Source organism: Lactobacillus melliventris, assembly GCF_013346935.1.
In the GTDB taxonomy this organism is placed as follows: domain Bacteria; phylum Bacillota; class Bacilli; order Lactobacillales; family Lactobacillaceae; genus Lactobacillus.
Genome location: NZ_JAAEEB010000003.1, coordinates 173,015 through 230,685 on the forward strand (window position 1 = coordinate 173,015; position 57,671 = coordinate 230,685).

The 57,671-nt window shown below is 36.1% G+C and carries 62 protein-coding genes and 1 riboswitch (2 of these 63 running past the window's edge); of the genes, 53 read left to right on the forward strand and 9 right to left on the reverse strand.

Annotated elements, in window-relative coordinates:
• The 9 genes from GYV61_RS03800 to GYV61_RS03840 all read left to right on the forward strand — a co-directional run.
• Window positions 1-12, forward strand: the final stretch of a protein-coding gene (locus tag GYV61_RS03800) for a TetR/AcrR family transcriptional regulator (protein WP_238786744.1). Its footprint begins 522 nt before the window's first position; 12 of the gene's 534 nt are visible here — the last part of the coding sequence; its start codon lies beyond the left edge, outside the window; the stop codon is at window positions 10-12.
• The gene (locus GYV61_RS03805; RefSeq protein ID WP_174794854.1) at window positions 12-1,073 is read left to right on the forward strand and encodes an ABC transporter permease; all 1,062 of its coding nucleotides are present in this window, start codon (window positions 12-14) and stop codon (window positions 1,071-1,073) included. Before GYV61_RS03800 ends, GYV61_RS03805 begins: the two co-directional genes overlap by 1 nt.
• A 1-nt stretch (window position 1,074) precedes the next feature.
• Window positions 1,075-1,749, forward strand: a complete 675-nt coding sequence (locus tag GYV61_RS03810) for an ABC transporter ATP-binding protein (protein WP_174794855.1) — start codon at window positions 1,075-1,077, stop codon at window positions 1,747-1,749.
• 453 nt (window positions 1,750-2,202) lie between these two features.
• Window positions 2,203-2,424: a hypothetical protein gene (locus GYV61_RS03815; protein ID WP_046324227.1), complete on the forward strand. Its 222-nt coding sequence runs from the start codon at window positions 2,203-2,205 to the stop codon at window positions 2,422-2,424.
• Window positions 2,425-2,529: 105 nt separating this feature from the next.
• On the forward strand, window positions 2,530-3,135 hold the full coding sequence (locus tag GYV61_RS03820) for a TetR/AcrR family transcriptional regulator (RefSeq protein ID WP_174794856.1): 606 nt from the start codon (window positions 2,530-2,532) through the stop codon (window positions 3,133-3,135).
• 155 nt (window positions 3,136-3,290) lie between these two features.
• A complete protein-coding gene (locus GYV61_RS03825; RefSeq protein ID WP_110445539.1) occupies window positions 3,291-3,830 on the forward strand; it encodes an NADPH-dependent FMN reductase in 540 nt (179 codons plus the stop codon).
• An 11-nt stretch (window positions 3,831-3,841) separates the two neighbouring features.
• Window positions 3,842-4,390, forward strand: a complete 549-nt coding sequence (locus GYV61_RS03830; protein ID WP_046324230.1) for an NADPH-dependent FMN reductase — start codon at window positions 3,842-3,844, stop codon at window positions 4,388-4,390.
• 83 nt (window positions 4,391-4,473) lie between these two features.
• A complete protein-coding gene (locus tag GYV61_RS03835) occupies window positions 4,474-5,265 on the forward strand; it encodes a tyrosine-protein phosphatase (RefSeq protein ID WP_110445540.1) in 792 nt (263 codons plus the stop codon).
• A 10-nt stretch (window positions 5,266-5,275) separates the two neighbouring features.
• The gene (locus GYV61_RS03840; RefSeq protein ID WP_174794857.1) at window positions 5,276-6,205 is read left to right on the forward strand and encodes an FAD:protein FMN transferase; all 930 of its coding nucleotides are present in this window, start codon (window positions 5,276-5,278) and stop codon (window positions 6,203-6,205) included.
• Window positions 6,206-6,264: 59 nt separating this feature from the next.
• On the opposite strand, the gene GYV61_RS09845 is transcribed toward GYV61_RS03840, so the two are convergent.
• Both GYV61_RS09845 and GYV61_RS03850 read right to left on the reverse strand, forming a co-directional pair.
• Window positions 6,265-7,335 carry a C39 family peptidase gene (locus GYV61_RS09845; RefSeq protein WP_174794858.1) on the reverse strand — a complete coding sequence of 357 codons (1,071 nt, stop codon included), beginning with the start codon at window positions 7,333-7,335 and terminating at the stop codon, window positions 6,265-6,267.
• A gap of 223 nt (window positions 7,336-7,558) precedes the next feature.
• Window positions 7,559-8,095, reverse strand: a complete 537-nt coding sequence (locus GYV61_RS03850; RefSeq protein ID WP_046324233.1) for a CvpA family protein — start codon at window positions 8,093-8,095, stop codon at window positions 7,559-7,561.
• Window positions 8,096-8,252: 157 nt separating this feature from the next.
• Between GYV61_RS03850 and rsmG the strand changes: the two genes are divergently transcribed.
• From rsmG to GYV61_RS03955, 21 genes are all read left to right on the forward strand, one after another.
• Complete coding sequence (gene rsmG, locus GYV61_RS03855; protein ID WP_110445544.1) at window positions 8,253-8,975, forward strand: 16S rRNA (guanine(527)-N(7))-methyltransferase RsmG; 723 nt, start codon at window positions 8,253-8,255, stop codon at window positions 8,973-8,975.
• Window positions 8,976-8,990: 15 nt separating this feature from the next.
• Window positions 8,991-9,839 (forward strand): nucleoid occlusion protein, encoded by an 849-nt coding sequence (gene noc / locus GYV61_RS03860; RefSeq protein WP_174794859.1) that lies wholly within the window; start codon window positions 8,991-8,993, stop codon window positions 9,837-9,839.
• 15 nt (window positions 9,840-9,854) lie between these two features.
• A complete protein-coding gene (locus GYV61_RS03865) occupies window positions 9,855-10,634 on the forward strand; it encodes a ParA family protein (protein WP_110445546.1) in 780 nt (259 codons plus the stop codon).
• Entirely contained in the window at window positions 10,612-11,499 is an 888-nt protein-coding gene (locus GYV61_RS03870) for a ParB/RepB/Spo0J family partition protein (protein ID WP_122037229.1), read from the forward strand. Before GYV61_RS03865 ends, GYV61_RS03870 begins: the two co-directional genes overlap by 23 nt.
• Window positions 11,492-11,767 (forward strand): DUF951 domain-containing protein, encoded by a 276-nt coding sequence (locus GYV61_RS03875; protein ID WP_174794860.1) that lies wholly within the window; start codon window positions 11,492-11,494, stop codon window positions 11,765-11,767. The genes GYV61_RS03870 and GYV61_RS03875 overlap by 8 nt, the downstream gene beginning before the upstream one ends.
• 24 nt (window positions 11,768-11,791) lie before the next feature.
• A complete protein-coding gene (gene ychF / locus GYV61_RS03880) occupies window positions 11,792-12,892 on the forward strand; it encodes a redox-regulated ATPase YchF (protein WP_174794861.1) in 1,101 nt (366 codons plus the stop codon).
• A gap of 9 nt (window positions 12,893-12,901) precedes the next feature.
• On the forward strand, window positions 12,902-13,684 hold the full coding sequence (locus tag GYV61_RS03885; protein WP_110445548.1) for a DUF1129 family protein: 783 nt from the start codon (window positions 12,902-12,904) through the stop codon (window positions 13,682-13,684).
• A gap of 141 nt (window positions 13,685-13,825) precedes the next feature.
• Complete coding sequence (locus GYV61_RS03890) at window positions 13,826-15,550, forward strand: ABC transporter ATP-binding protein (protein ID WP_174794862.1); 1,725 nt, start codon at window positions 13,826-13,828, stop codon at window positions 15,548-15,550.
• Between the two features lie 9 nt (window positions 15,551-15,559).
• The gene (locus GYV61_RS03895) at window positions 15,560-17,422 is read left to right on the forward strand and encodes an ABC transporter ATP-binding protein (RefSeq protein ID WP_174794863.1); all 1,863 of its coding nucleotides are present in this window, start codon (window positions 15,560-15,562) and stop codon (window positions 17,420-17,422) included.
• 187 nt (window positions 17,423-17,609) lie between these two features.
• Window positions 17,610-19,136: an ABC transporter permease/substrate-binding protein gene (locus GYV61_RS03900; protein WP_174794864.1), complete on the forward strand. Its 1,527-nt coding sequence runs from the start codon at window positions 17,610-17,612 to the stop codon at window positions 19,134-19,136.
• A gap of 1 nt (window position 19,137) precedes the next feature.
• Window positions 19,138-20,106: an ABC transporter ATP-binding protein gene (locus GYV61_RS03905; protein ID WP_174794865.1), complete on the forward strand. Its 969-nt coding sequence runs from the start codon at window positions 19,138-19,140 to the stop codon at window positions 20,104-20,106.
• Window positions 20,107-20,283: 177 nt separating this feature from the next.
• Window positions 20,284-20,970, forward strand: coding sequence for a response regulator transcription factor CroR (gene croR, locus GYV61_RS03910; protein WP_046324244.1), 687 nt, complete (start codon window positions 20,284-20,286; stop codon window positions 20,968-20,970).
• A gap of 4 nt (window positions 20,971-20,974) precedes the next feature.
• Entirely contained in the window at window positions 20,975-22,129 is a 1,155-nt protein-coding gene (locus GYV61_RS03915) for a sensor histidine kinase (RefSeq protein WP_046324245.1), read from the forward strand.
• A gap of 44 nt (window positions 22,130-22,173) precedes the next feature.
• Complete coding sequence (locus GYV61_RS03920; protein WP_174794866.1) at window positions 22,174-23,745, forward strand: UDP-N-acetylmuramoyl-L-alanyl-D-glutamate--2,6-diaminopimelate ligase; 1,572 nt, start codon at window positions 22,174-22,176, stop codon at window positions 23,743-23,745.
• A 14-nt stretch (window positions 23,746-23,759) separates the two neighbouring features.
• Entirely contained in the window at window positions 23,760-24,506 is a 747-nt protein-coding gene (locus tag GYV61_RS03925) for an amino acid racemase (protein ID WP_174794867.1), read from the forward strand.
• A gap of 146 nt (window positions 24,507-24,652) precedes the next feature.
• A complete protein-coding gene (locus GYV61_RS03930; protein WP_110445553.1) occupies window positions 24,653-24,847 on the forward strand; it encodes a hypothetical protein in 195 nt (64 codons plus the stop codon).
• 107 nt (window positions 24,848-24,954) lie between these two features.
• Window positions 24,955-25,088: riboswitch (FMN riboswitch) on the forward strand.
• Window positions 25,089-25,208: 120 nt separating this feature from the next.
• A complete protein-coding gene (gene ribD / locus GYV61_RS03935) occupies window positions 25,209-26,270 on the forward strand; it encodes a bifunctional diaminohydroxyphosphoribosylaminopyrimidine deaminase/5-amino-6-(5-phosphoribosylamino)uracil reductase RibD (protein ID WP_202984480.1) in 1,062 nt (353 codons plus the stop codon).
• Window positions 26,255-26,860, forward strand: coding sequence for a riboflavin synthase (ribE, locus tag GYV61_RS03940; protein WP_174794868.1), 606 nt, complete (start codon window positions 26,255-26,257; stop codon window positions 26,858-26,860). The genes ribD and ribE overlap by 16 nt, the downstream gene beginning before the upstream one ends.
• A gap of 11 nt (window positions 26,861-26,871) precedes the next feature.
• Window positions 26,872-28,098: a GTP cyclohydrolase II gene (gene ribA / locus GYV61_RS03945; protein ID WP_274600318.1), complete on the forward strand. Its 1,227-nt coding sequence runs from the start codon at window positions 26,872-26,874 to the stop codon at window positions 28,096-28,098.
• A 1-nt stretch (window position 28,099) separates the two neighbouring features.
• Entirely contained in the window at window positions 28,100-28,573 is a 474-nt protein-coding gene (gene ribH / locus GYV61_RS03950) for a 6,7-dimethyl-8-ribityllumazine synthase (protein WP_174794869.1), read from the forward strand.
• Window positions 28,574-28,922: 349 nt separating this feature from the next.
• On the forward strand, window positions 28,923-31,598 hold the full coding sequence (locus tag GYV61_RS03955) for a BspA family leucine-rich repeat surface protein (protein ID WP_174794870.1): 2,676 nt from the start codon (window positions 28,923-28,925) through the stop codon (window positions 31,596-31,598).
• Window positions 31,599-31,697: 99 nt separating this feature from the next.
• Here the strand turns inward: GYV61_RS03955 and GYV61_RS03960 are convergent, their stop codons facing one another.
• Window positions 31,698-32,900 (reverse strand): hypothetical protein, encoded by a 1,203-nt coding sequence (locus tag GYV61_RS03960; RefSeq protein ID WP_174794871.1) that lies wholly within the window; start codon window positions 32,898-32,900, stop codon window positions 31,698-31,700.
• 233 nt (window positions 32,901-33,133) lie between these two features.
• Between GYV61_RS03960 and GYV61_RS03965 the strand changes: the two genes are divergently transcribed.
• The 9 genes from GYV61_RS03965 to GYV61_RS04005 all read left to right on the forward strand — a co-directional run bounded on the left by GYV61_RS03965 (window position 33,134) and on the right by GYV61_RS04005 (window position 41,341).
• On the forward strand, window positions 33,134-33,778 hold the full coding sequence (locus tag GYV61_RS03965; RefSeq protein WP_174794945.1) for a coenzyme F420-0:L-glutamate ligase: 645 nt from the start codon (window positions 33,134-33,136) through the stop codon (window positions 33,776-33,778).
• A 72-nt stretch (window positions 33,779-33,850) separates the two neighbouring features.
• Window positions 33,851-34,840 carry a D-2-hydroxyacid dehydrogenase gene (locus GYV61_RS03970; protein WP_174794872.1) on the forward strand — a complete coding sequence of 330 codons (990 nt, stop codon included), beginning with the start codon at window positions 33,851-33,853 and terminating at the stop codon, window positions 34,838-34,840.
• 153 nt (window positions 34,841-34,993) lie between these two features.
• Window positions 34,994-37,243, forward strand: coding sequence for a sigma 54-interacting transcriptional regulator (locus GYV61_RS03975; RefSeq protein ID WP_174794873.1), 2,250 nt, complete (start codon window positions 34,994-34,996; stop codon window positions 37,241-37,243).
• A 3-nt stretch (window positions 37,244-37,246) separates the two neighbouring features.
• Complete coding sequence (locus tag GYV61_RS03980; RefSeq protein WP_174794874.1) at window positions 37,247-37,678, forward strand: PRD domain-containing protein; 432 nt, start codon at window positions 37,247-37,249, stop codon at window positions 37,676-37,678.
• 81 nt (window positions 37,679-37,759) lie between these two features.
• On the forward strand, window positions 37,760-38,179 hold the full coding sequence (locus GYV61_RS03985) for a PTS sugar transporter subunit IIA domain-containing protein (protein WP_174794875.1): 420 nt from the start codon (window positions 37,760-37,762) through the stop codon (window positions 38,177-38,179).
• Window positions 38,172-38,654 carry a PTS sugar transporter subunit IIB gene (locus GYV61_RS03990; RefSeq protein WP_174794876.1) on the forward strand — a complete coding sequence of 161 codons (483 nt, stop codon included), beginning with the start codon at window positions 38,172-38,174 and terminating at the stop codon, window positions 38,652-38,654. Before GYV61_RS03985 ends, GYV61_RS03990 begins: the two co-directional genes overlap by 8 nt.
• 7 nt (window positions 38,655-38,661) lie before the next feature.
• The gene (locus GYV61_RS03995) at window positions 38,662-39,471 is read left to right on the forward strand and encodes a PTS mannose/fructose/sorbose/N-acetylgalactosamine transporter subunit IIC (protein ID WP_174794877.1); all 810 of its coding nucleotides are present in this window, start codon (window positions 38,662-38,664) and stop codon (window positions 39,469-39,471) included.
• Complete coding sequence (locus tag GYV61_RS04000; protein ID WP_174794878.1) at window positions 39,464-40,273, forward strand: PTS system mannose/fructose/sorbose family transporter subunit IID; 810 nt, start codon at window positions 39,464-39,466, stop codon at window positions 40,271-40,273. The genes GYV61_RS03995 and GYV61_RS04000 overlap by 8 nt, the downstream gene beginning before the upstream one ends.
• A gap of 9 nt (window positions 40,274-40,282) precedes the next feature.
• Window positions 40,283-41,341, forward strand: coding sequence for an SIS domain-containing protein (locus tag GYV61_RS04005; protein WP_174794879.1), 1,059 nt, complete (start codon window positions 40,283-40,285; stop codon window positions 41,339-41,341).
• Window positions 41,342-41,406: 65 nt separating this feature from the next.
• Here the strand turns inward: GYV61_RS04005 and GYV61_RS04010 are convergent, their stop codons facing one another.
• A complete protein-coding gene (locus GYV61_RS04010) occupies window positions 41,407-42,147 on the reverse strand; it encodes a GntR family transcriptional regulator (RefSeq protein WP_122025625.1) in 741 nt (246 codons plus the stop codon).
• Window positions 42,148-42,323: 176 nt separating this feature from the next.
• Here GYV61_RS04010 and agaB point away from each other — a divergent pair, with 176 nt between their 5' ends.
• The 13 genes from agaB (at window position 42,324) to GYV61_RS04075 (ending at window position 53,731) form a co-directional block, all read left to right on the forward strand.
• Window positions 42,324-42,800 carry a PTS galactosamine transporter subunit IIB gene (gene agaB / locus GYV61_RS04015; protein WP_122025626.1) on the forward strand — a complete coding sequence of 159 codons (477 nt, stop codon included), beginning with the start codon at window positions 42,324-42,326 and terminating at the stop codon, window positions 42,798-42,800.
• 23 nt (window positions 42,801-42,823) lie between these two features.
• The gene (gene agaC / locus GYV61_RS04020) at window positions 42,824-43,621 is read left to right on the forward strand and encodes a PTS galactosamine transporter subunit IIC (protein WP_174794880.1); all 798 of its coding nucleotides are present in this window, start codon (window positions 42,824-42,826) and stop codon (window positions 43,619-43,621) included.
• Window positions 43,611-44,408 (forward strand): PTS galactosamine transporter subunit IID, encoded by a 798-nt coding sequence (gene agaD, locus GYV61_RS04025; RefSeq protein ID WP_122025628.1) that lies wholly within the window; start codon window positions 43,611-43,613, stop codon window positions 44,406-44,408. The genes agaC and agaD overlap by 11 nt, the downstream gene beginning before the upstream one ends.
• Before the next feature lie 7 nt (window positions 44,409-44,415).
• Entirely contained in the window at window positions 44,416-44,850 is a 435-nt protein-coding gene (locus GYV61_RS04030; RefSeq protein ID WP_174794881.1) for a PTS sugar transporter subunit IIA, read from the forward strand.
• 18 nt (window positions 44,851-44,868) lie between these two features.
• Window positions 44,869-45,945 (forward strand): SIS domain-containing protein, encoded by a 1,077-nt coding sequence (locus GYV61_RS04035; protein ID WP_174794882.1) that lies wholly within the window; start codon window positions 44,869-44,871, stop codon window positions 45,943-45,945.
• A 191-nt stretch (window positions 45,946-46,136) separates the two neighbouring features.
• Window positions 46,137-48,179 (forward strand): PTS sugar transporter subunit IIA, encoded by a 2,043-nt coding sequence (locus tag GYV61_RS04040; protein WP_174794883.1) that lies wholly within the window; start codon window positions 46,137-46,139, stop codon window positions 48,177-48,179.
• 2 nt (window positions 48,180-48,181) lie between these two features.
• Window positions 48,182-48,799, forward strand: a complete 618-nt coding sequence (locus tag GYV61_RS04045; RefSeq protein ID WP_174794884.1) for a bifunctional 4-hydroxy-2-oxoglutarate aldolase/2-dehydro-3-deoxy-phosphogluconate aldolase — start codon at window positions 48,182-48,184, stop codon at window positions 48,797-48,799.
• A 14-nt stretch (window positions 48,800-48,813) separates the two neighbouring features.
• Window positions 48,814-49,287 carry a PTS sugar transporter subunit IIA gene (locus GYV61_RS04050; protein ID WP_174794885.1) on the forward strand — a complete coding sequence of 158 codons (474 nt, stop codon included), beginning with the start codon at window positions 48,814-48,816 and terminating at the stop codon, window positions 49,285-49,287.
• A complete protein-coding gene (locus GYV61_RS04055) occupies window positions 49,280-49,573 on the forward strand; it encodes a PTS sugar transporter subunit IIB (RefSeq protein ID WP_174794886.1) in 294 nt (97 codons plus the stop codon). The genes GYV61_RS04050 and GYV61_RS04055 overlap by 8 nt, the downstream gene beginning before the upstream one ends.
• 10 nt (window positions 49,574-49,583) lie before the next feature.
• A complete protein-coding gene (locus GYV61_RS04060; RefSeq protein WP_174794887.1) occupies window positions 49,584-50,981 on the forward strand; it encodes a PTS galactitol transporter subunit IIC in 1,398 nt (465 codons plus the stop codon).
• Window positions 50,982-51,005: 24 nt separating this feature from the next.
• Window positions 51,006-52,151: a galactonate dehydratase gene (gene dgoD / locus GYV61_RS04065; protein ID WP_046324279.1), complete on the forward strand. Its 1,146-nt coding sequence runs from the start codon at window positions 51,006-51,008 to the stop codon at window positions 52,149-52,151.
• Window positions 52,152-52,156: 5 nt separating this feature from the next.
• Window positions 52,157-52,615: a hypothetical protein gene (locus GYV61_RS04070; RefSeq protein WP_174794888.1), complete on the forward strand. Its 459-nt coding sequence runs from the start codon at window positions 52,157-52,159 to the stop codon at window positions 52,613-52,615.
• Between the two features lie 96 nt (window positions 52,616-52,711).
• Entirely contained in the window at window positions 52,712-53,731 is a 1,020-nt protein-coding gene (locus GYV61_RS04075) for an alpha/beta hydrolase (protein WP_238786745.1), read from the forward strand.
• An 89-nt stretch (window positions 53,732-53,820) separates the two neighbouring features.
• Here GYV61_RS04075 and GYV61_RS04080 read toward each other — a convergent pair whose 3' ends face one another.
• Genes GYV61_RS04080 through GYV61_RS04100 form a run of 5 tightly spaced genes read right to left on the reverse strand, consistent with a single transcriptional unit; the run spans window position 53,821 to window position 57,281 of the window.
• A complete protein-coding gene (locus GYV61_RS04080; RefSeq protein WP_174794889.1) occupies window positions 53,821-54,660 on the reverse strand; it encodes a PTS system mannose/fructose/sorbose family transporter subunit IID in 840 nt (279 codons plus the stop codon).
• Window positions 54,657-55,475 (reverse strand): PTS mannose/fructose/sorbose/N-acetylgalactosamine transporter subunit IIC, encoded by an 819-nt coding sequence (locus GYV61_RS04085; RefSeq protein WP_174794890.1) that lies wholly within the window; start codon window positions 55,473-55,475, stop codon window positions 54,657-54,659. Before GYV61_RS04085 ends, GYV61_RS04080 begins: the two co-directional genes overlap by 4 nt.
• Window positions 55,476-55,479: 4 nt before the next feature.
• Complete coding sequence (locus tag GYV61_RS04090) at window positions 55,480-55,977, reverse strand: PTS sugar transporter subunit IIB (protein ID WP_174794891.1); 498 nt, start codon at window positions 55,975-55,977, stop codon at window positions 55,480-55,482.
• Between the two features lie 17 nt (window positions 55,978-55,994).
• Window positions 55,995-56,414, reverse strand: a complete 420-nt coding sequence (locus tag GYV61_RS04095) for a PTS sugar transporter subunit IIA (protein WP_174794892.1) — start codon at window positions 56,412-56,414, stop codon at window positions 55,995-55,997.
• 3 nt (window positions 56,415-56,417) lie between these two features.
• Window positions 56,418-57,281, reverse strand: a complete 864-nt coding sequence (locus tag GYV61_RS04100; RefSeq protein WP_174794893.1) for a class II fructose-bisphosphate aldolase — start codon at window positions 57,279-57,281, stop codon at window positions 56,418-56,420.
• A 156-nt stretch (window positions 57,282-57,437) separates the two neighbouring features.
• Between GYV61_RS04100 and GYV61_RS04105 the strand changes: the two genes are divergently transcribed.
• Window positions 57,438-57,671: the 5' portion of a DeoR/GlpR family DNA-binding transcription regulator gene (locus GYV61_RS04105; protein ID WP_174794894.1), read on the forward strand. Its footprint extends 513 nt past the window's final position; the window shows 234 of its 747 coding nt (coding positions 1-234); its start codon is at window positions 57,438-57,440; its stop codon lies off the right edge, out of view.

Consider the following 57,671-nt stretch of genomic DNA (forward strand, 5'->3'; position numbering starts at 1 on the left):
GGGAAAAATTAATGTTTTTAGCAATTAAAGAAATAAAAAGAGAAAAACTTCGTTACGGCTTAATTATTTTAATGATCTTTTTGATTAGCTATCTAATATTTATTTTGTCAGCACTGGCAACAGGTTTGGCCAGTGAAAATACCCAGGCACTAGAATCTTGGAATGCACAGAAAGTAGTTTTAAACAAAAATGCTAATGTCAGTATGAGTCAATCGATTTTAACAAAAAGTGACTTAAAAAAGGACGCATTAACTAAAGATGAAGCCCTAGTTGGACAAATTCCGGTAGTAGTCAAAAACTCAAAGCGACCACAAATTTCAGCGCAGTTCATCGGAATTAAAAAGGAACAGTTTATTTATCATGATCAGGAACTGATTGCAGGTAGAAAAGCAAAAAAGAATTATGAAGTAACTGTCGATCAGGCTTTTAAAGCTAAGGGTTACCAGTTAGGCGATAAATTAGCGCTAAACGGATCTACTAAAAAGTACCGCATTGTTGGTTTTGTTAAAAATGCCAAAATCAATATTGCCCCAATTATTTATGGCACGCTGCAGTCTTGGAAAAAATTACGCCAAGGAATGCCAACTTTGCGGGCTGCGGCAATAGTTTCTCGTAATCCAGATTATAACTATAATTATCAAAATTGTAAGACCTACCCCATTAACCAGTTTATTAAAAAACTCCCGGGGTACACTGCCCAAAATATGACTTTTGAATTAATGATTGGTTTTTTATATGTTATTTCATTAATTATAATTGCAGTTTTTCTCTATATTTTAACAATGCAGAAACTGCATAACTATGCGGTTATGCGTGCACAGGGGATTCCCAGCAGTACGTTGGTTAAAGCGACTATTAGTCAGGCACTGATATTAGTGCTTGCAGGTTTAATTATCGGATTAATAGCCACGATGATAACAATTAAGGTTTTACCGCCTGCTGTTCCGATTAGTTTTACACCCCAAATTATTTTGACTGGAACAATCGGCTTATTGGTAACTGCAATTATCGGCAGTTTAATTCCAGTCAGATCAATATTAAAAGTAGATCCGGCACAGGCGATAGGTGAATAACATGGCAATTATTGAATTAAAAAATGTTCAAAAAATTTATGGTACAGGGGCGGCACAAGTCGTCGCACTAAAAAATATTAATTTTAAGGCAAACCTAGGTGAAGTTGTATTAATTATGGGCCCGTCAGGGGCTGGTAAAAGCACCTTTTTAACAATTGCCGGCTCTTTGCAAAAACCGACTGCGGGCAAAGTTATTGTTGGCGGTCAGGACATTGCGCATATTTCTACTAGAGAAAGTGACCGTTTACGACTAACACAGCTTGGCTTTGTATTGCAGGCTTATAATTTAGTACCGTTTCTAAAAATTAAAGAGCAATTTGAATTAGTTAATAAAATAAAAAAAGAGGGCAATATCAGTGCTGCCGAATTGCAAGAATTACTCAAGCAGCTGGGAATTAATTCTTTAATTAATAAGTATCCTAATGAACTTTCAGGTGGGCAACAGCAACGCGCAGCTATTGCCCGTGCTCTTTATGCTAACCCGCAAATTTTGCTGGCCGATGAGCCTACCGCTTCTCTTGACAGTGAGAATGTGGCTGAAGTAGGTCAATTGTTTAAAAAATTAGCTAAAGATTATCACAAAGCCGTCTTGCTGGTCACACATGATCCGCGACTAGAACAATACGCAGATCACATTTATGAAATGATGGATGGAAAAATCAGGCAAAAGAGTTAATTGTTAATTTTTAAGAATAAAATAACTATTAGCAATGTTTTTTAAAAAAATGTCAAAGTAACTAAATTGTTTTATCAATAGTAATTTTTTGTTTGTAATTTTTTTAACTAGTTCTAATTATTGTTATTAATTGAAACCGCTTATTAAAAGTTAGAAAAATCCTTTATTCTTTTGTGTTAGGAAAAAGTACTTTGTCCTTGACAAAGTACTTTTAAATTTACTATTCTTAATAATAGTAAAAAAGATGTTATTTTTAAGCAAAATAACAGAAGTAATTAAAAATAAAATTATTAATTTTTAAGCTGTTTGAAGAATTGATTGAGAGATGGATTCTACGTTAAACTGACTAAAATATTTTATTTCATGTTTTTATTTGGCAGGATTTTTGTCTATAGCTTAATAGTGTAATACTAAATTTTTGCTAAATAAAGCTTTTTATCTAGAGGTACAATGATGAACGATATTCCCGAAGACAAATCTATTGAATTAACAACTGACTACCAGAACCATAGCATTAATATGGCTTTTTCGGATAATCTAACAGATGATTCTGAACGTGGCTATATACTATCAGCTGCTTTCTTTTCATTTTGTGCAGCTCAAGGCTTAAGTAAAGAAGAATTAAGTGATATGGTTTCAACTTACTATGATGAGTTTTTGAATAATGAGGATTAACTGCTCATTACATTTGTGTGCTTAAATATATTTCACCTGTGGCAATACCAGTTCTAGAAGCTGGTCTAAAAAATACGTTTAAAGTTAATCAAGGAAAAAATCAAAATGGCTAGAAAAAAAGAAATAGGAAAAAGTAAGATCTTAAATATTGCTTATAAAATGGTTGTTAAGGATGGAGTTGAAAGCTTAACGGCCCGCAGCATTGCTAAGGCTGGCCATTTTTCTACTCAGCCTTTGTATCTTGAATTTGATAGTATGGACGATTTACGCCAAGAGGTTTTGCGTAAAATTGCAGACAACTTAAAGAATAAAATTTTACAGAAAAGCTATATTGCTGAACCATTGATTGACATGGATTTATCGTATATTGATTTTGCCCAAGAACAAGAGAACCTCTTTAAAGCAATGTTTGTTGAAGGTAAGTGTGGCAATGAAATAATCGCTGATACTTTAATAGATTTTGGAACTGAGAAATTTAAAGAGCAATATCCGGATAGTAAGTATTCTGCAGAAAAAATCAGAAGTATTATTATTGCTAACTGGATAACTACTTGTGGAATTGCTTCATTAATAGTTAATAAAATTGCGACTTTTTCCCAAACACAAATTATCAACGTTTTAAAGGCACAAATTAATGATGCAATTTTAAACGATTGGCTTAGCAAGAAAAGTAATGTTTCTCTGTTTAAGACAGAAGAAAAATACAGTTAAAGCCCCGAAATAGTTTTTACTACTTACATAGTGTAAGCAAGATAAGCTATACGAAAGTATTAAATTATTAAAGCTATCTGAAATCAGGAACATGTTAAAAAGATACGGATATGCTATAATTAACAGTGAAATTAGTTTCCTGAAAGGTGGTTTTTATGAAAATCCTTGCATTATCTGGCTCAAATGCCAAAAATTCATTTAATGAGGCATTGCTTAAATTTATTTCTAAGCGTTTTGCCGACAGGTATGATTTTAAGCTGACAACAGTTAAAGGGTTGCCAATGTTTAAAGAAGGTGAAGATGCCCCAGAAGCAGTCCAAGCCTTGAGTAAAGAAATTGAAGATGCCGACTTGGTATTAATTGGTTCTCCTGAACAACAACACTCTGTTACCAGTGCTTTAAGTAGCGCGCTTGAGTGGTTATCTTGTGTAACTCACCCATTTAAGGGTAAGCCAGTTGCTATTGTTTCAACTTCACCAATGCCACAAGGTGCTTCTCGTTCACAAAGTCGTTTGAAGAGTCTGTTTTTAGCACCTGGTTTTGGCGCTAAGGTCTTCAATGGTGATGAATTCATGATGGGTGTTGCACCAACTCAATTTGATGATAATGGTGACTTGAAAAATGAAGAAACCGTTAAATTCTTAGATCACTTTTTCGATGAAGTTGATAGTTGGTACGCACAAGTAACTAAATAGGAGGGCTGAGAATGAAAATATTAGCAATTGTTGGTACAAATGCACCTTTTTCATATAATCGCTTTTTAGCACAATTTATTGCCAAGCATTATAGTGATAAAGCAGATATTGAAGTTAAAGAAGTCGACAAATTGACACCTTTCTGCAGAACAGAAATGGCTGATGATACTATCAAGGCTTGGATCGAAGACGTTAAGAGTGCTGATGGTATTGTAATTACTACTCCAGAATATGATCATACAATTCCTGCTGCTTTAAAGAGCAGTCTTGAATGGTTAGGCTCACACGCTGGCCCTAACGTTATGAAAATGAAGCCCGTTGCTATTGCTGGTGCATCATATGGTTCACAAGGTACTGGCCGTGCCCAAGAAGATATGCGTGAAATTTTGCTTTCACCTGATATGAGTGCAAATGTTTTACCAGGCAATGAAGTTTTAATTGGTCAAGCTCCAGATAAATTCAACAAAGAAACTGGTGAATTGACTGATGAGGCAACCATCAAGCAATTAGATGGCATGATGGACAACTTCTTTAAGTTTGTTGAGCAAGCACATAAATAAACTTTTGCTAGATTAACTGGCAGAGAGTAAAATAACCGGATAGGGGGTATCCTATCCGGTTATTTTTTTGAAAGGAAGTTGGCATGACTGAACCTGTCATTTTACCTGTAAAATCTGTTCGTAATCCGCGTGATTTGGGTGGCTATATTGGCTTAAACGGACATCAGATTAAGTTTCATCGCTTACTACGCACTGGTAACATAAGTAAAATAACGCCAGAAGATGAACAGTTTTTACTTAATTATGGTCTGACTAAAATTATTGATTTACGCTCTCCGGCAGAATGCAAAGCTAATTCTGATAAAAGTATTCAGGGCGTTGCTCATTATGAATTCCCCTTATCGGCTGATGATAATACCGGTGGTAAGGGTTTGGATATGAGCAGGGAATTTGAGCAATACCGCAAGGATCAATATGCCGGCTTTTATATGATGTGTCAAAGATATCATGATCATATCAGTAATCAATTTTCTCAGAATAATATTCATCAAATTGTTAGTTTAATTGCTGCTACAACTGATGGCGCAGTTTTATATCATTGTTCAGAAGGTAAGGATAGAACGGGATTAGTCACAGTAATACTGCTTTACATTTTAGGCGTGGATTTAGAAACAATTCGCCAGGATTACCTTTATTCCAATATAATGCTCAACGATTACCGTAAAGTTCGCGATGCCCGATTTAAAAAAGCCGGTGAAAATGATAAGTTTCGGGCTAACATGCGTATTTTGGGTTCAGTTGCCAATGCATATTTTGATACCAGCCTGATTACCATCAATGAGGATTTTGGTGGAATTGATTCCTATATTGCTAACCAGTTAGGAATTGACCAGCAAATGCAAGAGAAGATAAGAAAGAATTATTTGGAAAATTAGGGATAAAATAATGATTAAAAATTTGGCTATAGAACAAGAAGTAGGACAGCATCATGCCTTGGGTACAGCAATCACTTTACAGGTTTTTGGTGCTCGTGATAAAAGCGTGATTAATGATTCCTTTACTTTGATTGACCATTATGAAGACTTATTGACAGTTAATCGTGATGAATCGGAAGTAATGGATGTTAATCATGCTGCAGGTAAGCACCCCGTTCAAGTTTCAAGCGGTACCTATGATTTAGTTAAATTGGCGGTAGAAAAAAGTCGGGAAAATTTTGGCTTCAATGCTTTGATAGGCCCGGTTGTTAAGTTATGGGCAATTGGTTTTAAAAACGCTCACGTTCCTACTGCTGAGCAAATTAAGGAAAGAATGGCACTGATTGATCCGTTTAAAGTTGACCTAAACGATGCTGATCAAACCATTTTTTTGCAAAAAGAGGGCATGGAATTAGACTTAGGCGGTATTGCTAAAGGCTGGATTGCCGATCGTATCAAAGATTACTGGCGAGCTTACGGAGTTCACGCCGGAATTATTAATCTTGGTGGTAACATTTTACTTGTTGGCGACTCACCTAAAAGGACTAGTGGTCAGTGGTCAGTAGGAGTACAGGATCCCAAAGAGCCTCGTGGCAATAATATTGCTTCGGTGATGGTACCGGAATGTTCTGCAGTTACCAGCGGAACTTACGAACGTTATCTAGAAGTTGACGGTCATAAGTATCACCATTTAATTGATCCGCGAACTGGTTATCCGGTTGAAACTGATTTGGCTGGCGTGACTACTTTTACCAAGTATTCAGTTGAAGCTGAAATCGAATGTAAGAGATTGTTTTTTGCAGGTAAGCCGGTTGCTGGTTGGCATGATGATCCTGACCGCATTGGAGCAGTTTTTGTTTATAACGATGAACACGTTGAGTATGATAACTTTCAAAAGTAATAAAAAAGTGCCTCTAAGGCACTTTTTTAATTACAATTTAAATTTGTAAGGTAAGTATATTATTTTAACGAGAGAGCTTTATGGCAAAATTCTGCTTGAATAGCACTCTTTGGTACCCAGGCAATTGCACCATGATCATAATTCATGTTCTTGCCACCAGTACCCGCTTTATCAAACTTGGAGTAATAAAGGGGATCATAAACCAAGAACTTGTCTTTCTTGTAGCCGGTGATAACTTTGCAGTGATTGCGCTTGTAATCGCCAGCTTTTTGATATGAAGAAAACCCATAGTATAACACTGGCTTGCCAGCCTGAATATACATTTTAAGATCATCAACAGTTAGTTTTTTACTGGAAATATTAATAATCTTTTTGCCCTTTTTAAAAGTCCGGGCATATTTAGCTAGAGCACCGGGGCTAATTACGTAGCCAAAGCCGACGCCAGTGTAAACATTCCCTTTTTGTCCGCCTTTAACTGGTTGCATTGGTAAATTATTTTGAATTTTTGTAAGCAAGCTAGTGGTAATTTTCTGTCCCTGAGAACCTAACAACATTGCCATTGATGCTCCTGCACAGCCCCACGGGGTTTTAACAGGAACATATTGACTGACATATGGCGTCTTCTCAATTGTTTTAGCCTGATTAGGAGTAGCTACGGCTTTTTTATTAATGTAGCCAATTGATTTTTTACCCTTTTTGTTAAGCCAATAGTATGTTTTGCCATTGTGGGTAAATTTTTTATTGACATTAAATGTTTGGTGAAAATAATTCTTGGCTGCCTTCTTCTTGGTAAAATTATCAAGATAAATACCATAATTCTTTTTAACAATTGCTACTTTGAAAGTTTTGACTTTTTTGGCAGTGGCATTAGCAGGCTTTTTATTCTGGGTCGCGGCAGCCGGGACATTGGTTTCGGTCTTACCTGTTTCTTTGTCTGTCTTTTGGTTTTCTTGCGGCTTTTGTGTCTCAGACTCTTTATTTACTTGATTATGGTCCTGCTTTAATTGCTTATTTTGAGATTCCGTTTCTGCGCTAACTGTTTTGGTCAGATTGTTACTGAAAACAGGTGCTGCAAGAATAACAGCTGCAGAAATAGTTGCAATTTTCTTTAAAGTTAATTTACTTTTCAATTTATCCTCCTAATTTTTCTTATTCAAAATACCTTCATAACAAGTTTACTACAACAAATGGCAAATATATGCCAAAAAATTATGTGGATTTCTATTATTAGTAGAAGTGTATATAACATAATTACTCAAATTATTTTAGTTAAAGATCGAAGTAAACTTTTGCTAATTGATAAACAAAAACAGCGTCTAAACTAACAAGTTTAAACGCTGATGACTATTTTATTTAGGCAGCAGTTCTACTGATACTAAAGATACTGTTGAACAACCCGTTGGATAAGCCAGGTGTGTTATAAATGATGAAACGAATAAATGATGAGTCTAAAGTTTGCTGGATAAACCACGGATTTTGCAAAGCATTAAGCATTGACAAGATAATGTAAACGAAGAAATAACTGGCAAAAAAAGATACGACAGCACCTAAAACACTATCTAGTAAATTGCCAAAGTTAGTTGCATGGGGATTTTTATTAGGTACCCAGCCTTTAAAAATCTTAACAACCATTTTGCCCAAAAAGACAATGATAAAGAATGCCAAAAAACGAAAGAGCATTAAGTTAGTTCCGGGAGTTAAAGTGGTTTGAATATTTTGCCCGGTGATCTGACTGTAAAGCCAATTGCCAACAGGATTTTGAAACAGAATAGCTGTAATGAAGACAATGGCAGCAAATATCAGATTAATAATTAATCTGGTGAAGCCCGTTTGAAATCCTTTGTAGGTTTTTAGTGTCAAATAAGCCAGTACAATTAAAGTAACAATCATATTTATCTCCTTTGACGATATTATAGCTTAATTTATGCGTTTAGACTTTGACGACAGTCGAAAAATATTTCATAATTAAAGGGATGCATTGACTTTACATTAAGCCAATTTTAGCGTTAAATTTAAAGGGTGTGAAACAAGGTTTCACGGGTGAAAAATGAATCCTGAACAGTTCGTCCAAGAATTATCAAAACGTAATTTTAAATTAAATGAAAAACAAATCAACCAATTTAACCAATACTTTACCAGTCTGATTGAGACTAATAAAAAAGTTAATCTTACGCGGATAACAGAAAAAGATGAGGTCTATCTAAAGCATTTTTGGGATAGTATCACACCTCTTTTCACATTTGGTTCAGTATTAAAAGGGGCTGATACTTTATGTGATGTTGGTGCCGGTGCCGGTTTTCCTTCTATTCCTTTAAAGATTATGCTGCCTGAATTAAAGGTTACAATCGTCGATTCTTTGGGCAAACGGTTGAATTTTTTACAGGGCTTAATCACCCAGTTAAATTTAGAAAATGTTACCTTGGTTCATGGCCGTGCCGAAGACGTGGGGCAAAATAAACAGTATCGTGAACAATTTGATGTTGTGACTGCCCGTGCTGTTGCTAACATGGCCGTTTTAAGTGAGTATTGTTTGCCGTTAATTAAAGAAAGTGGCAATTTCATTGCTCTCAAGGGACCAAAAGCTGAAGACGAACTGAAATCAGCTCAGAAAGCCTTAAAAGTTTTAGGTGGTAAGGTCATTGCAGTTAAAGAATTACAATTACCTCGAAGTACCGAAGAGCGCACTTTGATTCTGATAGAAAAAGTGCAGGCTACGCCTAAGAAGTATCCGCGGCAGGCGGGAACTCCGCACCGCAAACCAATTCATTAAACAGGGGGACTCAAAATGTCATTATTTTCTTCTTTACGTCATCATGAAGAAATACCTAAAAATAAACAAATTCAGGATATTGAGCTAAGTAAAATAAAACCCAATTCTTTTCAGCCGCGGCACCAGTTTTCTGAAGAATCAATTCATGAATTGGCATCAACCCTTGATAAAGATGGGTTACTGCAACCAATTGTTGTACGTGAAAAAGAGGGCAATTATGAAATTATTGCTGGTGAACGCAGACTGCGAGCTGCAAAGCAGCTCGCTTGGACAAAAATACCGGCAATAGTTAATAACATGGATGATAGCCAGGCTGCATCATTGGCTTTAATTGAAAACCTGCAAAGGGAAGATTTAAATCCGATTGATGAAGCACAGGCTTATAGTAATCTTATGAAACTAAATAGCCTGACTCAAACTACTTTGGCCCAAAATATTGGCAAGTCACAATCTTATGTTGCTAACAAGTTGCGCCTTTTAAAGTTAACACCGAAGGTACAAAGTTATTTGGCCAGTGGTAAAATTTCGCCACGTCATGGTCGCTGCTTGGTAGGACTGAGTGAGAAAGATCAGGGCCGTGTCTTAGATGAAATACTTGCAAATAACCTGAATGTTAGCGACACCGAAAAAATCGTTAAAAATGTTGACCAGTATTTTGCAGGCAAAAAAGTTAAGGATAAAGAAAAAGAGCAGGCAGAACAAACAAGACGAGCAGCCAATCGTATCCCTAAAGACTTAAAAGTACAAATTAATACAATTAAAAAGGCAATTAAACTTGCTCAACAGTCTGGCATCAAGGTTAAGTTCAAAGAAAATAATGATCCTGATGATTATATGATTACGATTGAATTGAAAAGAAAGTAGGAAGGCATGGAAAATATGGTGAGTGTAATTTCAGTTGCTAACCAAAAAGGTGGCGTCGGTAAAACGACAACAACTATAAATTTAGCGGCTTCGATTGCGGAACGCGGTTATCAAGTCTTAATTGTCGATATTGATCCGCAGGGTAATGCGACCTCTGGCCTGGGGATTGAAAAATCTGCTATTGATCAAGATATTTACAGCGTTTTGATTAATGATGTTCCCCTTAAAGATACGATTTTCCATACTTCAACTAAGCGGCTGGATTTAGTTCCGGCAACTATCAATTTGTCTGGAGCTGAAACAGAACTAATCAGTATGATGGCCAGAGAAACGCGCTTGAAGTCAGCTTTAGATTCAATTAGCGACAATTATGATTTTATTTTTATTGATTGTCCGCCTTCATTAGGACAATTATCTATCAATGCTTTTACGGCATCTGATTCAATTTTAATTCCCGTTCAAAGCGAGTATTACGCTATGGAGGGGCTTAGTCAGCTGCTTAATACGATCCGCTTAGTGCAAAAACACTTTAATAAAGATTTAGGTGTTGAGGGCGTTTTGCTGACCATGCTGGATGCGCGGACTAATTTAGGTGCAGAAGTAGTAAAAGAAGTACGTTCTTATTTTTCTGATAAGGTTTATAAAACTATTATTCCGAGAATTACTAAGTTAGCTGAAGCACCTAGTTATGGAGAAGCAATTACTGAATATGCTCCTAATTCACGTGGTGCTGAAGTTTATGATGATTTAGCTAAGGAGGTGTTAAAGAATCATGGTAAGAAACTCAAGAAATAAAGATACTAAAAAACATGGTGGTTTAGGTCGGGGGATTGAAGCCTTGTTTGAAGACGAACCGCAAATTGAAGATAATGAAGAAGAAATTCAGGATTTAAATTTAAGCGATATCAGACCTAATCCTTATCAACCACGTAAAAACTTTGATGACAAGTCTCTTAAAGAATTGGCTGATTCGATTAAAGAAAATGGTGTTTTTCAGCCAATTATTGTGCGTAAGTCGGTGAAAGGCTATGAAATTATTGCTGGTGAGCGCAGATTTCGTGCTTCAAAACTAGCAAAAAAGACTACTATACCTGCCATTGTCCGTGACTTTAGCGAAAGCCAGATGATGGAAGTTGCCGTTTTAGAGAATCTGCAACGTGAGGACTTAACGCCTCTTGAAGAAGCTCAGGCATACGAAATGTTGCAAAAAAACCTGGGCTTGACCCAAGAAGAAGTTTCAAAAAGAATGGGTAAATCCCGTCCTTATATTGCTAACTATTTGCGTCTTCTGACACTTCCTAATAAAACTAAGCACTTGTTACAGCACGGTGAACTGTCAATGGGACAAGCCAGAACGCTTTTAGGCTTAAAGAATAAGGACAAAATTGATGAAGTAGCTAAGCAGGTGGTTAAGGAAGGGATGCCAGTACGCAAAGTTGAGGCACTGGTAGCCAATCTTAATTCTAAAAAGCCGCGCAAAAAGACAGTGCACAAATCGCCCTTTATTCGTGCTACTGAACATCAATTAGCTGATAAGCTGGGTTCAACTGTCAATATTTCCGCCAGCAAAAAAGGTAGCGGCCATTTGTCAATTGGCTTCTCTTCAACAGAAGAGTTGAATAGAATACTCGATGTGCTGGGAGTCGACCTTGATGAATAAAGAAATTGCTTATGGTTTGGCAGATACGGTATTGATGAAAAAGCCACATGCTTGTAAAACTAATGACTGGGAAGTTCTGCGTTTAGGGGCTGATATCAGGTTAAAGTGCATGGGGTGTGGCCATATCGTAATGATGCCGCGTTCAAAATTCGCGCATAATTTTAAAAAAGTTTTAACTAAGGCTAATGATCCGGTTAATATTAAAAATACGCTTTATGTGCCTAAAAAAGAGATAGCACGGCCGGATATTAATCAAGAAAATAACTGATTTTGTCAAAGAAAGAGGATAAAAATGTCATTAACTGCTGGGATTGTTGGATTGCCAAACGTGGGCAAGTCAACTTTGTTTAACGCAATTACTAAAGCGGGTGCGGAAATGGCCAACTACCCGTTTGCAACGATTGAGCCTAATGTCGGAATGGTTGAAGTTCCGGACAAGAGACTGGCTCGAATACAGGAACTGATTCCGGCTAAGAAAATTGTTCATACTACTTTTGAGTTTACCGATATTGCCGGACTAGTTAAAGGCGCTTCAAAAGGTGAAGGTCTGGGTAATAAATTCTTGGAAAATATTAGGCAAACGGATGCTATTATCCATGTTGTTAGGGCCTTTGAAGATGATAATATTACTTCTGTTACTGGTAAAGTAGATCCGGAAGAAGATATCAACACTATCAACTTGGAATTGGCAATTGCAGATCTTGACGCCGTCAACCGCCGTATTAATAAGGTAAAAAAGATTGCCCAGCAAAATGACAAAGAGGCTAAAGCAGAGTTCAATGTTTTACAAAAAATCAAGCCGGTTTTAGAAGAAGGCAAGGCTGTCCGTTCAATCAGTTTTAATGACGATGAGCAAAAAATTGTCAAGGGCTTGTTCTTGCTGACTGATAAACCCGTTATCTATGTAGCGAACATCGCTGAAAGTTCAATGGCCGACCCAGAAAAAGACCAGTACTATCAAGTGGTTAAAAAACATGCAGAAAGTGAAAATGCGGAATGTTTAGGTATATCTGCTGCAACCGAAGAAGAAATTGCCGGCTTGGATGACGATGAAAAAGCTGAGTTCCTAGAAGCAGAGGGCGTAACAGAGTCAGGTCTTGATCGTTTAATCCGTGCAGCCTACCACATTTTAGGCTTAAGGACTTTCTTTACGGCTGGTGGTCCTGAAACACGGGCATGGACTTTTCATAAGGGAATGAAGGCTCCGCAAGTTGCAGGCGTTATTCACTCTGATTTTGAGCGGGGATTTATTCGTGCTGAAGTAGTTTCATTTACTGATCTTGATCAGTATGAAACCATGCAAAAGGTTAAAGAAGCGGGGAAGCTACGTCTTGAAGGTAAAGATTATGAAGTTCAAGATGGCGACATTATTGAATTTAGATTTAACGTTTAGGAAAAAATAATGGCAGAAAAGAAAACTGAAGAACAAGCTAAGATTGATACTAATAAGCAGGAAAAGTTAAAAGAAAAGGTAATTAATCAGAATAAAGATGACGAGGTCAAGCAAATGCAGCCTGCTGAATTGCGTAAGCAGCTCAGTAATAAGAACTCTGACTATGTTTTTCGTTTGCAAAAAGAACTGGAAACACAGGGTAAAATGAGTCATGAAGATGCACAAAAAAGAGTGGATGAGCTTTTAAATGACTTGGTAATTGCACAACGTCATGGTCAACCAGCCAGCACGTATTATAATATGTCGCCTAAACTTAAGGCTGCTGACATGTTAAAGCCCAAAAAGAAAAAAGCCTCAGATATTCCATTTTGGCAATACGCTACGGATAATGCCTTGTTTTATGTTGCTATTTTCTTTGGTCTTTTTGGCTTAATCGGCTTGTTCCAAAAGAATGACAAATATAATTCACAGATGGGTGTATTAACATTATTGATTGTTGGTGCTTCACTAGGTGTTTTCATGACCAAATATAATGACTGGGTTTTACCTAATGGCAGTAAAAATCGTAAAATTCCGTGGTCAAAATTAATCTGGGGTTTTGTTTTACTGATGGGAATGCTCTTTATCTGCTTTGGCGTATTAGGCCTTCCTGCATTACAAGTGATCAACCCGGCTTTGCCAGGAGTATATAACTTAATTATTGCAGCGGTAGCGTATGGCATTCGCTGGTTGTTCCGCCGGCATTATGAAATTATTGGTTCGGCCTTTTCACCAGCTGATAAGAGCAAATAGGTGCTTTTTGTCAAGAAAAGCGCTATACTTAGATAACTATATGTTTTAAAGGATAAATAGATTTATTATGAATCTATTTATCCTTTTTAAACTGAAAACACGTAAAAAAGAAAGCATTAATAAATTAGAAAGAGGTATTTAATGATTAACACGCTGCGTAAGTCAATCAGGCAGTATAAAAAACTGTCGTTGCTGTCGCCATTATTTGTTACTGGTGAAGTTATCATTGAGATGTTAATACCGTATTTAGTTGGTATATTAATAGACAATGGCATTATGAAGGGAAATATGTCATATATCACTAAGACTGGTGTTATTTTACTGGTGCTAACAGTTGTTTCACTTGTTTTAGGTTCCGGTGCCAGTTATGCCTCTGCTCACGCTGCTTCTGGTTTTGCGGCTAACCTGCGTAAAGATATGTTCTATCATGTGCAAGATTATTCTTTTGAAAATATTGACAGGTTTTCCAGTGCGAGTCTAGTTACGAGGATGACTACTGATGTTAATAACATTCAGATGTCTTATCAAATGCTGATTAGAATAGCAGTTCGGGCACCAATGATGTTGTTAGTTTCAATTATTATGTCAATAATAGTTAGTCCACAGTTGTCACTTGTTTTTGTCGTGATTGCACCGATTTTCGTAATTCTTTTAGGCTTAGTAATTAAAAGTGCCAGCAAGTATTTTCCTAAAATTTTCCGCGGTTATGACCGCATGAACCAGGTTGTCCGGGAAAATGTTCGTGGTATTCGCGAAGTCAAAACCTATGTGCAAGAAGAAGCGCAAACTGTTAAGTTTAAAAAATCGGCTGGTTTTATTTATAGACTTTTTGCTACAGCTCAGAAGATCATGTCTCTTAACTCCATGATTGTCATGGCTGTTTTGAATATTTCTAATTTAGCTATTTGCTGGTTTGGTGCTAAGGAAATTGTGGGTGGCAGTTTACAGACTGGTCAATTAATTTCAATGTTCTCATATTCCAACTCTGTCTTAGGCAGCTTGAATATGCTGGCTATGATCATTACTCAGCTGGTAGTTTCAGGAGCCAGTGGTCACAGGGTTGCTGCGGTTATTAATGAAAAGCCCTCAATTGAAAATCCACGTAAACCGTTAAAGCATGTGAATAATGGAGAAGTGATTTTTGATCATGTCAACTTTAAGTATGACCCAGATGATAAGGAACTGGCTTTAAGTGATATTAACTTAAATATCAGGCCGGGTGAAACAATAGGAATAATTGGTCGTACGGGGTCATCAAAATCTACATTAGTTTCTATGATTCCGCGGCTTTATGATACTGATTCCGGAGCGGTGCGTGTATCAGGACATAACGTTAAGTCCTATGATTTAAAGACATTGCGTGATAATGTTGCCATGGTTTTACAAAATAATGTCCTGTTTTCAGGCACTATCAAGGAAAACCTCAAATGGGGCAATGAAAATGCAACAGATGAAGAAATTATCGCTGCCTCAAAAATTGCTCACGCTGATGACTTTATTCGTGAAATGCCAGATCAATATGACACTATGGTTGAGCAGGGCGGTAATAATGTTTCTGGTGGCCAAAAGCAAAGGATCACTATTGCAAGGGCATTGCTCAAAAAGCCGAAAATCTTGATACTTGATGACTCTACTTCAGCAGTAGATACACAGACTGAGCGTCAAATTCGGGAAGCCTTGGCAAAGGATATGCCCGATACTACCAAAATTATTATTTCTCAAAGAATTGTGTCAATTAAAGATGCAGACAGGATAATTGTAATGGATGAAGGCAAGATTCAGGATATCGGGACACATGAAGAGCTATTGCAGCGTAATGATTTATACAGCTCAATTGCTAAGTTTCAAGAAGAACAGAAGAAGTAGGTGATTAATTTGGATAAAGCAGTAGAAAATAAAAATAGCCAAAATACTGGTAAACGTTCCACAATTTTATGGCGTCTGCTTAAATTAGTTGCCAGTACAAGTCCTTGGATGCTGATTGCTTCAACAATTGCAATAATTTTAACAGCTGCAGCAAACGTTTTAGGTTCACTATTTATTGAACGTTTAATTAATGTTTACATTATTCCCTTAACTAAAGAAGCGCAGCCAAATTTTGGTCCGCTTTTACATGCAATTGCAGTTATGTTTGGTTGCTATGCTATCGGATTTATTTCTAATTATCTTTTTGCTGTGTTGATGGCAGTTTTGGCCCAGAAAGTACAATATAGAGTACGACTAGAAATGTTTGAGCACATGGAAATGTTGCCAATTTCCTATTTTGACGAAAATGATTATGGCGACATCATGAGTTGCTATACTAATGATATTGATACCTTGCAACAAATGATTTCACAATCAATTCCGCAGTTTATGAACTCTGCGTTGAACCTCATTTTTGTTTTGGGTGCCATGCTGGCTTTAAGTTGGCAATTAACTATCTTTACCTTGATTGTTTTTGCACTCTCTATTATAATCGTCCGTTTTTTAACCGTTCGCTCCGCTCATTATTTTCAATTGCAACAAAAAGAATTGGGTCAAGTTAATGGTTACAATGAAGAAATGCTTAATGGTCTTAAGGTAATAAAGGTCTTTAGCCATGAACCTGAAGTTGAAGAAGACTTTGATGCTTATAATGAATCTTTAAAAGTAGCCTCTGGTAAAGCTCATACGTATGCCACAATTTTGTTCCCTATTATGGGTAACATGGGCAATTTGCTATACGTCTTAATTGCTATTTTAGGTGGAGCAGTTGCTATTAACCATATTGCCCCACTTTCATTAGGTGTCATTGGTGCTTTCTTGCAATTATCTAAGCAATTTGCAATGCCAATAGCCCAGATTTCACAACAATTAAATTCTATTGTAATGGCTTTAGCGGGCGCAGAAAGAATCTTTAAGTTAGAGGATCAACCCGTTGAAATTGATGATGGTGATGTCACTATTACCAAGGATGAAAATGTTAAGGGTGCCTGGCATTGGAACGTACCACAAAAAGATGGCTCTGTTAAGAAAGTCACAGTTAAAGGACATATCGTCTTTGATCATGTTAATTTTGGCTATACGCCGAATAAACAAATTTTGTACGACATTTCTATTGACGCTAAGCCAGGTATGAAAGTAGCCTTAGTTGGTGAAACCGGTGCTGGTAAAACGACGATTTCTAATATGATTAATCGTTTTTACGAAATTAATTCTGGTACGATTACTTATGATGGTATTCCCATTAGTAGAATTAAGAAGGATGATTTGCGTCAGTCTCTGTCAATTGTTTTACAAGACACGCATATGTTTACCGGTACGGTGATGGACAATATTCGTTTTGGTAATACCGATGCAAGTGATGATGATGTATATCAGGCAGCACACTTATCTCATGCTGATGAATTTATTCATCATTTGGATGAAGGTTATAAAACAATCATTGATGGCAATGGCGGAGACTTGTCTCAAGGACAAATGCAGCTGCTCAGTATTGCACGAGCAATGATAGCAGATGAACCTGTGATGATTTTGGATGAAGCCACTTCAAGCATTGATACCCAAACGGAAAAACTGGTACAAGCTGGTATGGATAACTTGCTTGCAGGTCGCACTAGCTTTGTCATAGCTCACCGCCTGTCTACGATTGTTAACTCGGATTTAATTCTGGTGCTTGATCATGGCCATATTATTGAAGCCGGCAATCACGAACAACTTCTAAAGAAGAAGGGTTATTACTACGAGTTATATACTGGTAAAAAAGAAATAGAATAGATGTACTTAAAATATTCCTGGTCCTATAGACTGGGAATTTTTTTGCTTTAAATAATGGTGTAAGCAATAATTACTTTTCAACCATTAGTTTGTGTTATGGTAAAATAAATGAATTTAGTTGGTTCGACACTATTAATATAATTTGGTGATAATTCAAATTTTAAAAAAGTAATAAAGGAATTAAGCGATGAATCAAATTATCCAGATTTTAAGCCAGCGCAAAGGCGATTTAGGAGTTGCTTTATTGCAGCATCTGCAAATATCGTTAGTTTCGTTGCTGATTGCAATGCTGATTGCCATGCCTTTGGCCTTTTGGACAGTAAAACACACTAAAATAGCAGAGATATTATTGCAAGTTGCCAGCATTTTACAGACCATTCCGTCACTAGCACTGCTAGGTTTATTAATTCCACTCGTTGGGATTGGAACAGTGCCTGCTGTGATTGCTTTAGTGGTATATGCACTATTACCGATTTTTCAGAACACATACCTGGGATTAACTGAAATTGATCCGGCACTAGAAGAAGCTGCTGACGCATTCGGTATGTCACGCATGCAAAAATTACTTGAGGCGGAGTTGCCTTTAGCTATGCCGACAATTATTTCTGGTATTAGAACGGCCTTAGTTTTAATTATCGGTACTGCCACCATGGCAGCTTTAATTGGTGCTGGAGGCTTGGGCAGTTTTATCTTATTAGGAATTGACCGCAACAATACCGGACTAATTGTAATTGGTGCCGTTTGCTCTGGCGTTTTGGCGATTACGTTAAGCGCGCTCATTAAGTGGCTGGAACATGCATCAGTTAAAACAGCTTTGGGAATATTAGGAGTTAGTGTCATCTTCTTAGCAGGAAGTGGAATTTATCAAGCTGTTGCCGGTCAGAAAGAAACAGTTACAATTGCCGGTAAGTTAGGTTCTGAACCAGAAATTTTGATCAACATGTATAAAGAGTTAATTGAACAAGACGATCCACACGTCCAAGTGACCTTGAAACCTAATTTTGGTAAAACTACCTTTTTATATACTGCTTTGAAAAACAATAAAATAGATATTTATCCAGAATTTACGGGAACTGTTTTGGAAACCTTTGCGAAGTCTCCGGTTAAAACGGCTGGTTTGTCTGAAAAAGAAACCTATGAAAAAGCAAAAGAATTAATGAATAAACAGGATAAGCTTACTTTGCTTAAGCCTATGGCGTACGATAATACATATGCCTTAGCAGTTAAAACTTCGTTCAAAAAGAAAAATCGTTTAAGAAAAATCAGTGATTTGGCTAATATCACCAATCAGCTAAAAGGAGGAATGACATTAGAATTTATTGATCGTGGTGATGGGTTCAAGGGTATTAAGAAATTATACAAGATTGATTTCCCTGTTAAGTCAATGGAACCGGCTTTGCGTTACCAGGCAATTAATCAGAATAAAGTTAACATCGTTGATGCCTATTCAACTGATAGTGAATTGCGCCAATATCATTTGACTATATTAAAAGATGATAAGCATAATTTTCCTATTTATCAGGGCGCTCCCTTGATGACCAATGATTTTGCCCGCAAGCATCCGCAAATTGTTCGCAGCTTGAATAAGCTGGCTGGCAAGATTTCCGAAAAGCAGATGCAGGAAATGAACTATGAAGTTAATGTTAAAAATATGGATCCTGGACAAGTCGCACGTCACTTTTTATTAAAACAGCATTTGCTTAAGGAGAAGTAAGATGACTTCAGCAATTAAATTTGAGCATGTAAATAAAACCTTTGCTAAAAAAGTAGTAGTTAACGATCTTAATTTGGATATTCAGCAAGGCGAACTTTTCGTTTTGGTAGGAAACTCAGGCAGTGGAAAAACTACCTCGATTAAAATGATTAACCGTTTGGCAGATCCTAGTGCTGGACAGATTTTAGTCAATGAGCGGCCTACGACTGATTATAACGTTCAGAAATTGCGCTGGAAAATTGGTTATGTTCTGCAACAAATTGCTCTTTTTCCTAACATGACTGTCGCTAAAAATATTACTTTGATTCCGGAAATTCAAGGCGCTAAAACTGATCTTACGGCAATGGCCGCAAATTTATTGGAAAAAGTGGGACTAAATCCCCAAGAGTATGCTCACCGTTATCCTCATGAACTGTCTGGTGGTGAACAACAAAGAATTGGCATTTTACGCGCGATTGCGTCAAAGCCTCCGATTGTTTTAATGGATGAACCCTTTAGCGCTCTAGATCCACTTGCGCGCACAAATTTACAAGAACTGGTTATTAATTTGCACAAGCAGCTGCATAATACAATTTTATTTGTGACGCATGATATGAATGAAGCTCTGCACTTAGCTGACAGGATTGGCGTTATGAAGGATGGCAAATTATTACAGGTCGATCAGCCACAAGAAATCTTACGCCATCCGGCAAACAATTTTGTCAGGGACTTTTTTAAAGGCAGCTTAGGGAACAATTTATATGAAACACCATTAAAGCAAGCAGCCTTATTTAATGAATTTAAGCAAACTAGTTCTAATTCGCTGGCAGCAATGCCTGTAATTAATATTAATGAAAAAATTGCTGCATTACTGCTACTTTTGAGCCGTCAAAATGAAGTTGCCGTACAAAATAATAATGGAGAATATTTAGGCTTCATTGATCGCCAGTGGCTGATTAAATATTTGAACAATATTAATAGTTTAAAATAGGAAATAAGCTGGGAACTGTCCAGCTTTTTTAATAAAACGATAAAATTATGCTTGAATATTAGTAGTTTATTACAAAATTGACTAAAATATTAGACATAGATTCTGCTAAACTATATTTAGTGGAATAATGAAATAAACCGAAAATAATCAATAGATAAAAGAAGGGAAATTAGCCCTATGAAAATTTTAGTTGTTGACGATGATAAAGAAATCGTCGAGCTGTTAAGTATTTATCTTAAAAATGAAGGTTACACTCCAGTTGTTGCCTATAGCGGCAAAGAAGCAATTACGAAATTAACTACGACGCCAGATATTGCATTAATGATCTTGGACATCATGATGCCTAATATGAGCGGAATTGATGTTATCAAGGAAGTACGCAAAGATTCTGATATCCCAATTATTATCGTATCAGCCAAGACTGGTGATATGGATAAAATTCAAGGCTTGATTACTGGAGCAGATGACTATGTTTCTAAGCCATTTAATCCTTTAGAAGTAATGGCACGAGTTCGTTCACTTTTGCGTCGTAGTCAAAAGCAGGTTAAGGATGATGAACCAGATATTTTAGAAGTGGGACCACTGATTATTAACCGTGATTCACATGAAGTTAAGACAATTGATGGTAAAGACATTCAGTTGACTGCCTTAGAATTTGGCATTTTATACTTGCTTGCCAGTCACCCTAACCGGGTATTTTCAGCGGATGAGATTTTTGAACGGGTTTGGCAACAGGAATCGATAGTTTCTGCTAAAACCGTTATGGTGCATGTTTCACACCTGCGTGACAAAATTCAATCGGCAACGGGTGGTGAAGATGTTATTCAGACCGTCTGGGGAGTAGGCTATAAAGTTGAGGCTTAACTAGATGAAAAAAGAAAGGGTCAAGCTGACAGCCGCGGAAAAAAGTGAGCTGTTTGCTGAAGGCGTTATAACGGTAGTTTTAGAGCTACTATTGAACCTGTCAGTGATTATTTTGATCAACTTGACAATTTTACAAGATAAAAACCTGGTTAACGGGATTTATTTTCTAAAAAAGACCATTACTTTTGCTGGCGGGCGCCACTTATGGTCCTGGCAGAATACCTTTATTATTTTCATGGGTATTGGTGATTTAATCGTTCTGTACTGGCGCTTAATTCGGCGCTATCATCAAATGCAGTTAAGACATGTTATTTCTGAACTGCATTATATTGCTAAGGGACATTTTGACCATACAATTTCTTTTAAAGTCAAAACTGATTTGCAAAAAGTAATTGATTCAATTAATTCGTTAGTGGATAGTACTGTAAATGCGATTAATGAAGAAAAAGCGATTGAAAAGTCAAAGGACGAACTGATTAGCAATGTTTCTCATGATATCAGAACGCCTTTAACTTCTATCATCGGCTATTTGGGTTTACTGAAATCGGGGGTGTCAAATCCAGCAGATCAACAAAGATACCTTAATATTGCATATATGAAGGCTGAACAAATGAAATCGCTCGCTCATGATTTGCTTGAGTATACAACGTTAAAATCAACTAGTACCAAATTAAATTTATCTTCTTTACATATTTTTTCTATGTTAGAGCAGGTTGCCGCGGGCTTTGAATTCGAGGGTCAGGAAAAAGGGATAGTATTTAATATAGAAGCAAGACCTAAGAATTTAACCATTCAAGCTGATGCGGAAAAGCTGGTACGTGTTTATAATAATCTCATCACTAATGCGCTAAAGTACGGTACAGGTGCAACACAAATTAATTTAATTGCTAATTTAGTTAATAACAATGAAGTTGAGTTACGAGTGGAAAACAACGGTGCTCAAATTCCCGAAGATTCGTTGAAAAAAATATTTGAACGTTTTTACAGAGTCGAAGGCTCCCGTAATACCCAAACGGGTGGTACGGGGCTAGGTCTATCGATTACTAAAAGTATTGTTGATCTTCATCAGGGCAAAATCCGCTGTGAATCTGATAAAGATTGGACCCGTTTCATTATTTGCCTGCCTTTAAACTTAAAGAGTGAAAAAACTCCAGCATAGCTGTGGTATAATTTTGACTGAGATAATAAATAGAGGAGTATAGCATGAGTATTTCTTTAAATACCTGTATTTTAATTTTAAAAGAACACCATTTGCTTAAATCGAGTGCGGTCCAAGATACTATATCTTCTAAGATGGAATATGTGTCGTATGATTCGCGTGACGTCCATACTGATACACTATTCTTTTGTAAAGGTGCTGGTTTTCGTCCCACTTATTTGTCAATGGCGAAAGCTAATGGTGCTAATTGTTATGTAGCAGAACAACCATATCCAGAAGGTAAGGGAATGCATGCACTGATTGTGCGCAATGTTTCCAAAGCGATGGCGTTATTGTCTGCGGCATTTTTCCGTTTCCCGCAAGACGATTTATATTTAATCGCTATTACTGGTACTAAGGGCAAGACTACAACGGCCTACTTTTTAAAAGGGATGTTAGATCAAGTTAACGGCGGTAAAACGGCGTTAATTTCATCAGTCAATACAGTTGTAGGACCTAAAAAAGATGATACTTTTAAGTCAAGCTTGACCACACCTGAATCGCTTGATTTGTTCCGTGATATGCGAATAGCTGTAGACAACGGAATGACGCATATGGTTATGGAAGTTTCCAGCCAGGCCTATAAGAAGAATAGGGTATTTGGACTGACCTATGATCTGGGCTTTTTCTTAAATATTACACCTGATCATATCGGACCCAATGAGCATCCCAATTTCGCTGATTATTTACATTGTAAGTTGCAGCTGCTGGTTAATGCCCGTAAATGTATTATTAACGCTCAGACTGATCATTTTCCTGAAGTTTATGCTGCGGCCATGACTACTACAGATCCAGACAGTATTTACTTATTTGCTGACGAGAAATTTACTAATCCCGATCTGAAGCAGACCATCGATTTTCGTTTTTCGACCCAAGAACTTGATATGTCACGGACCAGGTTTCAGGTGTTGTGTGTTACCAGCAAAGCAAAGCAACTCAAAATAGCTGGCGATTACCAGTTAAAGATGTTAGGTGATTTTAACGAATCTAACGGTACTGCCGCAGTAATTGGTGCAGGACTGGCCGGGATGAATTATGACGATGCTGCTAAAGGTATCAGTCAAGTTACCGTCCCTGGAAGAATGCAAACAGAAGTTACCAAGAAGCACGGAGTAGTGGTTGTGGACTTCGCACATAATGAAGCTTCAATGATGGCTCTTATGGGCTTTATGCAACGCGAATTTAATAATCCCAAAATTATTGTCGTTGTGGGGGCACCTGGTGACAAAGGAGTTTCTCGTCGTCCCGGTTTTAGTAACAGTCTAAATGCCTACGCTGCTAAAGCCTTTCTGACAACAGATGATCCTGGCTTTGAAGATCCCATGGATATAGCACAGGAAATTGATGCAGGGATCGATCATTCTAAAGTTGATGTCACAATAGAACTAGACCGTAAGAAGGCCATCCATGATGCAATCAGTATGTCCAAGCAGGGTGATGTTGTTCTGATCTGTGGTAAAGGTGAAGATAGTTATCAAAAGATCCGGGGAGTAGATACTCCTTATCCGTCTGATATTACAGTTGCACAACAGGTAATTGATGAACTTGAAGGGCAAAAAGAACATTTTAACGGTTAGAAAAGCAGGTATTAATGAAACATTTTTTTAGTATTATTGGCGGTATGGGTACGATTGCAACGGAAAGCTATGTCCGCATGATTAATCACCGTCTAAAGATTACCAAAGATCAGGACTATCTGAATTATATTTTGGTTAATGATGCCCAAATTCCTGACCGCACGGCTTATATCAAAGACCATAGCCAACCTAATTTTTTCAATGCTTTGCGTGATGATGTGCTCCAGCAAGCAATGTTAAAGCCCGATTTTTTCGTGATGCCATGTAATACTGCACATTATTTTTATGACGACTTGGCTAAACTAACTGATATTCCTTTTTTACATATGATGCGTATTGCCGTTCATAAATTTGCAAGTGACTTTCCGCACGAAAAAAAGATTGGCTTGATTGCTACGGAAGGTTCGATTTATGATCATCTGTACGAAGACGAAATTAAACAGGTAGGTTGTGAAGTAGAACTGGGTGGTCCTGAGATTCAACCACTGGTTACTGAGCTGATTTATTCTAACATTAAAGAAAAAGGCGTAGTTGATGGCGAACTTTATCACCGCATATTACGCACCATGCATGATCAATATGGTTGTAATGTAATTTTACTTGGATGTACTGAATTATCTTTAGCTCAGGAAAAGGCGCCAGAGCATCCGTATAATGTTATTGATCCGCAAGTTATTATTGCTGATGTGGCAATTGAATTAGAACTAAAAATTCGTGCAGGAATGGATCCTAAAACTGCTATAGAGAAATATATGTATTAAATAAAGCGTAAGGTTTAATGCAAATTAAATAGACTAGTAATCAATTTGATTATTAGTCTATTTTTTCTCAAAAAAGGTATTGACAATGTTTCTACTTGGTAGTAGTGTATTAGAAAAGTAATACAGTTGAAAATGGGAGGGTTAAAATGTTATATCTTTTATATATATTTATTGGCATACTGATAATTCTGACTACTAATTTAGCAGTAACAGCAATTTTGAGCATTAGAGATGCTTATCGCAATCATCTTAAAGATCAGTTGTCATTTGGCACTGCCTTTAAGAAATATTTTGGTAAAAATAATAATATCCCTTTCCATCTGTCTGATTGGAAGTTTTAAGAAATTACTTTATTTAAGTTTGAGCTTATCATATATATAATTTTATAAAACAACAAATTGCTATTGCCGATATAGGATATCTATATTATACTGGAATAAGTTGAATACGGTTTCTTCGGGGCAGGGTGTAATTCCCTACCGACGGTGACAATTAATAATTGAAGTCCGTGACCCGCGTTTTGCGGTGGAACTAGTGTGAGTCTAGTACCGACAGTTAAAGTCTGGATGGGAGAAGAACAAACAAGATTAGACAGAAAACTCGCGTCGTTATTAAACTTCGCTGAAATCTTATTTGATGAATATAAAATAAGCCTCGTTGATTGAATCAACGAGGTTTTTTAATGCTTAGGAAGTGAAATTAGTGCAGGATAAGGATTATATGCAAATGGCAGTTCAAGAAGCATTGAAAGCTCAGGGAATGACTTGGACAAATCCTTTAGTTGGTGCAGTTTTGGTTAAAGACAATCAGGTTCTAGCGACCGGCTACCACCATCAATTTGGTAAGGAACACGCAGAAGTGAATACACTCTCACACTTAGCTGATCCCCAGCAGGCACAAGGTGCAACTTTGTATGTCACGCTAGAGCCTTGCAGCCATTACGGTAAACAACCTCCTTGCTGCAAAAAGGTCGCTGAGGCCGGAATCAAAAAAGTTGTTATTGGTCAGGTTGATCCTCATCAAATTGTAGCTGGCAAGGGTATTGAATATCTAGAAAGCCATGGGGTGCAAACTGAGATAATCGGTGGTACAGAAAATTTAAATGTTGCTTATAATTTCTTTTATCACAAAAAGAGACCCTTTGTGACACTTAAATATGCAATGTCCATTGATGGCAAAATTAATGCTGCAGGTAAAACGAGAACAATTTTGACTGGGGAAGCAGCTCAGGTGGATGTGCAAAAGTTGCGCTTGCAAAACCAAGCCGTTTTAATTGGAGCAAATACTTTGCGAATAGACAATCCGCTTTTAACGGTCAGAATTAAGAATTTACCCCATAAACCTATTCGAATAGTGCTGACTAAAGATGCTAATCAATTAGATTTTAACAGTCGCATGTTTAAGACGCATGGCGAAATCTGGCTATTAAGTAGAACTGAACTGACTCAAAAAGTTGCTGAAAACGTCCATTGCTATACTGTAGCTAAATGGACACCTTCAAAAATTGTGCAGCTTTTAGCCGACCATGAAATTCAATCACTACTAATTGAAGGTGGCAGCAATGTCCAAAGTCAATTTGTAGCAGCTAATTTGGCTGACGAAATAGTGACATACATTGCCCCTTTAGTTTTAGGCGGTACTGCATTACCCGCTGTGTTTGGCCAGGCTTTAGCAGAAAAGAGTGATTATCAACTTTTGGATGTTAAAAGATTCAATCAAGATGTCAGAATTCGTGTGAGGAGAAAAGAATGTTTACAGGAATAATTCAAACTACGGGTACAATTACTCGTTTGGAAATTAGTGAGCAACATGCAAGACTGGGTATTTGCGCTCCTAAATTGGTGCAAAAAGATTTGCCTTTAGGGGCAAGTATTGCCGTTAACGGTATTTGTTTAACCGTTACCGCTTGGAGTGATAATGATTTTGCAGTAGACGTGATGCCGGAAACAATGAAAAGAACTAATTTGGGCAATTTGCAAAAAGGTAGTTTGGTAAATTTAGAGCCATCACTGTCTTTGAACGGTAAGCTTGATGGTCATATTGTTGCGGGACATGTTGATACCACAGCTGAACTGGTAAAAAGGGATGAAAACGAAAATTCTATTGAGTTGGAATTTCAAGTACCACATAAGTATGCCCCATTTATTGTTGAAAAAGGGTCAATCGCCATTGATGGTATTAGTTTAACCGTAACAATGGCGCAAAATGATCATTTCGGAGTGAGCTTAATACCTTATACCATACAAAATACTACTTTGGCTCACTATCAAGTGCATGACAAAGTCAATATTGAAGTGGATATGATTGGTCGGTACGCTGTCAAACAAATTCAAGCTTGGAAAAAGGAATTTTAATGGAGGAAAAAATGACGGAACAACTGAATGAAAAAATGCAAAAGGTATTGCAGCATATGCTGACAGGTGGGTTGGTCATTGTGGCTGATTCGCCGCAACGTGAGTCTGAAGGGGATATGATTGGTCTGGCTGAAAAGGTTACACCACAAGCAGTTAATATGATGATCACTAAGGCGCGCGGACTTTTATGTGTGCCGATGAGTAAGGCATATGCTGACCGTCTGCAACTAAAACCAATTGAAACTGGTTCGAACGATACTTTTGGCACGGCTTTTACTCTTAGTGTTGATTCTACTGAAACCACTACGGGAATTTCAGCTTTTGACCGTGCTAAAACTATTAAAAAATTGGCTGATCCTAATAGCCAGTGGACTGATTTTTATCATCCAGGTCATGTTTTTCCTTTGGTAGCTAAAGAAGGCGGTGTACTGGAGCGCACAGGTCATACTGAAGCTGCTTTGGATCTGGCTAGATTGGCAGGAGTTGCACCTGTAGGCTTTATTTGCGAGTGCATTAAAAAAGACGGAACAATGGCCAGACGCAAAGACTTGAAATCTTTGGCAGAAGGACTCGGCATTCCTTATTTGACTATTGAAGAGTTAATTGCATACCGCAAGAATATGGCAAATAAAGATTTGGCGATTGAATCTTTTACCAAGGTTGACTTTCCCACAAAATATGGCCACTTCCAGCTTGAAGGTTTCAGAGATACAAAGCACCCTGAAAAGCAGCCGACTTTATTAATTAGCAAGGGTGAAGTTAAAAAAGATGAGCCCCTTTTGTTGCGACTTCATAGTGAGTGCTTAACGGGGGATGTTTTTGGCTCTAAACGCTGTGATTGTGGCGCTCAATTGGCTGCAGCGTTAACTAAAATTGAAGAAAATGGTTCAGGAGCGGTTTTATACTTGCGTCAAGAAGGTCGCGGAATTGGCCTGGAGAATAAATTACGTGCTTATAAGCTGCAAGATGAAGGTATGAATACAGTTGAAGCTAACCAGCATCTTGGCTTGCCGGTTGACGCACGCCGCTACAATGTCGCTGCTGAAATTTTAAGACAAAAAGGCGTGAGCGAAGTTGAATTAATGACCAATAATCCGGATAAAGTAACGCAATTAGAAAACTATGGTATTAAAGTTACTAAACGTATTCCAGTTGAGGTCGGAATGACTGCAGAAAATAAAAATTACTTGGCTACTAAAAAGCATGAAATGAATCATATTTTAAACGAGGTAGATTAACATGAAAGAAATTATCGGCAACATTGCCCAAGGACAGGATAAAAAGATTGGTATTGTCGTTGCTCAGTTTAATGGTGTGGTAACCGATCGTCTCCTTTCTGGAGCAGTGGCACAATTAAAAAAATCGGGCGTGAAAGATGAAAATATTGTGATTGTGAGAGTACCCGGTGCCTTTGAAATTGCTCGTACAGTCAATTGCCTGGCAAAGAGTGGCAAAGTCGATGGCATTATTGCTTTAGGAGCTGTAATTAGAGGCGAAACAGCTCACTTTACCTATGTTTGTGAAGGTACTACTTCTCAGCTAGCAGCTGCATCAGCTAATGGACCGGTTCCAGTCATGTTTGGTGTACTCATGACCGACACGGTTGCACAAGCAACCGATCGTGCTGGTGGTAAAGCGGGCAATAAAGGAGCTGAGTGTGCCACAGATGTGTTAGAAGTCTTAAATATCGAAGAACAAATTAAACAACTATAATTTTTAAGTGTATTTCCTTAATAAAGAAATAGCAAGTCATTTTTAGAAATAGAAGTGGCTTGTTTTTGGTCTTAGTGGCTTTTAGCGGCTTGCTATTAGTTTTTATTGTTAGTTGATTGATATTAAAATTATTAAATCTAATTTTGAAAGCTTATATGCATATACTAGCCATTAATAGTAAAAATGTTATTTTAATTTGTTATTAATATTAATTTTCTGGCTCTTTTAAGCATTTTTATGAAAATAATTCTATTTGCAATGTTATTAAATGAAGTATATACTGAAATTGTAATAATATACATACTTTTTTAGTAGCAAAATTAGATTAATTTTATCATTGAGGTGGAAAATGAATAAAGGATTAGATCACAATAAGCGTACTGGAGCACTGCTTTTTAGCAGTTTAACGGCTGCGGCGCTGGGTTTAACAATTTTAAATACTAATGTTGTTAAAGCTGATAGTAATTCAGGGGCACAAGAAACTGCACAAAACTTTGACAAGAATGATAGTCATGTTAAAACCCGAGTAGCAAATAATACTGTACCTCAAGGAAGTAATCAGGGCACTACTGATAATGCGAGTGCCACTGCACCAGAAGGAAATGCCAATGGTACTACAGATAATGCAGATGAAACTCAAAATGGGAGTGTAGAATCGCCTCAGGGCAACAATAAAGAATCAAATTCTCAAACTTCTGCTGGTAATGATCAACCAGAAACAGACATCACTAAGAATGAAAATAAAATTAGTACAAAAACTATTAAAACAAGTAAGTGGGGTAATGCTGACGAAAGTTATGATAGTGATACTAACGTATTAACTGTAAGTGGGAGTCAAGATAAGGATAATCCGACTATTGTCAATACAACTAAAACCTTAGCTGAATTTCTAGATCAAGGACGCAACCCTGATATTGCAAAGGTAAAAAAGGTAATCTTTAAGGGTTATTTTAAAGTTGTCGGCGATGTTAAGTCAGTTTTTATTAGCCTTAGTGGCCTAACTGATATTGAAGGCTTAGAAAACGTTGATACTTCGGAAGCAACCACCATGTATGCTTGGTTTAGTCAATGCAGTAGTCTTAAACACGTAGATCTTTCTCATTTTAATACCTCAAATGTTCAAAACATGTCTTATATGTTTGACCGCTGTACTAATCTCGAAGATCTTAACCTAAGTAATTTTGATACTTCCCAAGTCAGAAATATGTCACATATGTTTGTTGGTTGTGAAAGTCTCAAAGAATTAGATTTGCAGAAATTTGATACTTCCCAAGTCACAGATATGTCATTTATGTTCACAGAGTGTAGAGGTCTTGAAAAACTAAATGTTACCAGCTTTGACACCTCTAACGTTAAAAATATGGAGTATATGTTTAATTGTTGTGCAAGTTTACCTACCGTTGACGTACATAATTTTAATACCAGTAATGTGACAAATATGGCGGCAATGTTCTGTATGTATTATTTTCATATTAGCGGTACAGGCCAAGTCTTTGGTTGGGATTCTAAACTTACGTCACTTGATCTTTCCAACTTTGATACTAGTAATGTGACTGATATGGGTGGAATGTTTTTCAAATGTACAAAATTAAAAGAGCTGAACATTTCTAGCTTTGATACTTCTAAAGTTACAACTATGAATAGTATGTTTGATTCATGTAATAAGTTAACAGAATTGGACTTGCATAATTTTAACACGTCAAATGTTACAGACATGAACGACATGTTTCGAGATACGAATAGTTTAATCAGTTTAAACGTATCAAGTTTTGATACAAGTAATGTAACTAACATGGGGGAAATGTTTTATCTCTACGCTGATACTTACCATGGCAAGAACTATCCTGAACTTTCGAACTTACGGACTCTAGATATCAGCAATTTTAAAATTAACGATAACACGTATTGTGGCAACATGTTAAAAGGTCAAGTAGGATTGCTAGTTTTGAAATTAGGAGACAATGTCAAAAACTTTTCACAAATGGGTCTTAATACGCCAGGAATTTGGCTAAATGTCGGTCCTCGAAAAGACATACAGCATCCTGAAGGCAAAGATCAATGGCGATCAGATGAACTGATGAAAAAGTGGAATGGCAAAAAGGAAACGTATGTGCGCCAAGCTACAATAACAGCTCACTATCAAGATGAAGAGGGTAAGCCGCTTGCGCCTGATAGGTCTTTCACTGGTACATGTGGCACTAATTACGAGTTTAAAAAAGATATTCCAGGATATACTTTAATAGCCACGCGGGGAAAGGTGTCAGGAACCATTGGAAAAGAACTGGATGACGTTACATTTGTCTACAAAAAGGATGATTCCGGCTCAAATAGTTCAGGTTCAAACGGTTCCGGCTCAAACAGTTCCGGTTCAAACAGTTCCGGCTCAAACAGTTCCGGCTCAAATAATTCAGGTTCAAACGGTCATGGAACAAATTCAGGAATAAATGATAATAATACTATAGCAAGAGTTGAAGTTCATTATCAGGATGAGAATGAAAATGAAATTGCTCCGTCTAAGATTTTAACTGGCGTTGTTGGTGAAGGCTACATTACTAAGGCTGTGGATATTACAGGTTATACTCTTAAAATTAGACCTGTTAATGCTACCGGCTTCTTTAGCAGCCAGCCACAAACTGTTACTTATGTTTATTCGAAAAATGGTGTTATTCGAACTGTTCGTCATAATTCCTATCTATATGACCAAAATGGTGGCCGTAAAGCTGGCGAATACTTTATTGGCAAAAAAATTAAAACCTATGGCAGTAGGCTTATTCAGAATAAGAAATATTACGAACTTGGAAACGATACTTTTGTGAAGGCTAATAATGTTACAGGTATTAAACGCAAACTTAAGCACAATGCTTATATCTACACCAAGAAAGCTAATAAGAAAGTAAAGCGTTCTGGTCGTAAAGTATTGAAAAAGAAACAAACGATCAGAACATATGGTGGAGCTATTAAAATGCATCATAAGTTGTACTACATTGTTGGTAAGAATCGTTATATTAAAAAAGCTAATTTTTAGCAATTAAAAAATAATAATTAGAAAAGTTCTATCATAGTAAAAACGACTAGATAGAACTTTTTTATGTTTTGCTAAATTGCGGTATAAGGAAGAAAAAATTTAATTAAAGCTGTTGCTTTTACCTAAGCGGTACTTTTGCACGTTAATACCAAGAGTGACAAAAACTAGTAATAACGAAATTCCGCTAGCAAGGAGCGTAAGAGCAGGTCGCTGTAGCACATTGGCAATTGCCGAAACTCCAACTGTAAAAAAGATATTTAGTAGTGAACTGCCTAACTGCAAAAAACTTGATTGAGCAGACTGGACATTTTTACTGGTCCGTTTAATTCTAACTTTGCTGCACCAATTACCGATTGGTAAAGTTTCTGCATAAATTAACACTGTACTAATGAACATGGTAGCGATTGTTTGTTTTAAAAAGAAAATGCCTAATGCTATTGTGGTGGTTAGAGTTAAGGTGCAAAGTAACCAGAAGTAGTTGTCAAAGCGAATAAGCACAGCTCCTAATAAGAGGCCACTGACCACGGCAAGTAGCAGCCAGTATACTTGACTGTATGTAGGATCAATTGCTTTCCAGAAGTAAATCATCAGTCCGTTAAATACAGATTGGAGAGCACCATTAAACATGGCCACAATAATTGTTGCGCGTAAGCCTTTATTAGTAATAATATTGTGCCAGACTTTGACCAGATGGGTTATGGTTTTAAAATTGCTTTTATCTTTAACAAAATGCCTTTGGTGCAAAGCTAGAGCTAGGAAAATGTTAATGAAAAAGCTGCTGCTTGCTACTAGGAGAAAATATAAATAATTGCGCGTAGTCAAAATCAGAGCTGCTATTGCAGCTATACTGGCAATATTACCGATCAGACCAGCAATAGAATTGCAGTTGATGGTTTTTTCGAGGGAAGTATCTGTCAGAAGAGATTTTAAATTTCCCGTAAATGATAGTCCTTCAACTAAACTGAACATTGTAATGCAAAGGTCAACCAGAATATATAAGGGAACAAAGTATTTTTGGGGAAAAGTAAACGGCAGTAATAAGAATAAACACAGAAATATATATATCCAAATTAACATGCGGCGTTTGTCGACATTATCAAGCCTTGATCCAATAAACAGGACACTCAAAATAAGTGCCAAGGAACTAATACTTGATATCAAGCCATTAACAACGATATTATCTGAATATTCACGAATAATTAGTGTACCACCTATTCCAACTAGAATACTGCCAAAATTCGATAGCAGATTGATTAGTGGTAATAATATTTGATTGCGCTTGAGAAATTTATTACTGTCCATTTTTATCACGCTTTCGTTTGCTATAATGAGAAGCGTAACATGTAGGAATTTTGCTGGCAGCAAAAGTAACATAAACGGCCATTTTCATTAGTTGAAACGGCCTTTTTCACTATACAAATTCTTAGACCTAAATGTAATTGTTAATTTTATAAAGTTTATTAAGAGTAATGTTTTTTATGCTGCCAAAGCCATAAAATACATAGTGTTGTTCAACCTTTTAGAGTATTATATAAATATTAGTTGAAACTATCAAAAAAGAACATTTCAAAATTGCTGCTGGCGACATTATTTGTGTAGCGTCTAAAATTTGCTCCATCGCGGAGGGAAATATTGTGGATTTAAGCCAAGTAGCGCCATCTTCTGTGGCAAAAAGAATTCATCAATGCATACCCAGAAAAGATGCCCGTTTAATTCAAGTGATTATTGACCAAACAGCTGACCCATCTGGTAGTAAATTAGAAATAAGTGGAAATCATATTGGTGCTTGGCTTCCCAACGGTTTGTTTTTAACTAGTGGTGGAGTCGACAAGGGTAAAAATAATACAGCAATAATTCTGCCCCAAAATTGTGATTTAACAGCTAAACGCATCAACAATGCTTTTTACCAAGAATTAGGAATAGAAACGAGTGTAATTATTACTGACAGTGATGGCAGAATAGATAAAAAAGGTGCTAATCAGATAGCGGTGGGCTTATACGGGTTAAATGGACTAAGAATAAATAAAGAGGCTGGTACAGCTGAAACGCTTTGTGATTTGCTGGCAGCAGCTGGGGGTTTAGTAATGGGACAACGTGGTATTAATATACCATTAGCATGTATTCACGGTCTAGAATATGACCAAAATATTGATTCTGGTATTGGCGATACCGTGAATTAGAATCAATCTGACTTTTCCAACTCGAAAGCTAAGATTAGCAATTTTAATAAACAAGAATAGGAGAAAGAATAAATGAGGATTATTTGTTACGGCGTAATCAAAATGGAAGAATTCCGTATTGAAAATTGGGCTCAAAAAAATAATGTTGAAGTAAAAATTGTCCACGATGATTTGTGTGCTGAAAATGCGGAACTGGCTGAAGGTTTTGACGGCGTAAGCTCTGAAGGCAATCTTCCTGTAGGTGCTAGTGTATATGAAAAATTTAAGCAGTATGGCATTACGCAACTAGCCATTCGGCAAGTTGGGGTTGACAACCAGGATTTAGCTGCAGCAAAAAAGAATGGCATTAAGATTACTAACGTTGCAGCGTATTCACCAAGAGCTATTGCAGAGCTTGGCGTAACTGATGCAATGTACTTATTGCGTAAAATTGGTATTTACCAAGACAGAATGGCACATGGTGATTTCACTTATGATGAAAGTACAATTAGCACAGAAATTTTTAACTGTACTGTTGGCATAATTGGAGCTGGCCATATCGGTGGAGCCAGTGCACACCTATACAGCGCATTAGGAGCTAAAGTTTTGGCTTGTGATCCGGTTTATTACGCATCTTTAGAACCATATCTTACTTATACTGACTTTGATACGATTCTTGCTGAATCCGATATTATTTCTTTGCATACCCCGTTATTAGCAAGTACCGAAAACATGATTGACAAAACTGCTTTTGATAAAATGAAGAAAAAGCCTATTTTGGTTAACGTAGCTCGTGGGGGCTTGGTTGACACACAAGCTTTAATTGCGGCACTAAAAAATGGACAAATTTCTGCCGCTGCTCTAGATACTTTGGCTGATGAAACTGATTTTTATAATAAAAAGGAAATGCTGAACTCATTGCCGGCAGATTACAAGGAATTAAAAGCAATGCCTCAAGTTTTGATTACACCGCACATTGCCTTTTTCACTAAACTAGCCGTTAAAAACAGTATTGAGATTGCTTTGAACGATGCCAAAACAATTATTTCCGGTGGAGAAGTAAAGAGCGTGGTTAACTTGTAGAAAAAGCAGTGCAACAACTAACTTTAATTTTTCGGGATACATAAGTCACAACTTTTAACCACAGTTGTGACTTTTTATTTACTATGATTAAATATTTGATTAAGATAAAGAAATAATGTGATAGATTTAAAATTGTTTGAGGGATATGAAAATATGAAAAATAAAAAAATACAAATTCTCAAATTAGTGCAAATGCAATCTAATATTTTCTTGCAAAATTATGATTTAAACAATGCCCCAACAACTAACTTTATTGCTAAAAAACTTGATTTAGATCGCTCTGTAGCTAGTAAAAATTTAAATGAGTTATTTAAAAACGACAAACTAATAAAAATAAATACTAGACCAGTAATTTATCTAAACGTTAATGAAAATCTAAATGAAAGTAAAGAATACCGAAACATTGCGGATTTTAAGAATAATTTTCAAAACCAAGCTTGGCAGAAGATTATTGGCTGGAATGGCAGTCTTAAAGAAATTATTGAACAATTAAAAGCCGCTGTAATGTATCCACCAATGGGATTACCAGCAATCCTTTTTGGTGAGTCGGGAACTGGAAAGACTTTTTTAATCAGAACCTTGTTTGAATTTGCCAAACAACAAGAAATATTGGGGCAAGATGCACAACTTGTAGTAATTAATTGTGCTCAATATGCAAATAATCCTGAATTATTATCCAGCGTTCTTTTCGGCTATACCAAGGGTTCATTTACCGGAGCAGATTCAGATACTCCAGGAGCTTTGCAAACCGCAAATAACGGAATTTTGTTTTTGGATGAAGTTCATCGTTTAAGTTCAGAAGGGCAAGAGAAATTATTTACCTATTTAGATACTGGACTTTTTACTCCAGTTGGAAATAATGCTAAGAAAATAGCTAGTAAAGCCAGGCTATTTTTTGCAACCACTAAAAAAGAGCAAGACTTTTTAGAAACTTTTTTACGTAGAATACCTATCAAAATTAAATTGCCTACTTTAGACGAGAGAGGTGCATACGAAAAAAGAATGTTAACATACAATTTGATAAATCAACAAGCAAAGAGAATTAATTGCAAGATTAAAATATCTAAGCAATGTATTAGTCTAATTTATCATTATCATTTCAAGGCAAACGTTGGTGAATTAGAAAATCTGATTCAAAATATTGTGGCGAGGAAATTTTCACAATTGGCAAGTCCAAACGAAGTTGAGATAAAAATAGGTGATTTGCCTGACAATATTTTGCAACAGATGCATCCTAATAATTTACCAGTGGTTTCTTGTAAAAATGAAATAATTTTTCAGCCAAGTGATTCATATAAGCCATCAAATTACTTAAGTAATAAGGAATATATTTCTAAGATGCAATTTTCTTGGGAAAAATTGTTTCAATTACAAGTAAAGGGAGAAAAGGATAGAAATTCATACTATAAAATAGTGCAGAAAGAAACTCATGAAATATTGTATTCTGTCTATAATACAGAACGCTCTTTAATTAATAGCTATGCTGCCGCTTTAACAAACATTTTTTCTCTAGCCCAAGTAGATTTTTATAATTTGGAAAATTCAACTGTTTATGATTTAGCCATTTATATCTTTTACTTAATGAAAAATGAATTTACAGCGGATTTTACCGCTCAGCAAGATTTGACCTTGATGACACAACTATTTGCACCAGAATTGCAAATGGTGGAAAAATTAGCTTCATTGATTGAAATGCACTTCGAAGTTAACCTAAGAACCTGTGATTGTTTGTGGCTGGCTATTTTAAGCTCAAAAGATAATTTAACTTCTTTACCTCAAATACCCGCAATTGTAGTTGCTCATGGCTATGCTACCGCGAGCAGTATGGCAGATACTTGTAATCATTTTTTACAAGCAGCCATTTTCACACCAGTAGATTTAAAGCCTGATGTTTCAAAATCAGAAATGATTACTTATCTTAAAAATTTAATTAAAAAAATTAGTCCTCAAGATGGACTGTTAATTTTAATGGATATGGGATCTTTGAAATCAATTATGGAGCCTATTCAGAATGAATGTAATTGTGATTTATTAGTAATTAATAATTTTAGTATGGCCGTGATGCTGGAAATTGGTAATCAGTTATTATTAAAAAAAGATCTGCCAACAATTCAAAAAAAGCTCCCTCAAAACATTATTCAAAGTAAATTTTATAAACAACATAGTAATTTTCCACCAGTAATTATTACGACATGTATGACTGGAATGGGCAGTGCTCAAAGAATAAAAAGCATATTAACACAAAGCTTTACTGGCTTGGTTAAAGTCCAGGTTGAAGCATACGATTTTAAGGAATTAGTTAATTATCAAGAGTCACATCTTCTAGAAAATAAAAATGTAATTGGCATAGTAGGTATTGACAATCCAGATGTTGAAGGCATCCCATACTTTGGTCTTGAATAAATTATGACTGGAGAAAAAATTAAGTCATTGGAAACTGTTTTAAGACCATACTCGTCAGACGCTGACTTAAAACAGTGGGAAAGTCAATTAATCAAGAACTTTTCATTAGACAGAATTTTAGATTCATTAACTATTATTTCCCCAAATAAAGTAATGAATGTGATTAGTAAGTATATTAAAGATATACAACATGACCTTGAACAAGAATTGTCTTACCGCATACAAATATCTTTATACGTTCATATAGCTAATATGATTGAAAGAATTATTCGAGGAAATGAAATCAAACTATATAACGGCAATAATAAAAGTATTTTGAAAGACAAGTACTTTAGTGTTCTAAAAAAGCATAATAGTGTGCTCGAAAATAATTTTTCCATAAAAATTAATGATCCGGAAACAGCTTATATTAGAGATTTGCTAGTTCGCCACTAAGTTGTGGCACAGTATTATGGCATGATTTTTGCTAATAGATAATTGAAGCTTTTACAAGATAAAAAGTGAGGAGGCTGTTATGTGAAAAATATTATTTTAGCAACTCACGGTAACTTAAGTTATGAATTCAAAGCTACTGCTGAGTTGATAGTTGGATCTTTACCAAATATCAAGTGTTTTGGGATGACTAAAGATAAGTCAGCTACTCAGGGAAAGAAGGAACTGGAGTCATTAATTAAATCTATGGATGAATCCAATTTAATTATTTTAACTGATATGTATGGAGGTAGTTCCACAAATATCTGTACTGAGTTGTTACTTTCCGGCCATGAATTTTCTTTACTTACAGGCCTAAACCTGCCCATGCTTTTAGCACTTGTCAGTGGTGACTCTAGTGATAAATCGGTTTCTGAATTAACAAGTGAATTAGAGGAAGCAGGAATTTCCGGAGTTATTAATGTTGGTAAAAAGATAAAAGAAAGGATTAAAAATAATGCTTAAGTTAATTCGGGTTGATGAAAGACTTTTGCACGGTCAAGTAGCGATCGGCTGGACTTCAAATTCTGGTGCAAATACTATTTTAGTTGCTAATGATGAGGCCCAAAAAGATAAAGTTAAGGCTATGGCTTTGGATTTGGCGAAACCATCTGGTGTCAAGCTTTATATTCGCAGTGTTGCTGAATCGGGTCCCATAGTTGAAAAATTTGCCAGTGCTAAGAAAGCACAAGTTCTAGTACTGGTTCGCACGGTTCAAGATGCGTTAAAACTTATCCAGAACTCAAATGGAGTTATTAAAGAATTAAATGTAGGCGGTCTAAAGTTCGAAGACGGCAAGAAAAAATTGAATGATTATGTTGCTGTTTCAGACCAAGATATTGTAGATTTAAAAACTATTCAAAAATTAGGAGTCAATCTTGATTTTAGAATGTTACCGCGGGACAAGAAACTAAGTCTCGCTGATTTACTAAAGGAGTGATAAACAAATGGTTCAAGCTTTATTAGTAGGTCTTATAGCAGGTATTGGTATGTTGGATGAACGCGTCCTTGGTGCAACCCCGTTTGGCCGGCCAATTGTTCTTAGTGTTTTTGTTGGATTAGCTTTAGGTGATGTCAAACAAGGTATTATTATCGGTGCACAATTGGAACTTATCTGGATGGGAATTGCCGGTATCGGTGTTTCTACACCTCCTGATTATGTCACAGGTGGTGTAATCGGTACGGCTCTGGCGATTATTTCACATAAGGGAATAGGTGTTGCGTTAACAATAGCAGTTCCAGTAGCTGTTTTGGCTTCATATTTAGGAACCTTAGTAAGGGTTGTCAATTTATGGTTTTCCCACAAGGCCGACAAATATGCAGAAACCGCTAATTTTAAAGGTATTAACTTGATGCTGCTTTTACCAACTATTCTATTCTTCTTTAGTGCCTTTATTCCCACATTCCTGGCCATGCTTTTGGGTGCTTCAAAGATCAATTTGATTATCAATGCAATTCCAAAAGTCATTTTAGATGGCTTAACGGTGGCCGGTAATTTACTTCCAGCAGTTGGTTTTGCTTTACTATTGGATATGTTGTTTTCAAAGAAATTATTTGTATTCTTTTTCCTGGGTTTCTTACTTTGTGCATATTTAAAACTGGACATTACCGGAATAGCTGTGATTGCAATTTGTATGGCAGTCATTATTGTTTTGTTTGGTAATAATGGCAAGAATTCTACAGGAAGTGGGCAAAATAAGTCGGAGTCAAAAGAAGCAAAAGATAATTTGACCGAGGGGGAGATTGATTTTGAATAATAAAAAATTAACCAAAAAAGACTTACGTTCAATTTTTTGGAGAGCTTTTGCTTTACAAGGCGGCTTTAATTACGAAAAAATGCAAAATATTGGCTATGTATATGCAATGGGGCCAGTGATTAAAAGGCTGTATTCTAGTACTAAAGACCGTGCTGCTGCTTTAAAGCGTCACTTGGCCTTGTTCAACTGTACTCCGGCTATGACACCAATGATTATGGGGATTTCTTCAGCAATGGAAGAACAGTATGCCAATAATCCTTCTTCTATGGATCCTGACTCTATTAACTCAGTTAAAGCTGCTTTGATGGCACCTTTCTCTGGAATTGGTGACTCCATTTTGTTTGGTACATTCCGAGTAATTGCTGCGGGAATCGGAGCTTCTTTTGCTAAACAAGGAAGCATCTTAGGTCCAATTCTTTTCTTTGTTTTATATAACTTGCCAGCAACTTTAATTAGGGCTTTTGGCTTGAAATATGGCTATAAATGGGGAGTTGAATCTTTAGACGAGGTCCAAAAAAACGGTGTGATGGATCAAATAATGCAGATTGTAGGAATTATTGGGATGATGGTAGTAGGAGGAATGGTAGCAACTATGCTTCCGGTAACTACTACACTCAAATTTTCTATGACTGGTGCCACTGTAAAACTACAAACTATTTTCGATCAAGTTATGCCGAAGTTACTGCCTTTATTGGTTACTTTATTGGTATTTTGCTTGATTAGAAAGAAGGTAAGTGTTTCAAAGCTAACTGTCGGGGTGTTAATTTTAGGTATTTTATTACATATAATTGGAATTTTATAAGGAGTAAATATGAACTTAATTCAACAATATATTTCAAGCACACCAGATCAACTTAAAAAAATAGTAGCTGGAAGTAAAGAACTCTTTGCAAACGTTGCAAAAAGAGATATTAAAAAAATCATCATTACAGGTTCTGGAACAAGCTATCATTCCGGACTGCAGATGCAATCCATAATGCGTAAACGTTCGGGAGTTGAAGTTTTATCTCTTTATCCCTTTATGTTTACACCAGACTTTTTCGTGGGAGATAATTCGCACACTTTGTTTATCGGCATTTCTCAAGGAGGAAGCAGCTTTAGTACATTTGATGCCATGAAAACAGCTAAAGAGTCAGGTTGTATCATTGGTACAATGGCTGGTGAAAAAGATGCCTACATTGATCAGATTGCTGATGAAGTTATGACTGTTAATATTGGTGAGGAAAAAGCTGGAGCTAAAACCAAGGGTTATTATTCAACCAAATTGAATCTGCTTATTTTGGCTGAGTACATTGGTTTGGCAAATGGTAACCTGAATCAGGCTCAATTTGAGCAGGATTTACAAGATCTGAATACTACTTTAGATCTATTTCCACATGCATATAAAAGAGCATATGACTGGGTTGAAGAACATAAAGAAAAGCTGGCAAAGATGGATAATCTGCGTGTAGTAGGACCAGGAATGCTTTATGGAGATGTTTTGGAAGATGCTTTGAAAGTATTGGAAACTTGCAGGCTCCCAGTAACGGGATATGATTTCGATGAATTCATTCATGGTATTTATAATGCAATGAATGAAAAGTCAACCGTAATAATTTTAGATAATGGCACTGAATCACGCTGCCAAAAAATGCTTGAAGTATTGGGAGATTGGACAAATAACCTTTATTTAGTTGACACATCTGCTGCCAATTCGGGGAATCATTTTGGTTATGATGTTCAAGTGCCGCAGGATTTTGAAACTTTCATTTTTCCAATATTGTTACAGGTAATGGCATCAATCGTTCCAACAGAATTAGGCTATGACCCTAACTCACCTAAGGACCCGAATTTCCATATGAAATTAGGTAGTAAAAAATTTAATCAATAAATAGTTTTATTTATTAGAACATTAGCTATTTTAAAAGCCAGTTTATCAACAACTGGCTTTTTGCTTTATCCAATTTCATCTTTTTCTTGATGTAAGTAACTATGGTTGTAAATAAATTGATCACCACGCGCAACACAATAGGTATATTCAATGGGAATGTGTCTGTTATTAAAAGATGTTCTTTTTACTTTTAAACATGGTGCATCGTAACTGACTTTTAATAGTTTGGCGTCTTTTGCCTGAATTAAACTAGCTTGAATTGCCTCGTTAACTAAACGGACTGTTTGATGAAAATTTGTTTTCATTATTAAATACAAAGAATTTTGTGTTAGTTGTTCGATGGTGAGAGTGGAAAATTTTTCGTAGGGAAGATAAGTTCTTTCTATCATCATCGGCTGTTTATCTGCAGCTCTCAGAAATTTTAATTTGATAACTTTTTCACCCTGGTCAATATTAAATTTTGAAGCCCAAAAGCTATCTGAATTAAAAATTTTAAATTCTAACAAATCAGTTTGAGGAGTTTTCCCTAAGGCTTTCATATGATCAGTAAAACTATAGATGTCATTGAGTGGAGTTAATGACGATTTTTCTGAAACAAAGGTGCCTTTGCCATGAATCTTATAAATGTAGCCCCTCTTTTCGAGCTCGTCTAATGCCCGTCTTACGGTATATCTGCTTATTTTCAGTCGTAAAGAAATATCCCGTTCACTTAAAAGTTTTTGGTCTTTTTTCATATTGTTTTGAATGTAATTTTTTAAGAAAGCTACTAATTTTAAATAAATTGGTTGTTTTGAATATTTTTCCATAAAAATTCCTAATCTATGGTCCGAACCACTACTAAATAAATTTAGAATTAAAAGATCCTATACGTATAAGTATTATAACAAAGATTTACAATAATTGTACTGTTGACAATGTCATCGCTTTCAATTATTATATTTTTATGATGGTCCGGACCATAATGGATTATAGGAGGTAAAACATGAGTGAACCAAATATTTTGTTGACAAGAATTGATAACAGACTTGTTCACGGACAGGTTGGAGTTATTTGGACTAGTTCTATAGGAGCTAATCTGTTATTAGTGGCAAATGATGATGTAGCCAACGATCCTTTGCAACAGAAGTTAATGAAGAGCACTTCGGAAACTTCTGGAGCTCAGATAAGATTTTTCTCAATTGAAAAAACAATTAAGATTATTGGGAAGGCAGCACCAAGGCAAAAGATTTTTATAATTGTTAAAACACCAAGAGACGCTGTTAGACTGGTTGAAGGCGGAGTGCCAATAAAAGAGATAGATGTCGGTAATATGCATTTTTCAGCTGGTAAAGAAAAAGTTACGGATAAAGTCTATGTCGACCAAAATGATAAAGACGACTTAATGAAATTAGTACATGATAATGTCGACATTTATATCCAAGACGTACCTGGTGATAAAAAAACAACAATTGACTTTTAAGTAGTCAGAATCTGGAGGAACAAATGCAAATAACTTTTTTACAGGGGATTTTGCTAAGCATTTTTGGTGCTATAGCGGGTCTAGACTCCTATACAGAAGCTTTATATATTTTTAGACCAATAATTAGTTGTGCCGTAACTGGTTTAATTCTGGGTGACCCTGTAACTGGACTTTTAGCAGGTGGAATTGCAGAACTTACCTTTGCTGGCCTAACAAACGCAGGAGGAACACAACCGCCCAACCCGGCAGTTTGCGGAATTATGACGGTAGTTATTGCTCATACAACCAATGTTGCGCCAGCTACTGCAGTTGGCTTGTCATTGCCTTTTGCCATGCTTATGCAATACATTATTTTGATGTACTATTCATTGTTTTCAGGTTTCATGCCTACTATGGATAAAGCAGCACAAAATGCAGACACTGGAAAATTTAATAAATTTATTTACTTTTCAATGTTTGTAATGGCTGCAACCTTCTTTGTAATTATTTTCTTATCCGCTTATGCTGCTCAGGGTCCAATGGCCGCTTTGGTTAAAGCAATGCCTAAATGGTTAATTCACGGTTTTGAGTTAGCAGGGGGCGCATTACCAGCAGTAGGATTTGCTATGCTGCTTAAGGTTTTATTGAGGGTCAATTATGTTCCTTACTTACTTTTAGGATTCGTAATTGCCAGCTTTATTAACTATTCCAACGTATTGCCTGCAGCTGTAATAGGTGTTGTGTTTGCTATGATTGACTTCTTTAACAATAAGCAACATCAGAAATTGCAAACACAAATAGATGAAGTAAAGGAAAATGGAGGTAGTGAAGATGGAATCTAACTCAAATAAAAAATATACCAAAGTAAGTAAAAGCGATATTACTAAATTAGGATTGAGATCTTCACTATTTCAATTAGGATTTAACTATGAAAGAATGCAGGCACCTGGATGGACCTGGGCTCAAATTCCTGTTTGGAAGAAAATATTTGGGGATGATAAAGAGGCTATGTCGGAAGCCATGGTCGATAATATGAACTTTATCAATACTAGTCCGCCCCTTGTGCCAATTTTGTTAGGATTACTAACAAGTATGGAAGAAAAAAGGGTTGATCGTAAAACGATTAGTGGTTTGAAGAACGCCCTCTTTGCACCCTTAGCTGGAATTGGTGATGCAATTTACTGGTTTACAATTATGCCAATTGTGGGCGGAATCTGTGCATCTTTTGCTTCAAAGGGTAATCCACTTGGGCCAATTATTTTCTTCTTGGTATATCTGGGAATATTTTTATGCCGCATTCCTTTTGCGCATCTTGGCTACGACATGGGAACTAAAGCAATTGATGTAATTCAGGAAAATTCGACCATTATTTCTAAGTCAGCTTCAATTATGGGACTGACGGTAATTGGGGCTTTAATTAGTTCTTACGTTACCTTGTCTTTAAAGGTGAAAATAGGCAGTGTTTCTCTTCAAAAAGACTTTTTGGATAAGGTATTTCCTAACTTACTGCCATTAGGATTTACATTTTTCCTATATTGGCTACTTAAGAAAAAGGAAGTCTCTCCAATTGTCTTAATAGTTGTTGTTTTTACTTTATGTATTGCCTGTTCATTTTTTGGAATTATGTAAGTGAGGAATGATTGTGAGTAATATCAAAATAATCATAGTTGGACATGGTAAATTCGCATCTGGCTTACAAAGTTCTCTTGAATTGTTTGTAGGTAAACAGGAAGAGCATAATTTTATTGATTTTACTAAAAAAATGAGTGAAATTGACTTACAAGAAAAAATTGCCGCTCAAATTGGAAAAGAAGAAACAATTATTTTTACTGATATGCTGGGTGGAACGCCGTATAAAGAAGCAGCTAAGATAGCCTATGATAACGATAACGTTGGTGTTGTATCAGGTTGTAACTTGAGTTCACTGCTTGAAACTACTTACAAGGAATATCCTAGTAAAGAAGCGTTGATGCAGGATCTAGTTAAAATCACTAAAGAAACAGCGCAAGTTTTTGATAAAAATGATTTAAATAATGAGTCTGATGAAGATGATTTTTCAGATGGTATATAAAAAGGGATTGTAATTATTATGAAGAGTATGGAATATTACATTAAGTCTGAGGCCGATGCATATAGTAAAGTCTTTAAAAACTATCAGCAATTATTAAGGCCGTTAGTTGAGAAGTATAAGACAAATCAAGCGAAATATAATTCAATTGTTTTATTTGCGACCGGCTCCAGTTCTAATGCAGCTTATGGTGCTGTACCTTATATGACTGAAAGATTAGGTATACCTGTTTATGTTGAGGAGCCTTCAATTGCCGCTAACTATCATAGCAAGTTTAGAGACGATATTCTTTATGTTGCAATTTCACAAGGTGGTCATAGTGCATCAACTATCAAAGTAGTTAAAGAATTAGTTGCCAAAAAAATTGATGTCTTTGTTTTGACCAGTGACCCAGATAGTCCAATTGCGCAAACGGATGCGCAAATAATTCTCATGGGCATGGGAATCGAAGAGATGCCATATGTAACGTTAGGATATAGTGTTACTATTTTATTATTGATTCTCTTTGCAGTAGAGTCATCTTTTCAAACCGGAAAAATTGCGCAAACAGATTATAAAAATGATAAAAACGAAATAGGTTTAATAATCAATAACTTGCCTGAAGTTGTTGCAGTTTCTGAAAAGTGGACTGATCAGTACTTAGCACAAAATTCTGATATTAAGAGAATATTTTTTATAGGTTATGGTGCGGCATATGGTGTAGCACGCGAAGGTGAAACCAAGGTAACAGAAACGGTGCACATAACGGCTCAAGGTAAAGAGCTCGAAGAATATATGCATGGTCCGTATATTGGACTTCACAGTTCAGATCATTTTGTCTTTATTGAGCCCCAAGGAAAATTGGAGCAAAGATCGCAAAAGTTGCAGAAGTTTTTACAGCTTCATTGTAAAAATCTAGCGCTTATAGTTAAAAAAGCTGTTTCTTCTGCAGGTCTTAACGTGTTAAATTTAAACACAGATGTAAATGAGTTGCTCACAGCTTTATTTATGACTATTCCTGTTCACTTGCTGGCATATAAACTATCTAAATCCAAAAAAATTGATTTGGAGCATCCTACCTATCCTGAATTCGATGAAATTACTAAATCAAAAATATAAATAAAAATTTTTCATTTAGACCTGATCCCATATTTAATTAGGATTCAGGCCTTTTTGTTTTGGCTTTTTTTATAGTTAGCAAAAATACTTTTGTCTAGGTAGGGACTGTAAGTATACATATCTTGTTATGAAAGCGAATTTGTTGGCCTAAAAATTACCCTAAAATAGAATCTGAAAGGGGGAGAATTGAAGTGAATGAGAGGATCCAAGAAATAATTTCCCTTTTATTAGAAAAACCAGATATTAAAGTAACGGAGATGATGGATAAATTAGCTTTAACAAGAAGACAAGTAAATTATACTATTGGTCTAATTAATGAGGATTTAAAGGCGCATGGGTTAAGTCCTATTAAAAGGCACAGCAATGGTACATTTACCTATACTGATAAATTGCAAGAATTACTCATTGCAGACAAAAATTTAAATAATAATTTTCCCAATAAAAATCGAGCGGAAATGATACTGCTTTATCTAATTTGTAACGTTGACTATGTTTCGTTAGATGATCTGACCGCAATTGTTCATTATAGCAAAACGACAATTCTCCAGGATCTTAAGATTGCAGAGCAGACAGTGAATAAATGTCACCTCAATTTAAAATACAATCGCTCTAGAGGATACTTTTTGCAAGGTTCTGAAGAACAGATTTTAAGGTTGGCTACCAACATAATTTTGCAAAGTTCTGATAATTTAGCGGGAAATTTACTGGAAAAATTTGCTATTAATAAAGATATTGTAAAAATATCGTTAAATTTGATTACAAAATTTGAAGCTAAATTTCAAGTCTCATTTTCTGATAAATATTTCAATAATTTAAAACTTTTAGTACAAATTATTGTGTCTAGAGGATTAGTTTGCAAAAGTGATCTTCAAGTTGACGGGTTTATTGCAAAAACAAAAGAATATCAATATTTGAGGAAACTAACCGAGTTAAGCAATATTGGCGACTTTTACATAAAATGGATTGCCTTAGAAATTTTATCTTCTAACGTTTTCGATAAAAATAATTCAGAATATAGTCCAGATGAAATTGAACTATTTGGCTTTGTCCATCAGATTGTGGAAGGCTTTAAGTCAAGAACACTGGTTAATATCCAGGATCAATCACGATTTGAAAAAAGACTGTTAAATCATTTGAGACCGGCATGTTTTCGGGTTAAGTATCGCTTGCCAAGTATTGAGACATTGAACCTTGATAATGACAAGGATGAGCAGCTTCTTGTAGATATTATAAAGGATTTAATTAAGCCCCTGGAGCAATGGATCGGAACTAAGTTTTCCGAAGACGAAGTTAAGCTGTTAACTTACTACTTTGGTTATTTGCTTTTCGATAATGCCAACTCTCAAAAAATCAGTAACGCCAAGTATAGTGCCGTTGTGGTTTGCTCCAATGGAATAATAATGTCTAATATTTTGATCAAGATCTTAAAAAATATTTTTCCGGAAATAAGTTTTCTGGGCACTATGTCTTCAAGGGAATTTTTCGAGTCAGATCATGACTTTAATGTTGTTTTTTCAAATATGCCCTTAAAAACTAAATTACGCAATTATATTGTAAAGCCCAACATGACTTCCACTGAAAAAACTACTTTACGCTATCGGGTATTGAAGGATTTGGGATTAGAAAAGGTTGATTATCAATTAAATGCACTTTTAAATTTAATAGCAAAATATGTCAAAGTTGATAATGAAGCAAAATTACGTAATGAAATTATAAGTATTTTACTGTCAGATTATGAAAAAAATGATAGGAAAGGAGAAGATGCTGGTGAGCTACCGAATTTATTAAATTACATCAAAGAGAAATATATTAAGGTAATTAGTTCTAAAAAAACAGACTGGAAAGATGCTCTGTATCAAGCACTGGAACCTTTAATTGAAGACAATAAGGTAGAAGACCAATACTATTTCGAACTGGTTGATCAAATATCTAATCGATATAACTATAGTTTTTTAGGTCAAGATATGGCTATACCGCATGCGGTTCCTGAAAAAGGAATAAAGGATGATGGCATTTCTCTATTAATTTCGCATTATCCTATTAAATTACCGTATGGTAAGAAAGTTAGAATAATTGCTCCCATTGCTTTTTTTCATATGGACAGGTATCTAAATGCAATTAATCAGCTAGCAGATTTGTCTACAAATGATAGAGAAATTAATAAATTACTGAATACTAATACTTCTGAACAGGCGTTTACAATCCTTAAAGAATATGTAGAAAGAGGCGATTGAATGTGAAAGTAGAAAACTATCCTAAATATACTATTATTATGCGCAATTATTCTTCCATGCAGTCTGATGCAGTACTTCAAGCTCTAGAAGGTCTGGAAGATAAGTTTGCTGTTGAAGTAACGATGAATACTCATCAAGCCGTTGAAGAAATAAAAGAATTGAATTCAAAGTTTGGTAAAAAAATTTTAATTGGCGCTGGTACTGTCCTGACTTTTTCAGAGGAAATTGCTGCAATAGATGCAGGTGCAAAATTTATTTTAAGTGCCTGCCAATTTACTAAAGCAATGATTGAATATGCTAAAAAGCGCGAAGTAGTAACTATTCCAGGTGTTATGACGCCTACTGAAGTTTTTAGAATGGATAGTTATGGTGCTGATATCATTAAAGTTTTTCCAGCAGTTGATATAGGACCAAGATTTTTCAAGGATATACAAGCTCCTCTGGGGAAATTACGCTTAATGGCGGTAGGTGGAATTTCAGAAAAGAATATCCACGAATTTTTTGAAAATGAAGCTCAATATGTGGGTATTGGTTCTAACGCATTTAATAAAGAAGATTTAAAAAGTTTAAATATTGCCAATTTACATCAATCATTAGTAAATCTGGTAAAAAAATCATAAGTTGGAGAAGCGGATTGGAAAATATTATTTTAAATGAAGATTTAATTTATAGAAATATTGATTTTAAGACTAGTAGAGAAATTGAAACTTTTTTGGCCGATCAATTATATGAAAATGGGTATGTCAAAGAAGGTTATAAGAAGGCTTTACTAGAAAGAGAACAAAAATTTCCAACAGGATTACCTTCTTCACAACCAGCTATTGCAATTCCGCATGCGAATGCTGACTTGGTTAATAAAACTACTTTAGCAATTGCAACACTGAAAGAGCCAGTGGAATTTAAAAATATGGGAAATACAAAGGAAGATATTCCTGTAAGAATAGTAATCATGTTGGTTATCGCGGAACCGCACAGCCAGGTAAAAATGTTGCAGAAGGTTGCGGATATTGTACAAAACGAAGAATTAAGAAAAGAGTTTTTGCAGGCTGAAACAAAGCAAAAATTATTAAAGCTTATTCAGTCAGCTATAGGAGATAAAAATGACTAAACATATATTGGTTGCATGTGGAAATGGCATTGCAACATCAACAGTAGTTGCCAGCAAAATAAAAAAATATTTATCTGAAAATGGTATTGATGTTCAAACAACGCAAACCAGGTTAACAGAGGTATCAAGTAAGGTTGCAAACTATGACCTTTTGGTAACAACTGGTCAATTCAGTGGGGATACGCATGGCACCCCCTACATTCTAGGATTGTCCCTATTAACAGGAGTTGGCGCTGATAAAACTTTGAGTGAAATAAAAGATGCTTTAACAAAGCAAGAATCCTAGGAGGAAAATTATGTGGTCACAAATCGCCAATGGATTTATGGCGGGTTTCCAATTTATCATTAATTGCGGCCCAACCGTTATGCTTCCGATAATTATTACAATAGTAGGGTTAATATTTGGTTTGAAAATATCGGCAGCTTTTAAGTCAGGCCTTACGTTGGGAATAGGCTTTGCCGGCATCAAGCTGGTGCTAGACTTTATGACGACTAATATCGGCCCTGCAGCAAAAGCAATGGTGGAAAGGACGCATGTTCACCTGAATGCTTTAGATGTTGGCTGGGGATCAATTGCTGCTGTTACTTGGGCATCACCTATTATTGCAATTTTAATTTTTGTAATTTTATTCATTAATATTATTTTATTGATTTTAAAAGCTACACATACTCTAGACGTTGATATATGGAATTACCATCATATGGCTATAGTAGGTATTATGGTTTACTTTGTTACCAAAAGCGTTTTATTGGCTGTTGGTAGTGTTGCCGTCATGGCAATTGTCACTTTTAAAATGTCTGACTGGTCACAACCGATGGTCCAAAAATTTTTCAATATTCCAGGTGTTTCATTACCAACTGTGTCGGCTCTATCATCACTTGTAATTGCCGTACCTTTAAACTGGCTTCTGGATAAGATTCCATTTTTTAGAAAATCAAAGTTTAGTATTAAAGATGCGCAAAAATATCTAGGATTTTTTGGTGATTCCATGATTATGGGTCTACTAATTGGTCTGGCTATCGGCATTTTTGCTGGATACGGTTTACAGCAGATTTTGCAATTAGGTGTTAGCATGTCTGCCGTATTGGTGCTTATCCCTAAGATGACCTCAATGTTCATGGAAGGGTTAATGCCTATTTCTGAATCAGCTCAAAAATGGTCACAAAAGAAATTTAAGGGTAGGAAACTCTTTATTGGGTTGGATGCAGCTGTTATTGTCGGTAATCCAGATGTAATTACAACTGCTTTAATTATTATTCCATTAACTATTGCTATGGCTGTTGTTTTGCCAGGTAACCGTGTTTTACCATTTGCTGATTTGGCGGTTGTTCCATTTAGGGTAGCCATGGTTGTGGCACTAACTAATGGTAATCTGCTTAAAAATATAGTTATTGGATTGGCTGTCACTGCTTCACTACTATGGTGTGGTTCAGCAACTTCACCGGTTTTAACGGCTATTGCTAAATCAGTGGGGATCAAATTATCTACTGGTGGCAGTCTGTTAATTTCATCTTTTGCTGCCACTTCAATGATTCAAAGCTTTATAGTTTATTTTTGCTTTACTTGGCATCCTGAGTTTTGCGTTCCCATTTTATTAATTGTGATTGCACTGACCTGGTACTACTTTGATAAAGTTAAACACATCAACAAAGAAGCCGAAGCAGCAGAAAATGCTATGAAGACAAAAGATTAACTTTAGATATGAGGATAAATAATTATGAAGATTTCTGATTTTGTTGTTTATAAAGTAAAGCCCAGATGGATTTTTATTAAGATTAATACTGATGAGGGTATTTCCGGCTGGGGAGAACTAGTTTCTGGCACTAAAACTGAAACTGTTGTGGCTGGCGTAAAAGAAATGTGCAGCAAGTTAATTGGCAAAAATCCTTTTGAAATTGAAAGAATATGGCAACGACTTCATCGCTCATTCTTTCGCGGTGGTCCAATTAATGGCACTGCAATTTCAGGTATAGAAATGGCTTTGTGGGATATTAAAGGCAAGGCTTTAAATTTGCCTGTTTACGAACTTTTGGGCGGAGCCGTGAGGGATAAAATTAAAGTCTATTCTTGGATTGGCGGAGATCGTCCATCTGATGTGGTAGCAATGGCTCAGAAGCGCTGGGATAAAGGCTTCAGAGCGGTGAAAATGAATGCCACGTCTGAAATGCATTACATTGATTCACTGGAAAAGGTAGACGCTGCTGTTGAAAGGGTTGCTTCTATTCGAGAAAAGTTTGGCAATGCCATGTCTATTGGAATTGACTTTCATGGTCGCGTGCACAAACCAATGGCAAAAGTTTTAGCTAAAGCTTTAGAAGAATATCATCCAATGTTTATTGAAGAGCCAGTTTTGCCCGAAAACGAAGAGTATTTTGCTCAAATTGCAAATGAAGTCTCGACTCCAATTGCAACAGGAGAAAGGCTATATACTAGATGGGGATTTAAAAATATTTTCAAACAAGGTGCAGTTGATATAGTTCAGCCAGATATTTCACTTTGTGGTGGTTTACTGGAAGAGCGTAAAATAGCTGCAATGGCAGAAGCATGTGATATGGCCGTTGCGCCTCATGCTCCGTATGGTCCTGTAGCGTTAGCTGCCACTTTCCAAGTTGACGCTTGCACGCCAAACGTGTTTATTCAGGAGCAGAGTTTAGGAATTCACTATAATCAAGGATTTGACTTGCTTGATTTCGTAAAGAATAAAGAAATTTTTCAGTATAAAGACAGTTTCGTTGATATTCCTAAAGGACCAGGTCTTGGAATTGAAATGGATGAAGATAAGATCAAAGAAGTAGCTCAAGAAGGACTAGTGTGGAATAATCCATCTTGGGTTAATTATGATGGTACTATTGCTGAATGGTAAGATAAATGGACGAAACAGTGATAATACTAGGATTCGTTCTGATTATAATTGTTAACGGTCTTAAAAATGCAAAAAAAATTATTGTTAAAGCCCGTACTAATTATGTAAGAATGACAATGGCAGTGATTGTTTCAGTCATGATAGTTATCTTGTTTTGGTCACAGGCAAAATATGCCAAGTTAGAACTGATTTCAATAATCTTGCTAATATTATTTTGTGGCTTTGCTCCGGAAGGCTTAGGTAATAATCAGGTTTTTATGATTGGCAGCCTGAACAGTAATTTAGCTAAATATCAAAAAATAGAACTTGAGCCTGAAGATAAGAATGATAATTTTACTAGAATTCACTTTTATATCAGAAAAAATAATTCAACCTGCTTGGTTGTTAAAGGCAGTGTTGAAACCACCAAGAAATATTTCCTCACAAAAACAAATTGCTCAGATAAAGTTCAAGTTAAAAGCTAATCATCACAATTATTTATATGAAGTATTCCTATTAAATGTTAGTATATTATTAAAGTAGAGAAATGCAAATTGGTTTAAAATCTTGGAGGGATAATAATGATTATCAGAAACACGGCTTACGGAGAAGAATGGGGCTTACTGGACCCAAAAGTTTTAGAAAGAACTAAAAATAAACCAGCTCTTTCTGACAAAAAAGCCATGGCTTCTATTGATTTAAGCACTATCAACTTCCAAAATGTAAGAGATGGCATGGGTTCACCCAATAAAGATTTGACCAACTCACAAATTAGTGAAAAAAGCATTTTGATTCAATGTCAAAACAGGTATGTACCTGCTATAGTTTGCAGACCTGCCGGTGAGCAGCCAACACTTAATGCCTGCTTATATCTGCATGGTGGCGGATTTATTGGAGGCAATAGTTCCACATTACTAAATCAGTGTCGGTTAATTGCGGAGCAAGCCAACTGTACTGTTATTTCTCTTGATTATCGTTTGGCTCCTGAAACTCCCTTTCCAGGTGCATTGCATGATTCTCGTGAAGCAGTGGAGTGGATTGTTAGCCATCGAGAATATTTAGGTTTTGACAGTTCACAAATCTTTGTTGCTGGTGACAGTGCTGGAGGCAACTTAGCCGTTGGATGTGGGCTGCTTGATGAAAATCATTACATAAAGCATGTAATTTCAATTTATGGTGCGCTTGACTTACAGAAAATTTCTCAAACACTTTACCATTGGGATTATTCGTTATACGAAATGAATAAAAAACATAAAAATTTTATTCATACCAGATTAAACAAAATAATGTATATTACCAACTTAATGAGGCCTCTTTATATTGAGAGTGAGTTAGTTACAGACCCACTAATTAGTCCAGTATATGCACAAGATTTTAAGAATCTGCCAAATATCACTTTAATAGAAGCAGAGTTTGACTACTTTTTACCAAGTAATAAATATTTTGCCAGATTATTACAAAAGTATGGCAAAGAATATCAAGAAATTTTGTATAAGGGGCTTGATCATGGCTTTTTTGACCGTTTAGGTTATTTAGAGCAAACTAAAGAAGCCTGTTTGGACATTGCTCGGATTATTAAAGATAAAGGCGCAAAAATATAAAATATAATTTAACGTGACAAGATTAAAAATGGCAAGATTTTCAATTTAGAAAGTCTTGCCATTATTTAATTTAAATTTAGTTATATTGTTTAGGCTATGCCTAATGCACTTAATAAGATGCAGAAAACAATTAGGCCCAAGATAACAACCGTGAAATTAATGTGTTTCTTTGCTATTAACCAGTAGCAGCCTAGAGTTATTAGCAATGGCACTAACCCCTTAAGAAGAGAATCCAAAATATTTTGGACGTTGATCACTTGACCGCCACCAACATGAAATACTAATTTTGTCTTGAATTGGACAAGGCTGCTTGTCATCCCTCCAAGCATTATTAGTCCTAGCGTTCTAGCGGCTTTTGTAAAAATTGTCAACAAACCAGATGAATACATTTCAGTGATATATTCAGAGCCTACTGAGAATCCTAGTTTGGTCATTTCCCAGCGACACCACTGTGCAGGGATATTGTAGATCAATAAAAAGACGAAAGGAGCTAAAATGTTGCCTTGCATTCCAAACGTCATTGCGACTCCAGCGGCAATAACCCTTAAAATACCCCAAAATAAAGTGTCTCCAATACCGGACATTGGTCCCATTAAACTAGCCTTGACGGCACTGATTGAAGAAACATCATAATCTTTATGCTGGGAGGCTTGTTTTTCCATTGAGGCAACTAAACCCTGGCAAAAAGTTCCCACATATTGAGTGATATTATAAAAAACAATATGTCTTTTTAGTGCCTGCCGTTTTTCTTCAGAGCCATTTTTATAGTAATGATCAATAAATGGTAATAGTGAATACTCAAATCCTGAGCCATACTCGTTGGCATATTGTAAAGGTGCACCGATTGTTAAAGACCTAAGATAAAGTTTACGGAGTAATTTTTTATCAGTAGGTGAAATTTTATTATTAGTTGCAGATTCTTGTGTCATGATAGAAAGTCCTCTTCTTCTTGCTGACTGGCTGATTTATTACTGTTTATGGCAGTTTTGCTGTGCTTAAGATCAAAAATATCTTTATCATAAAATGCAAAGACTACTGCAAATACCAAGCCAATGATTCCGACAACCAGCAGTGGCAGTTTTACATATTCAACTAAAATAAAGCCTAGAAAATACCAAACTGCAAGTTTCTTTTCCCAAACCATGCTGAGAAGCATTGCGAAACCGGCAGCTGGAAGCAAACCACCTGTCAGACCTAAGCCGTTTTCCACGAAAGAAGGCAAGGATTTAATAAATGCTGCAACAGGTTTAACACCAATTACAACGGTAATAAATACAGCTACAAAGAAAACTAATGATCTGGCAAACCAAACACCATAATGAAGCCAGACTAATTTCTTTTCGTTAGCTTTGTCTGCTGCGTCAGTCCAGGAATCTTGAAACAGTGAAAACAAAACATAGGTTCCAACTTCAAGCAAGCCACCTAATAGTCCCATTGGAATTGCTAAAGCTACAGCAGCTTTTGTGTCACCGCCACCGATTATGGCATAAGCAACAGCCAGTACAGTTGCTACTGAAGGGTTTAAGGATACAGCACCGCCTACATTTACAGCACCTATAAATGTTGCTTCCAGCATGGCGCCTAAAATAATTCCGGTTTGTAAATCTCCTAAGAGCAAGCCGACTAATGGTCCCACAACAATAGGCTGGTCTGCCATATTTTGTCCTAATAGCCAGTCACCACCGTAGCAAATAAATTCGGCTAAGCCACATAAAAATGCGGCTAAAATTATATTATTCGACATCTCATTACTCCTTTAATAAATTAGAGAACTTTTCTGCCTTATCTGTAGGTATAACTTGGTGTACGACGTTGGCTCCAGAATTTAACAGCTTTTTAGCTGCGTCTTTATCAGCTGTGGTTAATAAAATCGAACCATTTATTTCTGTTTTGAGATTTTTGTCGACACCATCAAAGCGGCCAACATTTGCAATATTAATTCTTTCAATTTGTTGACCATTTAGTCCCGAATAGATTCTTTCCGCGTCTTTTACCTGGTTGACAACAACAAACATTGGAATACTTTGAGCTTTAGGATTTTGAAAAAGCTTTATTGCTCCATCTACGTCTCTTACTAGAACTTTAGCTGTACCTTGAACAGACATTTTTAATGCACTTTGCTGCATTTCATTTTTACTTGCTGCATCGTTAGCTACAACTATGTGGGAAGTTCCTAAGTGTCCGGGCCAGGTTAATGCTACTTGGCCATGAATTAAGCGATCATCAACTCTCAATTCTTTAATCATAATTCAATACTTCCTTATCAACTTAAAAAGTCACTATCAGTTTCATTACTGTTCGATTTGATTGGTTCAATAATTTGTAATTGTTTTCTGGCTTCTTCAACCAGATTCTTACATTTTTCCTTAGTTAAAGGTTGCGTTTCTAGTACTAGTGATAAAACTAAAGGAAGATTAACTCCCGTAATCAAGATAAAGTGATATTTTGCCAGCATTAAAGTCATTTTTTGATTAACGCTTCCGCCATAAATATCAGTTAACACAATCAGCTCCTTGTCTTTATCTTGGCTTGAGATAATTTCTTCTGCTTCCTTAGTCCAATCGCTTTCATCAACGTATGCATTAATAAATTTAACGTTAGTAGTTAAGCCGCTAAGAAATTTGGTACTATTATAAAAGCCTTCAGCCAGAGTACTATGAGTAATAATTAGGAAATTATTCATTATTTATGCCTTGTTGGCTGAGCCAAAAACTTCAATTTTATTTTTGATGTCATCTTTTACCAACTCCATAATTTTTAGATCAGCATCATATAAGAAAACCTGCTGCTCTTTTTTACTATCAAGGTATTCTCTTAAACCGTTAGTGACATTAAATGACATAACTGAATAATAGTTAATTTTGCTTATGCCATTTTTAATTGAGTTGTGGTATTCTTCATCCGTTAATCCGGAACCCCCGTGAACAACTAATGGGACAGGAACTGCTTCAGCAATTTCATGCAGTCTATTAAAGTTTAATACAGGTTTTTCTCTGTATATTCCATGAACTGTACCATATGAAATTGCCATTGCATCAATTCCGGTCTCTTCATAAAATTGTTTAGCTTCACTTACAGTAGTGTAGTTGTCAGTTAAGTTATTGTAGTCAGGCTTACCGTTACCAGCATCTCTGGTCATCACGCCAACTTCACCTTCTACACTTGCTCCTAATGCGTGAGCAAAATCAACAATTTCTTTTGTCTTACTAATGTTTTCTACAAGAGGCTTTTGGGAAAAGTCGAGCATCACAGAACTGAATCCCATTCTCAGTGCCTTAATGCAAGTGTCCATGTCTGTACCATGGTCAAGGTGAACTACGACTGGAACGTTGGCATTTTCTGCTAAATCCAATGCCAATTTACCACCTTCTCTTAGTGGCAAATAAGGAAAATGTGATTCAGCTATTTGCAACACAACAGGAGCCTTTTCTTCTTCGGCGGCTGCAATTATTCCGCGCGCAGTGTTCATATCTGCGTAATTAAAAGCGCCTATTGCATACCCCTCTTTTTTGGCTTTTGGTAAAATATCATTTAAAGTTACTAATGTCATTTTTTTAACCTCCATTTTGTATTCGCTTACAAAACTAATATTAAAGTATTTGTTTGCTTTTTCAATAGATGGTAGCTTTATTGGAAAAACGGCAAAATTTGGTGATTATTTTCCAAGTTTTGACACTTTTTAATCATTTTGTTATGGAGGTTAAAGATGAAAGATAGACAGAAATTATTATTAACTACTTTAAAAGACAGAAATTTTTTAACAATTAATGACCTGGCAAAAGTAATGCATTATAGTGCCAGTACTATTAGACGAGACTTGAAAGAACTCGAAAATAATGGCCTTGTGCAACGAATTCATGGTGGAGCGCTGGTTTTAAAACCGAATGAGATTGAAACTCCAACAACAATCAAGCAACATCTTAATTTAAACGAGAAAAAA

What these genes read in the sequence shown, in the direction of transcription:
- GYV61_RS04055 (WP_174794886.1), top strand. Translation starts at nt 49,280, where the DNA reads ATGACTAAACATATATTGGTTGCATGTGGAAATGGCATTGCAACATCA.
- GYV61_RS03835 (WP_110445540.1), top strand. Translation starts at nt 4,474, where the DNA reads ATGACTGAACCTGTCATTTTACCTGTAAAATCTGTTCGTAATCCGCGT.
- ribH (WP_174794869.1), top strand. Translation starts at nt 28,100, where the DNA reads ATGAAAGAAATTATCGGCAACATTGCCCAAGGACAGGATAAAAAGATT.
- GYV61_RS03850 (WP_046324233.1), bottom strand. Translation starts at nt 8,095, where the DNA reads ATGATTGTTACTTTAATTGTACTGGCTTATTTGACACTAAAAACCTAC.
- GYV61_RS03870 (WP_122037229.1), top strand. Translation starts at nt 10,612, where the DNA reads ATGGTAAGAAACTCAAGAAATAAAGATACTAAAAAACATGGTGGTTTA.
- GYV61_RS03815 (WP_046324227.1), top strand. Translation starts at nt 2,203, where the DNA reads ATGAACGATATTCCCGAAGACAAATCTATTGAATTAACAACTGACTAC.
- agaD (WP_122025628.1), top strand. Translation starts at nt 43,611, where the DNA reads ATGGAATCTAACTCAAATAAAAAATATACCAAAGTAAGTAAAAGCGAT.
- GYV61_RS04100 (WP_174794893.1), bottom strand. Translation starts at nt 57,281, where the DNA reads ATGACATTAGTAACTTTAAATGATATTTTACCAAAAGCCAAAAAAGAG.
- GYV61_RS03995 (WP_174794877.1), top strand. Translation starts at nt 38,662, where the DNA reads ATGGTTCAAGCTTTATTAGTAGGTCTTATAGCAGGTATTGGTATGTTG.
- agaB (WP_122025626.1), top strand. Translation starts at nt 42,324, where the DNA reads ATGAGTGAACCAAATATTTTGTTGACAAGAATTGATAACAGACTTGTT.
- GYV61_RS04090 (WP_174794891.1), bottom strand. Translation starts at nt 55,977, where the DNA reads ATGATTAAAGAATTGAGAGTTGATGATCGCTTAATTCATGGCCAAGTA.
- GYV61_RS03915 (WP_046324245.1), top strand. Translation starts at nt 20,975, where the DNA reads ATGAAAAAAGAAAGGGTCAAGCTGACAGCCGCGGAAAAAAGTGAGCTG.
- ychF (WP_174794861.1), top strand. Translation starts at nt 11,792, where the DNA reads ATGTCATTAACTGCTGGGATTGTTGGATTGCCAAACGTGGGCAAGTCA.
- GYV61_RS03970 (WP_174794872.1), top strand. Translation starts at nt 33,851, where the DNA reads ATGAGGATTATTTGTTACGGCGTAATCAAAATGGAAGAATTCCGTATT.
- GYV61_RS03865 (WP_110445546.1), top strand. Translation starts at nt 9,855, where the DNA reads ATGGTGAGTGTAATTTCAGTTGCTAACCAAAAAGGTGGCGTCGGTAAA.
- GYV61_RS03840 (WP_174794857.1), top strand. Translation starts at nt 5,276, where the DNA reads ATGATTAAAAATTTGGCTATAGAACAAGAAGTAGGACAGCATCATGCC.
- GYV61_RS03825 (WP_110445539.1), top strand. Translation starts at nt 3,291, where the DNA reads ATGAAAATCCTTGCATTATCTGGCTCAAATGCCAAAAATTCATTTAAT.
- agaC (WP_174794880.1), top strand. Translation starts at nt 42,824, where the DNA reads ATGCAAATAACTTTTTTACAGGGGATTTTGCTAAGCATTTTTGGTGCT.
- GYV61_RS03925 (WP_174794867.1), top strand. Translation starts at nt 23,760, where the DNA reads ATGAAACATTTTTTTAGTATTATTGGCGGTATGGGTACGATTGCAACG.
- GYV61_RS04085 (WP_174794890.1), bottom strand. Translation starts at nt 55,475, where the DNA reads ATGTCGAATAATATAATTTTAGCCGCATTTTTATGTGGCTTAGCCGAA.
- GYV61_RS04060 (WP_174794887.1), top strand. Translation starts at nt 49,584, where the DNA reads ATGTGGTCACAAATCGCCAATGGATTTATGGCGGGTTTCCAATTTATC.
- ribE (WP_174794868.1), top strand. Translation starts at nt 26,255, where the DNA reads ATGTTTACAGGAATAATTCAAACTACGGGTACAATTACTCGTTTGGAA.
- GYV61_RS03885 (WP_110445548.1), top strand. Translation starts at nt 12,902, where the DNA reads ATGGCAGAAAAGAAAACTGAAGAACAAGCTAAGATTGATACTAATAAG.
- GYV61_RS03905 (WP_174794865.1), top strand. Translation starts at nt 19,138, where the DNA reads ATGACTTCAGCAATTAAATTTGAGCATGTAAATAAAACCTTTGCTAAA.
- GYV61_RS04075 (WP_238786745.1), top strand. Translation starts at nt 52,712, where the DNA reads ATGATTATCAGAAACACGGCTTACGGAGAAGAATGGGGCTTACTGGAC.
- GYV61_RS03810 (WP_174794855.1), top strand. Translation starts at nt 1,075, where the DNA reads ATGGCAATTATTGAATTAAAAAATGTTCAAAAAATTTATGGTACAGGG.
- croR (WP_046324244.1), top strand. Translation starts at nt 20,284, where the DNA reads ATGAAAATTTTAGTTGTTGACGATGATAAAGAAATCGTCGAGCTGTTA.
- GYV61_RS04035 (WP_174794882.1), top strand. Translation starts at nt 44,869, where the DNA reads ATGAAGAGTATGGAATATTACATTAAGTCTGAGGCCGATGCATATAGT.
- GYV61_RS03875 (WP_174794860.1), top strand. Translation starts at nt 11,492, where the DNA reads ATGAATAAAGAAATTGCTTATGGTTTGGCAGATACGGTATTGATGAAA.
- GYV61_RS04080 (WP_174794889.1), bottom strand. Translation starts at nt 54,660, where the DNA reads ATGACACAAGAATCTGCAACTAATAATAAAATTTCACCTACTGATAAA.
- GYV61_RS04005 (WP_174794879.1), top strand. Translation starts at nt 40,283, where the DNA reads ATGAACTTAATTCAACAATATATTTCAAGCACACCAGATCAACTTAAA.
- GYV61_RS03930 (WP_110445553.1), top strand. Translation starts at nt 24,653, where the DNA reads ATGTTATATCTTTTATATATATTTATTGGCATACTGATAATTCTGACT.
- GYV61_RS03890 (WP_174794862.1), top strand. Translation starts at nt 13,826, where the DNA reads ATGATTAACACGCTGCGTAAGTCAATCAGGCAGTATAAAAAACTGTCG.
- GYV61_RS03830 (WP_046324230.1), top strand. Translation starts at nt 3,842, where the DNA reads ATGAAAATATTAGCAATTGTTGGTACAAATGCACCTTTTTCATATAAT.
- dgoD (WP_046324279.1), top strand. Translation starts at nt 51,006, where the DNA reads ATGAAGATTTCTGATTTTGTTGTTTATAAAGTAAAGCCCAGATGGATT.
- GYV61_RS03820 (WP_174794856.1), top strand. Translation starts at nt 2,530, where the DNA reads ATGGCTAGAAAAAAAGAAATAGGAAAAAGTAAGATCTTAAATATTGCT.
- ribA (WP_274600318.1), top strand. Translation starts at nt 26,872, where the DNA reads ATGACGGAACAACTGAATGAAAAAATGCAAAAGGTATTGCAGCATATG.
- GYV61_RS03960 (WP_174794871.1), bottom strand. Translation starts at nt 32,900, where the DNA reads ATGGACAGTAATAAATTTCTCAAGCGCAATCAAATATTATTACCACTA.
- rsmG (WP_110445544.1), top strand. Translation starts at nt 8,253, where the DNA reads ATGAATCCTGAACAGTTCGTCCAAGAATTATCAAAACGTAATTTTAAA.
- GYV61_RS03975 (WP_174794873.1), top strand. Translation starts at nt 34,994, where the DNA reads ATGAAAAATAAAAAAATACAAATTCTCAAATTAGTGCAAATGCAATCT.
- GYV61_RS04010 (WP_122025625.1), bottom strand. Translation starts at nt 42,147, where the DNA reads ATGGAAAAATATTCAAAACAACCAATTTATTTAAAATTAGTAGCTTTC.
- GYV61_RS03920 (WP_174794866.1), top strand. Translation starts at nt 22,174, where the DNA reads ATGAGTATTTCTTTAAATACCTGTATTTTAATTTTAAAAGAACACCAT.
- GYV61_RS03980 (WP_174794874.1), top strand. Translation starts at nt 37,247, where the DNA reads ATGACTGGAGAAAAAATTAAGTCATTGGAAACTGTTTTAAGACCATAC.
- GYV61_RS04030 (WP_174794881.1), top strand. Translation starts at nt 44,416, where the DNA reads ATGATTGTGAGTAATATCAAAATAATCATAGTTGGACATGGTAAATTC.
- GYV61_RS03955 (WP_174794870.1), top strand. Translation starts at nt 28,923, where the DNA reads ATGAATAAAGGATTAGATCACAATAAGCGTACTGGAGCACTGCTTTTT.
- GYV61_RS03805 (WP_174794854.1), top strand. Translation starts at nt 12, where the DNA reads ATGTTTTTAGCAATTAAAGAAATAAAAAGAGAAAAACTTCGTTACGGC.
- GYV61_RS04070 (WP_174794888.1), top strand. Translation starts at nt 52,157, where the DNA reads ATGGACGAAACAGTGATAATACTAGGATTCGTTCTGATTATAATTGTT.
- noc (WP_174794859.1), top strand. Translation starts at nt 8,991, where the DNA reads ATGTCATTATTTTCTTCTTTACGTCATCATGAAGAAATACCTAAAAAT.
- GYV61_RS03990 (WP_174794876.1), top strand. Translation starts at nt 38,172, where the DNA reads ATGCTTAAGTTAATTCGGGTTGATGAAAGACTTTTGCACGGTCAAGTA.
- GYV61_RS04095 (WP_174794892.1), bottom strand. Translation starts at nt 56,414, where the DNA reads ATGAATAATTTCCTAATTATTACTCATAGTACTCTGGCTGAAGGCTTT.
- GYV61_RS03900 (WP_174794864.1), top strand. Translation starts at nt 17,610, where the DNA reads ATGAATCAAATTATCCAGATTTTAAGCCAGCGCAAAGGCGATTTAGGA.